Annotated in this window: 47 protein-coding genes and 1 other RNA gene (1 of these 48 running past the window's edge); 35 read left to right on the forward strand and 13 right to left on the reverse strand. The window is 34.3% G+C overall.

The genetic code is table 11. The features are described 5' to 3' along the window. Positions 1–568, forward strand: a 568-nt coding sequence (locus tag GQ589_RS04460) for a DUF6708 domain-containing protein (protein ID WP_202115025.1), incomplete at its 5' end; no start/stop codon positions are given. Positions 569–686: 118 nt separating this feature from the next. Beyond that, the gene (locus tag GQ589_RS04465) at positions 687–1,544 is read left to right on the forward strand and encodes a carboxylate/amino acid/amine transporter (protein WP_160424825.1); all 858 of its coding nucleotides are present in this window, start codon (positions 687–689) and stop codon (positions 1,542–1,544) included. Between the two features lie 10 nt (positions 1,545–1,554). Here the strand turns inward: GQ589_RS04465 and GQ589_RS04470 are convergent, their stop codons facing one another. Next, positions 1,555–2,508, reverse strand: a complete 954-nt coding sequence (locus tag GQ589_RS04470) for an AEC family transporter (protein ID WP_237399185.1) — start codon at positions 2,506–2,508, stop codon at positions 1,555–1,557. 17 nt (positions 2,509–2,525) lie between these two features. Beyond that, on the reverse strand, positions 2,526–3,299 hold the full coding sequence (yaaA, locus tag GQ589_RS04475) for a peroxide stress protein YaaA (protein ID WP_160399854.1): 774 nt from the start codon (positions 3,297–3,299) through the stop codon (positions 2,526–2,528). A gap of 73 nt (positions 3,300–3,372) precedes the next feature. Between yaaA and GQ589_RS04480 the strand changes: the two genes are divergently transcribed. Next, the gene (locus GQ589_RS04480) at positions 3,373–3,600 is read left to right on the forward strand and encodes a YccJ family protein (RefSeq protein WP_160411498.1); all 228 of its coding nucleotides are present in this window, start codon (positions 3,373–3,375) and stop codon (positions 3,598–3,600) included. A gap of 6 nt (positions 3,601–3,606) precedes the next feature. Then, the gene (gene rnz, locus GQ589_RS04485) at positions 3,607–4,524 is read left to right on the forward strand and encodes a ribonuclease Z (protein WP_160399856.1); all 918 of its coding nucleotides are present in this window, start codon (positions 3,607–3,609) and stop codon (positions 4,522–4,524) included. A gap of 55 nt (positions 4,525–4,579) precedes the next feature. Here the strand turns inward: rnz and argE are convergent, their stop codons facing one another. Then, the gene (gene argE / locus GQ589_RS04490; protein ID WP_160424829.1) at positions 4,580–5,743 is read right to left on the reverse strand and encodes an acetylornithine deacetylase; all 1,164 of its coding nucleotides are present in this window, start codon (positions 5,741–5,743) and stop codon (positions 4,580–4,582) included. 263 nt (positions 5,744–6,006) lie between these two features. Here argE and GQ589_RS04495 point away from each other — a divergent pair, with 263 nt between their 5' ends. From GQ589_RS04495 to GQ589_RS04625, 28 genes are all read left to right on the forward strand, one after another. Next, entirely contained in the window at positions 6,007–6,528 is a 522-nt protein-coding gene (locus tag GQ589_RS04495; protein WP_091124885.1) for a DUF2867 domain-containing protein, read from the forward strand. 267 nt (positions 6,529–6,795) lie between these two features. After that, positions 6,796–7,869: an HlyD family secretion protein gene (locus tag GQ589_RS04500; RefSeq protein ID WP_160411501.1), complete on the forward strand. Its 1,074-nt coding sequence runs from the start codon at positions 6,796–6,798 to the stop codon at positions 7,867–7,869. A 13-nt stretch (positions 7,870–7,882) separates the two neighbouring features. Then, complete coding sequence (gene rbbA / locus GQ589_RS04505; RefSeq protein ID WP_160424832.1) at positions 7,883–10,681, forward strand: ribosome-associated ATPase/putative transporter RbbA; 2,799 nt, start codon at positions 7,883–7,885, stop codon at positions 10,679–10,681. A 5-nt stretch (positions 10,682–10,686) separates the two neighbouring features. Next, positions 10,687–11,817, forward strand: coding sequence for an ABC transporter permease (locus tag GQ589_RS04510; protein ID WP_160424834.1), 1,131 nt, complete (start codon positions 10,687–10,689; stop codon positions 11,815–11,817). 773 nt (positions 11,818–12,590) lie between these two features. Then, positions 12,591–13,574, forward strand: a complete 984-nt coding sequence (locus GQ589_RS04515; protein WP_160399861.1) for an AEC family transporter — start codon at positions 12,591–12,593, stop codon at positions 13,572–13,574. Between the two features lie 154 nt (positions 13,575–13,728). After that, positions 13,729–14,049: a hypothetical protein gene (locus GQ589_RS12195; RefSeq protein WP_202115026.1), complete on the forward strand. Its 321-nt coding sequence runs from the start codon at positions 13,729–13,731 to the stop codon at positions 14,047–14,049. Positions 14,050–14,205: 156 nt separating this feature from the next. Next, complete coding sequence (locus GQ589_RS12525; protein WP_370519417.1) at positions 14,206–14,361, forward strand: IS3 family transposase; 156 nt, start codon at positions 14,206–14,208, stop codon at positions 14,359–14,361. Between the two features lie 163 nt (positions 14,362–14,524). Then, positions 14,525–16,450, forward strand: a complete 1,926-nt coding sequence (gene thrS, locus GQ589_RS04525) for a threonine--tRNA ligase (RefSeq protein WP_160399876.1) — start codon at positions 14,525–14,527, stop codon at positions 16,448–16,450. Between the two features lie 27 nt (positions 16,451–16,477). Further along, the gene (infC, locus tag GQ589_RS04530) at positions 16,478–17,017 is read left to right on the forward strand and encodes a translation initiation factor IF-3 (RefSeq protein ID WP_065587350.1); all 540 of its coding nucleotides are present in this window, start codon (positions 16,478–16,480) and stop codon (positions 17,015–17,017) included. Between the two features lie 84 nt (positions 17,018–17,101). Further along, entirely contained in the window at positions 17,102–17,299 is a 198-nt protein-coding gene (rpmI, locus tag GQ589_RS04535; protein ID WP_025315575.1) for a 50S ribosomal protein L35, read from the forward strand. A gap of 33 nt (positions 17,300–17,332) precedes the next feature. Further along, on the forward strand, positions 17,333–17,686 hold the full coding sequence (rplT, locus tag GQ589_RS04540) for a 50S ribosomal protein L20 (RefSeq protein ID WP_024496189.1): 354 nt from the start codon (positions 17,333–17,335) through the stop codon (positions 17,684–17,686). 217 nt (positions 17,687–17,903) lie between these two features. After that, entirely contained in the window at positions 17,904–18,887 is a 984-nt protein-coding gene (pheS, locus tag GQ589_RS04545; RefSeq protein WP_160399877.1) for a phenylalanine--tRNA ligase subunit alpha, read from the forward strand. Positions 18,888–18,903: 16 nt separating this feature from the next. After that, entirely contained in the window at positions 18,904–21,291 is a 2,388-nt protein-coding gene (gene pheT / locus GQ589_RS04550) for a phenylalanine--tRNA ligase subunit beta (protein WP_160424836.1), read from the forward strand. A gap of 4 nt (positions 21,292–21,295) precedes the next feature. After that, the gene (locus GQ589_RS04555) at positions 21,296–21,589 is read left to right on the forward strand and encodes an integration host factor subunit alpha (protein WP_065637551.1); all 294 of its coding nucleotides are present in this window, start codon (positions 21,296–21,298) and stop codon (positions 21,587–21,589) included. Positions 21,590–21,728: 139 nt separating this feature from the next. Then, an RNA gene (gene ffs / locus GQ589_RS04560) (signal recognition particle sRNA small type) lies at positions 21,729–21,824 on the forward strand. Positions 21,825–21,979: 155 nt separating this feature from the next. Then, positions 21,980–23,122, forward strand: a complete 1,143-nt coding sequence (locus GQ589_RS04565; RefSeq protein ID WP_160424838.1) for a polysaccharide biosynthesis/export family protein — start codon at positions 21,980–21,982, stop codon at positions 23,120–23,122. A 28-nt stretch (positions 23,123–23,150) separates the two neighbouring features. Then, positions 23,151–24,050, forward strand: coding sequence for a hypothetical protein (locus GQ589_RS04570; RefSeq protein ID WP_160424840.1), 900 nt, complete (start codon positions 23,151–23,153; stop codon positions 24,048–24,050). Continuing rightward, positions 24,050–24,853 (forward strand): ABC transporter permease, encoded by an 804-nt coding sequence (locus GQ589_RS04575; RefSeq protein ID WP_160424841.1) that lies wholly within the window; start codon positions 24,050–24,052, stop codon positions 24,851–24,853. Before GQ589_RS04570 ends, GQ589_RS04575 begins: the two co-directional genes overlap by 1 nt. After that, complete coding sequence (locus GQ589_RS04580; protein ID WP_160424843.1) at positions 24,853–25,512, forward strand: ABC transporter ATP-binding protein; 660 nt, start codon at positions 24,853–24,855, stop codon at positions 25,510–25,512. The genes GQ589_RS04575 and GQ589_RS04580 overlap by 1 nt, the downstream gene beginning before the upstream one ends. A 20-nt stretch (positions 25,513–25,532) precedes the next feature. After that, the gene (locus GQ589_RS04585) at positions 25,533–27,614 is read left to right on the forward strand and encodes a capsular polysaccharide biosynthesis protein (protein ID WP_160424845.1); all 2,082 of its coding nucleotides are present in this window, start codon (positions 25,533–25,535) and stop codon (positions 27,612–27,614) included. 303 nt (positions 27,615–27,917) lie between these two features. Next, on the forward strand, positions 27,918–29,636 hold the full coding sequence (ilvI, locus tag GQ589_RS04590; RefSeq protein WP_160424846.1) for an acetolactate synthase 3 large subunit: 1,719 nt from the start codon (positions 27,918–27,920) through the stop codon (positions 29,634–29,636). Next, positions 29,636–30,130, forward strand: a complete 495-nt coding sequence (gene ilvN / locus GQ589_RS04595; RefSeq protein WP_160401444.1) for an acetolactate synthase small subunit — start codon at positions 29,636–29,638, stop codon at positions 30,128–30,130. The genes ilvI and ilvN overlap by 1 nt, the downstream gene beginning before the upstream one ends. A gap of 158 nt (positions 30,131–30,288) precedes the next feature. Further along, complete coding sequence (locus tag GQ589_RS04600; protein ID WP_160424848.1) at positions 30,289–32,460, forward strand: IgaA/UmoB family intracellular growth attenuator; 2,172 nt, start codon at positions 30,289–30,291, stop codon at positions 32,458–32,460. 118 nt (positions 32,461–32,578) lie between these two features. Next, complete coding sequence (locus tag GQ589_RS04605; RefSeq protein WP_160424850.1) at positions 32,579–35,164, forward strand: IgaA/UmoB family intracellular growth attenuator; 2,586 nt, start codon at positions 32,579–32,581, stop codon at positions 35,162–35,164. Positions 35,165–35,920: 756 nt separating this feature from the next. Next, positions 35,921–37,558, forward strand: a complete 1,638-nt coding sequence (gene pyrG, locus GQ589_RS04610; RefSeq protein WP_160399944.1) for a glutamine hydrolyzing CTP synthase — start codon at positions 35,921–35,923, stop codon at positions 37,556–37,558. 47 nt (positions 37,559–37,605) lie between these two features. Beyond that, a complete protein-coding gene (eno, locus tag GQ589_RS04615; protein WP_160399943.1) occupies positions 37,606–38,907 on the forward strand; it encodes a phosphopyruvate hydratase in 1,302 nt (433 codons plus the stop codon). A gap of 224 nt (positions 38,908–39,131) precedes the next feature. Continuing rightward, positions 39,132–40,076, forward strand: coding sequence for a VirK/YbjX family protein (locus GQ589_RS04620; protein WP_237399187.1), 945 nt, complete (start codon positions 39,132–39,134; stop codon positions 40,074–40,076). Between the two features lie 79 nt (positions 40,077–40,155). Next, entirely contained in the window at positions 40,156–41,064 is a 909-nt protein-coding gene (locus tag GQ589_RS04625; protein ID WP_160399941.1) for a lysine exporter LysO family protein, read from the forward strand. Between the two features lie 150 nt (positions 41,065–41,214). Here the strand turns inward: GQ589_RS04625 and GQ589_RS04630 are convergent, their stop codons facing one another. From GQ589_RS04630 to GQ589_RS04665, 8 genes are all read right to left on the reverse strand, one after another. Then, complete coding sequence (locus GQ589_RS04630; RefSeq protein WP_160424855.1) at positions 41,215–41,751, reverse strand: methylated-DNA--[protein]-cysteine S-methyltransferase; 537 nt, start codon at positions 41,749–41,751, stop codon at positions 41,215–41,217. Positions 41,752–41,891: 140 nt separating this feature from the next. Further along, positions 41,892–42,659, reverse strand: coding sequence for a histidine phosphatase family protein (locus GQ589_RS04635; protein ID WP_160424856.1), 768 nt, complete (start codon positions 42,657–42,659; stop codon positions 41,892–41,894). Positions 42,660–42,672: 13 nt separating this feature from the next. After that, positions 42,673–44,004: an OprD family outer membrane porin gene (locus GQ589_RS04640; RefSeq protein ID WP_160411508.1), complete on the reverse strand. Its 1,332-nt coding sequence runs from the start codon at positions 44,002–44,004 to the stop codon at positions 42,673–42,675. A gap of 209 nt (positions 44,005–44,213) precedes the next feature. Beyond that, entirely contained in the window at positions 44,214–45,605 is a 1,392-nt protein-coding gene (locus tag GQ589_RS04645) for a glycoside hydrolase family 1 protein (protein ID WP_160424858.1), read from the reverse strand. 3 nt (positions 45,606–45,608) lie between these two features. Continuing rightward, positions 45,609–47,489, reverse strand: coding sequence for a beta-glucoside-specific PTS transporter subunit IIABC (locus tag GQ589_RS04650; RefSeq protein ID WP_160424860.1), 1,881 nt, complete (start codon positions 47,487–47,489; stop codon positions 45,609–45,611). Between the two features lie 193 nt (positions 47,490–47,682). Beyond that, on the reverse strand, positions 47,683–48,525 hold the full coding sequence (gene licT / locus GQ589_RS04655) for a BglG family transcription antiterminator LicT (protein WP_160424862.1): 843 nt from the start codon (positions 48,523–48,525) through the stop codon (positions 47,683–47,685). Positions 48,526–48,711: 186 nt separating this feature from the next. Continuing rightward, positions 48,712–50,586: a molecular chaperone HtpG gene (gene htpG / locus GQ589_RS04660; protein WP_160424865.1), complete on the reverse strand. Its 1,875-nt coding sequence runs from the start codon at positions 50,584–50,586 to the stop codon at positions 48,712–48,714. A gap of 317 nt (positions 50,587–50,903) precedes the next feature. After that, complete coding sequence (locus tag GQ589_RS04665; protein WP_202112459.1) at positions 50,904–52,265, reverse strand: sodium-dependent transporter; 1,362 nt, start codon at positions 52,263–52,265, stop codon at positions 50,904–50,906. 222 nt (positions 52,266–52,487) lie between these two features. Between GQ589_RS04665 and ubiG the strand changes: the two genes are divergently transcribed. The 3 genes from ubiG to guaB all read left to right on the forward strand — a co-directional run bounded on the left by ubiG (position 52,488) and on the right by guaB (position 56,303). After that, positions 52,488–53,192, forward strand: a complete 705-nt coding sequence (gene ubiG, locus GQ589_RS04670) for a bifunctional 2-polyprenyl-6-hydroxyphenol methylase/3-demethylubiquinol 3-O-methyltransferase UbiG (protein WP_160424866.1) — start codon at positions 52,488–52,490, stop codon at positions 53,190–53,192. A 73-nt stretch (positions 53,193–53,265) separates the two neighbouring features. Next, positions 53,266–54,630 carry a gluconate transporter gene (gene gntT, locus GQ589_RS04675; protein ID WP_337189478.1) on the forward strand — a complete coding sequence of 455 codons (1,365 nt, stop codon included), beginning with the start codon at positions 53,266–53,268 and terminating at the stop codon, positions 54,628–54,630. 206 nt (positions 54,631–54,836) lie between these two features. Next, entirely contained in the window at positions 54,837–56,303 is a 1,467-nt protein-coding gene (gene guaB, locus GQ589_RS04680; RefSeq protein WP_160399931.1) for an IMP dehydrogenase, read from the forward strand. 191 nt (positions 56,304–56,494) lie between these two features. Here the strand turns inward: guaB and mmuM are convergent, their stop codons facing one another. Both mmuM and mmuP read right to left on the reverse strand, forming a co-directional pair. Further along, positions 56,495–57,433, reverse strand: coding sequence for a homocysteine S-methyltransferase (gene mmuM, locus GQ589_RS04685; RefSeq protein WP_370516473.1), 939 nt, complete (start codon positions 57,431–57,433; stop codon positions 56,495–56,497). Further along, positions 57,426–57,671, reverse strand: the final stretch of a protein-coding gene (gene mmuP, locus GQ589_RS04690; RefSeq protein ID WP_160424868.1) for an S-methylmethionine permease. 1,158 nt of this gene lie beyond the right edge of the window; only the last 246 of its 1,404 coding nucleotides appear in the window; the start codon falls outside the window, past its right edge; it ends in the stop codon at positions 57,426–57,428. Before mmuP ends, mmuM begins: the two co-directional genes overlap by 8 nt.

Consider the following 57,671-nt stretch of genomic DNA (forward strand, 5'->3'; position numbering starts at 1 on the left):
TCTTTTTGCTTATTTTTCTCCTTTTAGCAATCCGATTCGCTTTAATCGTAAAACAGGTAAAGTGTATCTTTACGAAGCAGTGGCAATAAAATGGATGTCAACATTTTGGTTGCCATTCAGAGCATTTAAAGATTTAAAAAAATATCAAATTAAAGTCTATGATTGGGCGGACTTTCATGCAGTATTACAAGGTTCAACAATCGTCAATCCTAAAGGTGGTAGCTTTGAAGATTATACTTTATATGGTGTAGCTTGTAAGCCAAATAGCGACGAAGTGATTGAATATATCTATATTGATAAAATCAACCGATTATTTACTTATGCTTGGGATTGGATCAGCCATTTTATGGAGTATGGAACGGACAGTCCATTAAATAAAGCGGGTTTAAGATATATAGATTACAGCCGAGACGATGCCAAAAGTTTTATGGATGTTGAACCACGTCGTAAAGTTACCTCAAGACAAATTGAAGGATTAGACAAAGCCTCGAAAGCCGGTTCAAAAGAGGAGCTAGCCCAAATTGAGCAAGAATACCAACTTAACGATAGGGTTTATCCAGTTTATTAATAATGAAGTGATGCTCAAATTTGATTGAATGATAAGACATTCTTTTTGAGTAAAGTTTACAACTGTTAAGTGAATTGATACGATGCATTCCATTTGTCATTGTTTATATGAATTAATTATGGTTTACCTTATTTTTGTAACGATTGTTTGGTCTTTTTCGTTTAGTTTTATTGCTGTTTATTTAAGTGGACAGGTGGATACTTGGTTTGCTGTAGTAATGCGCGTGTTGTTGGCTTTTGTAACATTTATTCCATTTTTACGTTTTAAAAATATTAATTTTAAACAGATGTTTCTTTTAATGGGCGTTGGGGCTTGTCAATTGGGGATTATGTACTTTTTTTATTATAATTCCTTTCAATATATTTCAGTACCTGAAGTGTTGTTATTTACTATTTTTACACCAATTTATGTCACGGTTATTTATGATTTATTGCAAGGTCATCGACTTAGAATGAGTTATCTGTTTACTGCTATTATTGCGGTAATTGGAGCGGCAATTATTCGTTATGACTATATTAGCCGTGATTTTGTTATCGGCTTTTTATTGATCCAAGGGGCTAATATTGTTTTTGCTTTAGGACAAGTAGGGTATAAAAGGATTATGGAAATTTACCCAATGCCACAGTATCAAGCTTTTGCATGGGTTTATTTTGGTGCGGTGATTGTTGCTGCTTTGGGGTGGGGGTTATTTGGCGATTGGTCAAAATTACCCACGACTAATTTACAATGGGGCATTATTGTTTGGCTTGGTGTTATTGCATCAGGTTTATGTTATTTTTTATGGAATTTTGGCGCAACCAAAGTCGATTCGGGGACTTTGGCAATTATGAATAATGTGGTTATCCCAACGGGGATTTTAGTAAATGTTGTAATTTGGCACCAATCCATTGATTGGTTACGTTTTTTATTGGGTAGTATTGTTATTGTTTTGGCATTGTTGCTGCACTACAAAATCACAAAACGTGTCGCACATTAATTTGCCCGCCTTAAGGTAAATGTGTCATAATTGATAAAATTAACGGCGTTGTGATAGAAGACAGTGCCGTTGATATTAACAAACTCGAAGCAATTGGACCTTGTAACACCTGAAATTGCCGTGCCATCATATAACAATTTATCGCAATTGATACTGAACTGAGTAATACGACTACTTGTAATTCTAATGTTGGTAAGCCGATTAATTTGCCTAAAATATAAGTTGCTATGGGTAATATGACCAATTTTAATGAACAAATCGCCGTTGTTACTAGAAGTTTATCGCGAATTTTGTATTCTGCCAGTCCCATTCCTAGCACAATGAGCGAAAGTGGCGCTGTCATATCGCTAACCATTTTGGTTGATTGATTGATGAATTTTGGCATAGGTAATTGTATATAGTTCACTACAATTCCAACAAATATACCAAGAATTATAGGGTTTTTGGATATGTTCTTTAATGCTTTGATAAAGCTTTGTCCCGAAAATTTCCCCATTTGAACAAATTCAATTGATACCGTAGCGAGTGTCCATAAAATGAGCGCGTTGAATATAACAATAATAGCAACAATGGGAATGGCTTTGTCGCCAAGTAGCATTTTGATAATAGGGATACCAACAAATACAGTATTAGTATAAATTCCTCCCATAGCAAAAAGCGTACTTTCTGAACCATTTAATTTAAATAACTTTGACGCAATTAGACAACCAAATGCAAAGACAACAAACGAAGCCCCAAAAAAGACAAGTAACACGTTTATATCGATCTGTGACTGTTCAGAAAAGTGACTCATGATCTGAAATAGCATAATCGGAAACGCAATATAAAAGGTAAATTTGGTTAAGCTATCGGTTACTGTTTTTTGCCAGTGACCTAATTTAACCGCTAAAAAACCTAATAAAATCAATACAAATAAGGGCAGGGTGGATAAAAACTGTGCCCATAATGTGGTCAAAAATTCCATTGCTATTTTTTATTCTTTTATTTGTGATTACGAATAAAGTACCATTCTAAGTCAGTTGATCGTTTAGAATCAAACTGATAGCCCTCTAGATTAAAACTTTTAATATCATCACTATTTTCAATGCTATTTTTTATAATGTATCGACTCATAAGTCCACGTGCTTTTTTGGCATAAAAACTGATAACTTTATAGGTATTTTTACTTTGATCTAAAAAGATCGGTTGAATGATGTTAGCGTTTAGTTGTTTAGTTTTAATCACTTTGAAATATTCATTTGATGCTAAATTAATTAGGGTTCGATTTTTTGACTTAGTCAGCTCACCGTTTAAATGGTTGGTTAATTGGTCACCCCAAAATTGATAAAGATTGCTGTTATTACCATTTTTTAACCGTATCCCCATTTCTAAACGGTAAGGTTGAATCAAATCTAGTGGTCTTAATATGCCGTAAAGCCCTGACAGTATGCGTAAATGGTTTTGTGCAAATTCGAGCTCTTTATGAGTAAAATCTTCAACATGCAATCCTTCGTAAACATCACCTTTAAAAGCAAGTATAGCTTGCCTTGCGTTTTCAAGATTAAAATCACGATGCCAGGTTTGAAAGCGTTCATAGTTAAGTTCGGCCAATTTGGGGCTAATTGACATTAATGTAGCTAAATCTTTAGAACTTAGCTTTTTGCAGTCTTCAATTAGGTTTTCAGATTGGTGCATAAATTGGGGCAAGGTGTTTTGTTTAGTAGTTAACGGGCTTTGGTAATCAAGTGTTTTAGCGGGTGATATCACGGTAAGCATAAAAAGTAACCTATTGTAATTTTCTTCAATTAGGTTTATTTTACACTTAATCCCATCATAAAGGAGTAAAAAAATGAACTCAACCAAAAAAGATATGCATGATATCCGTGCTTGGGCAACAGTTCGTGACACATCAATAGAAATTGCCGAGGCGATTTTTGAACTAGCTAATCATGATGAAGTGCTTGCTGAACAAATTTGGTCAGAAGGTAGTGATGAAGTCTTAAAACGTGCTTTTGCCAAAACAAAAGCTGATAAACTGTTTTGGGGTGAACAAACCATCGAACGTAAAAATATTTAGGTCGTTATGAATTTAACTTTTTTAGGGACAAGCGCTGGGTCTCCAACTGCGCAACGCAATGTCAGTAGTATGCTGCTAGATCTTAGGCAAGAGCAACATGGACTATGGCTTTTTGATTGTGGTGAGTCAACTCAAATGCAAATGCAAAAAGCCAAATTCAGCCTTGCCAAACTCGAGGTTATTTTTTTAACGCATTTGCATGGCGATCATTTGTTTGGTTTACCTGGTGTATTAACTACGCGTTCTTTGATGCAAAATCAATCGCCATTAACCTTGATTGCACCGAAAGGGGTTAAGCAATTTATCGAAACTGTGATCGAAATTAGCTACTCTTGGTTAACTTATACTCTTAATATTGTTGAGCTTGAACAAGACAGCACAGTTTTTGAAGATGAACGGTTCCGAGTGGAAGCCAAATTATTACAACATCGCGTGCCGTGTTTTGGCTATCGTATTATTGAAAAAGATCTGCCAGCTCAGCTTGATATCGATAAATTAAAGCAAGACAACATTCAGATTGGTTCTTATTATAATGATCTAAAAAATGGTAAAACAGTAACTTTAGATGATGGGCGCATTATTCGTGGTGTTGATTATCAAAGTAAAATGAAAAAAGGTAAAAAATTAGCTATTTTAGGAGATACCATACCTTGTCAAACATCAATTACGCTTGCTAACGGTGTGGATTTGCTTGTTCATGAAGCAACGCAAGAAAATGCACTAGAAGACAAAGCAATCGAACGCGGGCACTCGACAACCATTCATGCTGCAACTATTGCTAAACAAGCCAATGCTAAGCGACTTATTATGACGCATATTAGTCCTAGATATAGTTTGGATGATAATAATAAATTAGTTAACGAAGCAAGAAGTATTTTTGCTAACACTGAAATTGCTACCGATTTTTCAACATTCACTATTTAAGCTATTTTGTCTTTTCGCCGACATTGTCGGCGTTTGCATAATTTAGTATCTAAAGCTAAAGGCAGAAATCCTTAATCAATTGTTCTATTGCTGTTTTAGTCGGTTTTAGAAAGTCCATTGAAATAAACTCATCGGGTTGGTGTGCTTGCTCAATTGAACCCGGACCCAATACAATTGTTGGGGCAATTTGATTTAAGTATGGTGCTTCAGTGCTGTAATTAACTGTTTGTGCACTATGACCGACTAACGTTTCAATATGCTGTAATACGGGGTGATCTTTTTTACACTCATAACCGGGAATTGGGGCGACTTCATATTCAATAGCAATTCGATTTGGGTATTTATCCATAACGGGTTGTAGCGCTTCGCAAAGTGCATGATACAGTGAATCAACATCGTTATCGGGTAATACACGAATATCAATCACCAGTTCACAACAACCGCAAATACGATTGGCAGCGTCACCACCGTGAATAACACCTAAATTTAGGGTAGGGTAAGGTACACTGAATCCGTCGTTGTGATATTGTTCTTTAAATTTTTGTTTGAGTATCAATAAGCGTTCAATAACTAAATTCATTACTTCAATAGCATTAATGCCTTTATCGGGGTCACTTGAATGTCCTGATTTGCCGATCACTTTAATTGAATTAGAGATAAACCCCTTATGAGCTCGTATAGGAATTAACGAAGTGGGTTCACCAATAATAGTGCAGTCAGGTTGTAATTTGGTATTTTTGGCAAAAAATGCTGCGCCTGCCATGGATGTTTCTTCATCGGCAGTTGCAAGAACATAAATCGGTTTATTGAGTGTTTTAAGGTCAATATCGCGTAGCGCATCTAAAATAAAGGCAAAAAAACCTTTCATATCAGCGGTGCCAAGTCCATATAGTTTGTTATTTTCTTCGGTTAGTTTAAAGGGTTCTTTAGTCCATTGTCCTTCGTCAAACGGAACGGTGTCACTGTGTCCGCTTAACAATAACCCGCCTTGTGTTGTATTTTCGCTATTGGAATAAGTGGCTAGCATATTGAATTTGTGGCGAGTATTAGGAACTGGTTGAATATCAACCGTAAAACCTAAATCTTCAAACCAAGTGGCTAGTTTTTCAATAAGTGGTTGGTTTGAATAATCTAATTCTTCGTTCGTGACATTACTGATTGTTGGAGTCGAGATAAGCTCATTGTAAAGCGTTAAAAAAGAGGGAAGCGCCATAAACATCACCTTTAAATGATAAATTGAAGATATGTCTTTTATAAGGCTACAAGCATAGCATTTACATTATTTTTTGCATATAAATAATCATGTTGTTTCAATTAGTGTTTTATGTTTTGATAGTATTCAATATGTAGATTAACTAATGCATAGTTAGCTGATTAGGAGTTAAATTGACTGCTAAATTTGTTGAATGTGGTGTTTTTTTATGATTTTTATTCATGTTTTAGATAAGCATTTTATACAATAGGAGGAAGGGGAATAATTATATGAAAAATAAACAAAACAATATTATAAAAGTACGGCAAACATTACCTGATAATGTAAGCTTTATTGCAGAAGAAATCGATTATTTAGATTGTCAAAAAAAAGATATTTCTAAAAAATTGACAGCCTATGAAGCTTATAAAATGATGACATCTTATCAACCTAGATGGCTAAAAATACTCTTTAAAATAAGGGATTGTTTAGTGAAATTAATCGGTGTCAAAGCGATTAATGGATTTGATAGTTCTGCGGAAGATAAGCATCAACCAGACGAAAGCAATATGGCCGATTTTTTTACCATAACAGAGGAAACCAACGATAAATTGACATTAGTTGTAAAAGATTGCCATTTAGATGTTTGTGTTTGTATTCGTGTTGTAGATAAAGGTAATGACATAAGTAAAAATACAGTATATTTAATTGCATCAGTTAAAAATCACAATATCTGGGGGAAATTATATATGTTACCCGTTGCTATTTTACATCCTTATATTGTTAATAAATTATTTGAAAATATAAAATAATAAGTCTTTTATTGTAAATAACTTATCAATTTGCAATGAGCATATCAGCTTTATTGCATAATATAATGATGTTATTAATTTCAAATCTATAAATAAAATATAAAACCATCCAGCTTAATTTTTTAGCTTTTATTGCGATTGTTTTATGAACAGATATTATTTGCCATAAACATTTGATATTATTTAATCAATACAATTATAGCCTATAACGATTTGTTATTTCGTTAAGCTTTGTTATAAATCACTTTAAAATATAAGGTGTTATTCATGAAACAAATAAGCAGAAAAGGGATTATTATTACAGTCGTTATTGTCGCTATCATTTTTATTTTATGGCAACAATTTAAAACAGACGGATATGGTGCGGACTTTGTCAGTGGCAATGGACGTATTGAAGCGACCGAAATCAATATTTCGACAAAATTAGCTGGCAGAATAGAAAAAATTAACGTTAATGAGGGCGATTTTGTTAAAGCAGGGCAACAACTTGTTGTTATGCAAACCGATACCTTACAAGCTCAATTAAATGAAGCGCAAGCACAATATGGGCAAGCAATAAGTAATGAAACAAGCGCCCAAGCACAAGTCGCGTTAAAAATGAGCGATAAAGTTGCAGCCCAAGCCGGTGTAAGTCAGCGTGAAAGCGATTTAGATATTGCTTCTAAGCATTTACAACGGACTCGCACACTTTATCAAAAAGGCGCATTATCTATACAACAATTCGATGATGATACCGCCAAATTTAATAACGCTAAAGCGGCGTTAGATTCTGCAAAATCGCAAGTTACAGCAGCAGATGCTGCAATTGCCGTTGCTCAGGCCGGTGTTGATAGTGCTAAAGCAGCTATCAATGTTGCCAGTGCAAATATAAAACAAATTCAAGCTGATATTGATGACAGTACTTTAGTTGCTCCTGTTGATGGACGTATTCAGTATCGTATTGCACAGTTAGGCGAGGTTTTACCATCTGGTGGTAAGGTTTTAAATTTAGTAAATCTTTATGATGTCTATTTGACTTTCTTTTTGCCAGAAACGGTGGCTGGTAAAGTGGCTATTGGTGACGAAGTTAGACTTATTTTAGATGCGTTACCAGATAAAGCCATTTCAGCCAAGATTTCGTTTGTTTCAAGTGTTGCGCAATTTACACCCAAAACAGTTGAAACAAAAGATGAACGTCAAAAGCTGATGTTTAGAGTTAAAGCGCAACTAAGCCCTGAATTATTAAAATGTTATATAGCTCAAGTTAAAACTGGTTTACCCGGTGTGGCTTGGGTTAAACTTGATCCTAAAACGCCATGGCCAGATGGCTTATCTGATATTGCAAAATGTCCGACCGAATAATTGGAGATAGCATATGTCAGATTCAGACAATAAGGATTTAGTTTTATTAAATGAAGCTAAATCCATTGATGATGCTGTGGTAAAAGTAAGCAATGTCACACTGCATTACAAAAAAAACTGTGCACTTAATAATATTAATTTAGCCATCCCTTCACGGTGTATGGTGGGTTTTATTGGGCCTGATGGGGTGGGTAAATCTAGTTTATTATCGCTAATTGCGGGAGCTCATGTTATTCAAGACGGTTTAGTGTATGTCTTAGACGGCGATATGAAAGACAAATCACACCGCAAAAATGTCTGTACACGCATTGCCTATATGCCGCAAGGATTAGGCAAAAATCTTTATCCAACTTTATCTGTTGAAGAAAATTTACAGTTTTTTGCTCGTTTATTTGGCAATGATGCTGCAGAGCGTCGCCGTCGTATTGACGAATTAACGCATAGCACTGGTCTTTACCCTTTTTTATCAAGACCTGCAGGGCGTTTGTCGGGTGGGATGAAGCAAAAAGTAAGCTTATGTTCGGCGTTAATTCATGATCCTGATCTATTGATTTTAGATGAACCAACCACAGGGGTTGATCCTCTTTCCAGAGCGCAATTTTGGCAGTTAATCAACAAGATTCGTAAACAAAGACCACAAATGAGTGTAATTGTGGCAACGGCCTATATGGATGAGGCACAAAACTTTGATTGGTTGGTTGCGATGTATGGTGGTAAAATTCTTGAAACTGGTACACCAAGTTCATTACTAGCAAAAACCAAAAAAGACAATTTAGACGACGCCTTTATCGAGTTAATGCCTGAAAATGCCAAGCAAGGTTATCAAACTGTCGAAATTCCACCGTTAGACCTTAATACAGATTTGCAAATAGCAATAGAAGCAAAAGACTTAACCAAACAGTTTGGTAATTTTATTGCGGTTGATCATGTCAATTTTTCAATTAAGCAGGGCGAAATATTTGGTTTTTTAGGATCAAATGGTTGTGGTAAATCAACTACCATGAAAATGTTAACGGGTTTATTACCGATTTCATCAGGTGAAGCGTGGCTATTTGGTAAACCTGTTGATGCTAGTGATATAAACGTTAGGCGCCATTTAGGCTATATGTCTCAAGCCTTTTCCTTATATAGTGAGTTAACTGTAAAACAGAATTTAGTTTTACATGCACGTTTGTTTGGTATTGAGGAAAGTAAAATACCTGAGCGTATTGACGAATTGCTTAAACGCTTTGGTTTAGAGCAAGATGCACAAAACTTGCCCGATAGTTTACCTTTAGGGGTAAAACAGCGGCTTTCATTGTCAGTTGCAGTGGTGCATAATCCACAAATCCTCATCCTTGATGAACCAACATCTGGGGTTGACCCCATTGCTCGAGATGACTTTTGGCGTTTGATCATTGAATTGTCTAGAAAAGACAAAGTCACCGTATTTATTACAACTCACTTTATGAATGAAGCTGCAAGGTGCGATAGGATTTCGTTAATGCATGCAGGTAAAGTGTTAGCAAGTGATACACCTGATAATATTATCAGCGCTAAAAAGGCAAAAACACTAGAAGACGCGTTTATTCGTTATCTTGTTGATGCTGGGGCTGATGATAGTCACACTGAAGAACAAATAACTGAATCTCCAAAAGTCATAACCAATAACGCTATTGAAACATCACAAAAAAATCACCTTCAAGGATTTAGTTTTACACGCATGATAGGCTGCTTATGGCGTGAAACACTTGAATTATCACGCGATCCATTACGAGCATTATTAGCATTATTAGGTTCCGCAATTTTAATGTTGGTAATGGGGTTCGGTATTACTATGGATGTTGAAGATCTCAGTTTTGCAGTGCTTGATCGTGATCAAAGTATCATCAGCCAAAATTATACGCTTAATTTATCTGGTTCTAAACGCTATTTTATTGAAAAAAACGCTATCACTGATTATAACGACATGGACGCCCGATTACGGAGTAATGATATTGCCTTAGCGATAGAAATCCCTCCTAATTTTGGACGAGATATACAACGTGGTGATCCTGTTGATATTGCTATTTGGATTGATGGTGCTATGCCACTAAGGGCAGAAACAATCAAAGGTTATGTACAAGGTATGCACCTTGCTTGGCTAAGCGAAAAAGTAAAAGAAGTAACAGGAAAGTCATCCACTAGCTTAGCAAATATAGAAACACGCTATCGTTATAACCCTGATATCAAAAGCTTACCATCTATGGTGCCAGCGGTTATTCCTATTTTATTATTAATGATTCCGTCAATGTTAGCAGCGTTATCAGTCGTGCGTGAAAAAGAGATGGGATCGATTATCAACTTATATGTAACACCAGTCACAAAAGCTGAATTTTTGTTAGGTAAACAAGTACCTTATATTGTTATTTCCATGTTTAGCTTTTTATTATTGCTATTTATGGCAATCACCATTTTTGGCGTGCCAGTAAAAGGTAGCTTATTTACATTGTGCCTTGCTGCATTTGCTTATTGTATTATTTCTACTGGCTTTGGCTTATTGGCGTCAACGATCACGCGTAGCCAAATTGCGGTTATCTTTTTAACTTGCGTGGGAACAATGTTACCAGCTATTCAATTTTCAGGACTGTTAAATCCCGTTGCATCACTAGAAGGTAGTGGTCGTTATATTGGTGAAATCTATCCAACAACGCATATGCTAATTATTGCTCGTGGCGTATTTAACAAAGCACTCGGCTTTATGGATTTGCATAATTCGATATTTATTTTATTGGTAACAATACCAATTGTGCTTGGTGCTAGTATTTTTCTTCTTAAAAAGCAAGAAGGGTAGGTATTATGCAAAGTTTAATTAATATTTATCGCTTAGGCATTAAAGAACTTTGGGGATTACTGCGTGATCCTATCATGTTGTTATTAATAGCCTATTGCTTTACCTTTGATATCTATATTGCCGCAACAGCAACGTCTGATTCGTTACATCATGCATCAATTGCTGTTGTTGATGAAGACAACTCCCCCTTATCAACGCAAATTATTGCAGCTTTTTATCCACCAATGTTCAATACTCCTGTTAAATTATATTCAATGAATGATGTCGATCGTGGAATGGATACTGATAAATACACGTTTGCGTTGAATATTCCTCCTAATTTTCAGCGCGATGTGCTCAATAACCAAAGCCCAGAAATTCAACTCAACATAGACGCAACCAGAATGGGGCAGGCATTTGTTGGTAATGGCTACATAATGCAGATTATTACAGGCGAGGTGACTGAATATGTTAATCGTTACAGTAAAGTCACGAATTTGCCTGTTAACATACAAGTACATACCGCATTTAATCCTAATTTAACGCGTTCTTGGTTTGGTTCGGTAATGGAAATCATCAATATAGTGACAACACTCTCGATCATCTTAACCGGTGCTGCTTTAATGAAAGAGCGGGAACATGGAACGATTGATCACCTGCTTGCTATGCCTGTCACACCATTTGAAATTATGATATCAAAAGTATGGTCAATGGGGCTTGTTGTTTTAATATCAACTTGGATTGCATTGTTACTGGTTGTTCATAGCTGGTTAAATGTGCCTATTGCTGGTTCGGTCAGCTTGTTTTTAATAGGGGCGGCATTGCACTTGTTCGTGACAACGTCACTTGGAATCTTCATGGCAACCGTTGCTAAATCAACCGCCCAATTTGCAATGTTACTTATTTTAGTTTTATTGCCACTCCAAATGCTATCAGGTGGCAGTACACCACGAGAAAGTATGCCCGAAATAGTTCAAAATATTATGATGTTTGCACCAACAACGCACTTTGTTGAATTAGGGCAGGCGATACTCTATCGTGGCGCTGGTTTAAGTGTGGTTTGGACTTCGTTTGCGTGGTTATTGGCAATTGGTACTGTATTCTTTTTAATTGCTTTAAAACGATTTCGTAGTTCAATTGTCAATATGGGATCATAATATCTTTTAATCAATATAATAAAAGAGGAGGGTTTTGATAAAAATAAATAGAACGTTTTAAGTTAGAATTAACTTAAATTGCATTGCGCATTTTACAATGTGACATAAATGATTTACATTGTATTGATTATTTATTGATTATTTTTAAACAAATTTTTATATAGTATTTTCTATTTTTACCTTCATTATATAAATATCAGAAAAATATTTTTATAGCGATAATTTAATATAAACAATTTAAATCAAATAATTAACCATAATTATAGTGGCGATTATAACAAATAAAATGTAATAAGAGCTATTATTTAGGTAATTTTAATGACATTTTAATTTTTACCATACTTTAACATTCGTTTTTTACTTTATTTATTTGTTTGTTTTTTAAAGAAATAAACCATTTTTTTTACTGATATTAAGCCAAATTTCTATGTTTTTTTGTTTTTTAAAGGTTGTTTGTAGATCTTGCTTCACACAAGGTCTATAAGAATAAGTATAATGAACCGAAGTGACACTATTTTATATTTGAATATAACAACGACTTTATAATTAAGAATGTCTTTTATTAAACATAGTAATAATCATAGTAAGTGCGAAATAGTATTTAATAATATCAATTTATAACAAAGAAGAATGTCGTTTTACATGTAATAAAATATATTCGATTTTGTACCTACTTATTTTAGCTCGGTCTATAAATATAATCTCTAATCTTAAGTTACCGACCATTACCGAATTTGTCTTTTAAGTAATATTATTTTAGGAGTTTTAAAAAAATGAATCTAATCTGGTCTGCAGTTGGGCAAGTTGTAAGTTCTTGTCTTCCGGTCTTTTTACTAATCTTTCTTGGTTGGTTATGTGTACAAAAAGGCATTTTCACAAAAGATTCTAAAAAATTATTATCAGGGTTAGTATCAAATTTTGTTTTTCCTGCGTTGCTTTTTGTGCATACGTCTCACGCTAAACCATCGCAGATATTTAATGGTATTTGGATGATCGCTTTTTTCTGCACTATGTCATTTTTATGGATAATTTGTTTTCTAACCAATAAATACATTTTGCATAAAGAGTTAAAATCAACAGCGATGAATGCCATGTTGTGTTGCTTTCCTAATATGGGCGGAATGGGAGTCCCTTTTTTGACGTTAATGCTTGGGGCAGCATCTACTATTTCGGTTGCTATTGCTAATTTTGTTGTTGCATTATCACTAATTCCGATGACAATTTTTTTATTAGAATTATGTGATACTAAATTATCTGGTGGTAAAGTTACTGGTGATATGATCTTTAGTGCAGTAAAAAACTCACTCATGAAACCCATGTTTTTGGCCGTTATTTTAGGGTTAATTGTAAGTGTTACCGATGGTACTAAATGGTTACCACATTTTGTATTTAATACTTTTGACATTATGTCTAACGCTTGTAACTTTATTTCGCTTATTGCTGTGGGGGTGGGAATTCACGGAGTTCAGTTAAAATTATCTAAACCATTAATGATCAACGTGGTTTTAAAAAGCTTTATTACACCAGTCGTTGCGCTTATTTCAGTGTACTTATTTGGTATTACAGGTATGGAAGCAGAAGAGTTAGTATTCCTATTAGCCATGCCAACAGCATCAACAGCGGTGATTTTGGCTTATAATTGGAATGTCGAGCAAGAACAAGCTTCGAGCATTTTCTTTGCATCAACGGTTTTATCTATCTTTATTTTGCCAACTTTACTGCTTATTATGGATTTCACCGTTCCTGGTGTTGCCTAATAAATAAAGACTAAGTATCAATGCTCTTGTTTTATTTGACTTAAACAAGGGCATTTTTATTACTTATTACACACTTCTTACAAAAGGCTTTTCTCTAATTGTCAAGATTTAGGAATTCCTCGCATTGTTTACAGTAATTTGAGAAACGACTGTAATGAATATACATAAAAAAACAAAACTAACACCTTATCACAAACAAGAGGTAGGGCGCTTATATCATAAAGAAAAAATAACAGTTACATATTTGGCTAAACGCTATAACAAAACTTATCCAAGTGAAATACTATACGTTGATACCAAATGTTTATATTTGCTTAAAAATCAAACAAAACAGCAAGCTAGAGAATATTTATTTGTCGGCATTGATGATTTTTCACGTGAGCTTTATGCCAGTATTTACCCTGATAAATCCCAATTTAGCTCAGCACAGTTTTTACAAAACGATGTGTTAGGTCCAATGCCCTTATACCATTGAATGTATTTATTCCGATAATGGACGTGCATATCAAGGCACAAGTGAACACTTATTTGTTAAAAAGTGATAGCCATCGTATTAATTAAAAATTTACCAAGCCCTCTTGTCTACAAACGCATGGGAAAACCGAAAGAGTGATACGAACTTTGAATTGAGATGTGGCATAATCAGCAAATATTTAGTGACTCAAAAGAGAGAAAACAAGAGATTAAATGCTTTATTAATTTTTATAATACCGTTAAACAGCATAAAGCGATTTCAGGGGAAACGCCTTATGAGTTTTTAGAGGATTTTTTTAACCATGAAGTGTAAACAACTCGGTGTTTTCCTACACTTTATATTTTTAAATTTATTTAGAACGGTATGGAAATGATTTTTTATTTAAAATCTTGATGATAAGTGATAATATACTCGATCTATTTTTTATGTATGCAAGTGCGCTTTCGTGTGGCGCACCACTGTTTAAGGATTTATTATGCCAATTATTACTCTTCCTGACGGAAGTCAACGTCAATTTGATAAACCTGTTACCATTTTAGAAGTCGCACAAAGTATAGGTGCGGGGCTAGCAAAAGCTTGTATAGCTGGACGTGTAAATGGTGAACGTAAAGATGCTTGTGATGTCATTACTGAAGATGCATCTTTAGCTATTATTACAGCTAAAGATGATGATGGGCTTGAAATTATTCGTCATTCTTGTGCGCATTTACTAGGGCATGCTATTAAACAATTATGGCCTGATGTACAAATGGCAATTGGTCCAACTATTGACAATGGTTTTTATTATGATGTCGATTTAGAACATTCATTAACGCAGGAAGATATTGATGCATTAGAAAGGCGTATGCTTGAGCTTGCAAAGAAAAACTACGATGTAAAAAAAGAAATTGTTAGTTGGGAACAAGCAAGAGAAATTTTTTGGAATCGTCATGAACCTTATAAAATTGCAATTTTAGATGAAAATATCCCTAAGGATGCAACGCCAGCACTTTATCATCATGAAGAGTATATTGATATGTGTCGTGGACCGCATGTACCAAATATGCGTTTTTGCCATCATTTTAAATTACAAAAAGTCGCTGGTGCTTATTGGCGTGGTGACAGTGATAATAAAATGTTACAACGCATTTATGGAACTGCATGGGCAGACAAAAAACAACTGGATAGTTATTTACAATTTCTTGAAGAAGCCGCTAAACGAGATCATCGTAAAATAGGTAAACAGCTTGATCTTTATCATATGCAAGAAGAAGCACCTGGCATGGTGTTTTGGCATAATGATGGTTGGATAATTTTCCGTGAACTAGAGGTTTTTGTTCGTACAAAGTTAAAGGAATATGATTATCAAGAAGTGAAAGGTCCATTTATGATGGATCGTATTTTGTGGGAAAAAACAGGACATTGGGGTAACTACAAAGAATTAATGTTTGTAACATCTTCAGAAAACCGCGAATATTGCATTAAACCAATGAACTGCCCAGGACATGTACAGATTTTTAATCAAGGGTTAAAATCTTATCGTGATTTACCATTACGTATGGCAGAATTTGGTAGTTGTCATCGAAATGAGCCTTCAGGATCTTTACATGGCTTAATGCGGGTTCGTGGTTTTACTCAAGATGATGCCCATATTTTTTGTACTGAAAGTCAAATTCGCAGTGAAGTGAATAGTTGTATCAAAATGGTTTATGATACTTATAGTACTTTTGGTTTTACCGATATTACGGTCAAACTGTCGACTCGCCCTGAAAAGAGAATTGGTAAAGATGAAACATGGGATTTAGCAGAAAAAGATTTAGCTGAATGTTTAACTGAAAATGGTATCAAATTTGAATACCTACCAGGTGAAGGGGCTTTTTATGGGCCAAAAATTGAGTTTACATTACACGACTGTTTAGGTCGTGCATGGCAGTGTGGTACAGTTCAGCTTGATTTTATGTTACCTGAACGTTTGGATGCGACTTATGTTGGTGAGGATAATGAACGTCATACCCCTGTTATGATTCATAGAGCTATTTTAGGATCAATGGAACGTTTTATGGGTATATTGACTGAAAACTGTGCTGGTTTTTTCCCTACATGGCTTTCTCCACTACAAGTTGTTGTGATCAATATTACTGATAATCAAGCCGAATATGCCAAACAATTATCCGAACAATTACAAAAAGTTGGTATTAGAGCAAAAGCGGACTTGAGAAATGAGAAAATTGGGTTTAAAATTCGCGAGCATACATTGAAACGAGTTCCATATATGTTTGTCTGTGGAGATAAAGAAATGGAATCGGGTACTATTTCAGTTCGAACGCGCCAAGGTAAAGATCTTGGTAGCTTTGAAGTGAAACATGTTATAGAATTGTTGCTTAACGAAATTCATAGTCGTTCATTAGAACAAATGAATTAATGATAAATTAATTTGGAGGAATGAGATATTAAAGTCAGTAAACGAATTCAGTCAACACGCGCGCATAAAATTAACGATGAAATTACTGCTCGCGAGGTGAGGTTAACCGGCGTCGATGGTGAGCAGCTCGGTATTGTAAGCTTAGACGAAGCTTTAAAACAAGCGGAAGAAGCAACTCTTGATTTAGTTGAAATAAGCCCTAATGCAGAGCCACCTGTTTGTCGAATTATGGATTATGGCAAATTCCTCTATGAAAAGAGTAAAGCAACAAAAGAGCAAAAGAAAAAGCAAAAGGTTGTTCAGGTTAAGGAAATTAAATTCCGACCTGGTACAGATGAAGGCGATTATCAGGTAAAACTCCGCAGCCTGATTCGCTTTCTTGAAGATGGCGATAAAGCTAAAGTCACGTTACGTTTTCGTGGTCGTGAAATGGCTCACCAACAGTTGGGTTCTGAAATGCTAGATCGCATTAAAGAGGACCTAGCTGATTTGGCTATCATTGAATCTTATCCAACTAAGATCGAAGGTCGTCAAATGATAATGGTACTTGCGCCAAAGAAAAAATAATGGTTTTACAAGCTAACTTTTAATTTATTAAAACTTACACCATTATTTTATTTTTATTAACAATGCGAAGTGGAAATTAATAAAATGCCTAAAATTAAAACTGTAAGAGGCGCAGCAAAGCGCTTTAAAAAAACAGCTTCTGGTGGCTTTAAGCATAAGCAAGCTAATAAAAGTCATATCTTAACTAAGAAATCAACCAAACGTAAACGTCATTTACGTGGTTTGACAACTGTGTCAAAAGGCGATTTAGGTTTAGTTACTGCGTGTGTTCCATACGCTTAATTCATTGGTTAATTTATTTAGAGGATATAGTTTATGGCTCGTGTTAAACGTGGTGTTATTGCTCGTGCACGTCACAAGAAAATTTTAAAACAAGCAAAAGGTTATTATGGTGCTCGTTCACGTGTATATCGTGTTGCTTTCCAAGCTGTAATCAAAGCAGGACAATATGCTTACCGTGACCGTCGTCAACGTAAACGTCAATTCCGTCAATTATGGATTGTTCGTATCAATGCTGCAGCACGCCAATGTGGTCTTTCATATAGCCGTTTTATTAATGGTTTAAAGAAAGCTTCTATTGAGATTGATCGTAAGATCCTTGCTGATATTGCGGTATTTGATAAAAATGCGTTTGCTGCATTAGTTGAAAAAGCAAAAGCAGCACTGTAATAGCGTCATAAGAGCCGAGTTATCTCGGCTTTTATAATTTTAAAATTTTGATTTTTATTATAAAGAGTTATTCAATTATGAACTTAGTTATTTTTTATTTCTTTTTTGGCTTTTTTAGTAATGCTAATTAACGAGGCAAAAAAAAAGTAAAAGATGATTATAAAAGCCTCAAAAAGAGGCTTTTTTTATATAATGAACAAATAAGCAGGAGAACTGTATGTCTCAATTAGTTGAACTGGTAAATAAAGCCAAATCCGCTATTGAAAGTGCTAATGACATTAATACGATCGAACAAATTCGGGTAGAGTTTTTTGGTAAAAAAGGCCATTTTACAATACAAATGGCTTCATTGCGTGATGTTCCTGCCGATGAACGTCCAGCTGTAGGACAAAAAATAAATGATGCAAAACAAAAAGTTGTTGAAATATTAAATCAAAAACGCAATCTTTTAGAGCGTCAAGCTCTCGATGCAAAGTTGGCAAATGAAACGATAGATATTACTTTACCAGGAAAAACGCTTGAATTAGGTGGATTACATCCCGTTACCAAAACAATTAATCGCTTAGTCGATTTTTTTGGTGAATTAGGTTTTATTGTTGAAACTGGGCCAGAAATTGAAGATGACTACCATAATTTTGATGCACTAAATATTCCTGCTCATCATCCTGCTCGTGCTGATCACGATACATTTTGGTTTGATGCAAAACGATTATTAAGAACACAAACTTCAACCGTACAAATTCGTACAATGGAAAATCAAAAACCACCAATTCGAATCATTGCTCCAGGGCGAACTTATCGTAATGATTATGATCAAACTCACACGCCAATGTTCCATCAAATGGAAGGTTTGCTTGTTGATAAAGATATCAGTTTTACTCATTTAAAAGGACTATTGCACGATTTTCTGCATTGTTTTTTTGAAGATGACATGGAAATACGTTTTAGACCTGGTTATTTCCCATTTACCGAACCTTCCGCCGAAGTTGACATAAAGGCTAAAAATGGTAAATGGCTAGAAGTATTAGGTTGTGGAATGGTTCACCCCAATGTATTACGTAATGTTGGTATTGATCCGGAAGTATATAGCGGTTTTGCGTTTGGTATGGGAATAGAGCGGTTAACCATGTTACGTTACGGTGTCACTGATTTACGTTCTTTCTTTGAAAATGATTTACGCTTTTTAAAACAATTTAATTAATTCTGGAGATCAAAACATGAAATTTAGTGAAAGTTGGCTACGTGAATGGATCAATCCAGAAATTAGTAGCGAAACGCTAGCCGAACAATTAACAATGGCTGGTTTAGAAGTTGATGATATTGAAAAGGTTGCTGGTGATTTTTCAGGAGTAGTTGTTGGCAAAGTCGTTGAATGTATGCAGCATCCTAATGCAGATAAATTACGTGTTACGAAAGTTGATATAGGTAAATCAGAATTACTTGATATTGTCTGTGGAGCGCCAAATTGCCGTCAAGGATTAACTGTTGCTTGTGCCACAGTCGGAGCTATATTACCTGGTGATTTTAAAATTAAAGCAGCCAAACTGCGAGGAGAACCTTCAGAAGGGATGCTTTGTTCTTATTCCGAGTTGGGTATTTCTGATGATCATAATGGAATTATTGAATTACCTGATGATGCGCCTTTAGGTATGGATATTCGCGAATATTTAAATCTTAATGATGTAATAATTGATATTAGTGTAACTCCAAACCGTTCAGATTGTTTTGGTATTATTGGTATTGCTAGAGATATTTCTGCAGTTAACAATATAGTTATGAAAGAACTAAAAGTAGACAATGTACCTGCAACGATTACCAATATTTTACCAATTGAGGTCAATGCCCCCAAAGCCGCACCACGTTATTTAGGTAGAGTTATAAAAAATATTAATGTTAATGCAACAACACCTCTTTGGATGAAAGAAAAATTGCGTAGAGGCGGAATTCGTTCAATTGATGCCGTTGTTGATATTACTAACTATGTGTTATTAGAACTAGGTCATCCAATGCATGCCTTCGATTTGGATCAAATAGAAAAAGGTATCATTGTTCGTTATGCTAAAGAAAATGAAAAACTAGTTTTACTCAATGGTAATGAAGTTAAACTTAATGATAAAACCTTAGTTATTGCTGATCACCAAAAAATCTTAGCATTAGCAGGAATTATGGGAGGAGAAAAATCAGGTGTAACTCAATCTACTAAAGATGTATTTCTTGAATCAGCATTTTTTAATCCATTAGCAATAATAGGAAAAGCTCGTGCGTATGGTTTACATACGGATGCTTCACACCGTTATGAACGAGGTGTTGATCCTGCTTTACAATTTGCTGCAATGGAAAGAGCTAGTCAATTATTAATTGAGATTTGTGGTGGTGAAGTAGGTCCAATTATTGATGTCACAAATCAAAATGAGCTTCCTACACAAGCAACTATTGAGTTACACCGCAATAAAATCGATCGTATAATTGGTTATCAAATCGAAACTCAAAATATCAGTGATATTTTAAACAGACTTGGTTGTCAAGTTGAATATAATAATAATGTTTGGGTTGTCAAATCACCAAGTTGGCGGTTTGATTTACAAATTGAAGAGGATTTAGTTGAGGAGATTGCACGTATTTATGGATATAACAATATTCCAAATGCCAATCTAAAGATTGAATCAGTGATGAAACCTAAACCAGAAAACAAAATATCACTACGAAGAATAAAAGATCTATTGGTTGATAGGGGATATCAAGAAGCAGTAACATACAGCTTTGTTGACCCCAAAATTCAACAAATTCTTCACCCAGAACAAGCTGAAATAATATTACCGAATCCTATTTCAAGTGAAATGTCGGTTATGCGGTTATCGCTATGGTCTGGATTATTAGATGCAGTTTTATATAATCAAAACCGTCAGCAAACACGTATCCGATTATTTGAGACTGGCTTGCGTTTTATACCTGATGAAAAATGTGAATTTGGTGTACGTCAAGAATTAATGTTATCTGGCATTGTTTCAGGAAATTTATACGAAGAACATTGGGGACTTCCAAAAAAGAACGTGGATTTTTACGATATTAAAGGTGATATTGAGTTAATTTTGTCTCTTTTGGGATGTGCTGATAATGTATTGTTTAAAAAATCTCAATTATCAACCTTACATCCAGGACAAAGTGCTGTAATTTATTTAAATGGGGAATTAATAGGTTATTTTGGTGTCTTACATCCAGAAATTGAAAAAAAATTATCTTTAAATAGTAAAACGCTTGTTTTTGAAATAAATTTAGCTAAAATCAATGAAAAAAAGATACCTGTTGCTCAGGACTTATCCAAATATCCGTCGAATAAACGAGATATTGCAATTATTGTTCCGAATACGGTACCAGCAGCAGACATTATTTCAGAATGTAAAAAAGCTGGTGGTGAGCAACTTATTAAAGTTAATCTTTTTGATGTGTATCAAGGTGAAAACATCAAACAAAATCAAAAAAGCCTTGCTATTAGTTTGATTTTGCAAGATAAATCTCGTACACTTGAAGAAGAAGATATAACAAACATTGTAAGCAAGTGCGTTATTGCTTTACAGAATCGTTTTAAAGCCCTATTAAGAGAATAATAATATGACATTAACTAAAGCAGATATAGCAGATCGTCTTGCCGAAAAATTTAACATTGATCGCCAAGAAGCTAAAGTCCTTGTTGAACTCTTTTTTGAAGAGATTCGTGTGGCTTTAGAAAAAGGAGAGCCAGTAAAATTATCTGGATTTGGTAATTTTGCTGTTCGCGATAAAAATTCACGTCCAGGACGTAATCCTAAAACGGGTGAAAGTGTAGATATTTCAGCTCGTCGCGTTGTCACATTTAGACCGGGAATCAAGTTTAGAGAACGTGTAGAAAAAAATCTAGTTATCTAGGTTTATAAATTTGTTTTTTACACCCTCAATATAATTGCCTTTCTTTTGTTAAAACAAATAGAAAGGCTAGTTTTTTTATAAAAAATGTTGTATTAATTTTTAAATTAAAGCATAATACTACCTTTCTCAATGGAGACTCTATGGGTCCTCTTGCAACATTTTTTTGCTCATCAGGTCAGGTCCGGAAGGAAGCAGCCAAAGTAAAAAATATGTGTGTGGGATGTGGCTGATAGAGTTTCCTCCAAATTTTGTAGTGCATTTAATCTGTTTTTTAGAACTATAATATAAATAAAATGGGGTGCTGTTATCTGACAATTAGAATTACTGATTACAAGGGGTATTGGCTAAGACACCCATCTATAGATGAATTGATGAACAAGGAAATTTATTTTGAAATTACCATCTCTTATTCCAATAGCATTAGTAATAATTTTAAGTGGTTGTTCAGCTTTACCCCATTCAGGACCTAATTTTTCTTCTATAAAAAATATAAATAAGCAGAATACTGAATTAGATAAACTTTATAGTAAAGTCCAAATCATCAATTTAAATACTTCACCAGATTCTATAAAAGAAACACAAACTAATTTGTTTAATTTTATCAAGTTTATTGGTGAAAAAGATAGCCAAGATAAAAAGGTTGATAATATAGGAAAAGGGGATAGCATAAAAATTTCTATAATCGAAACACCTCCTGCAATACTATTTGTAGGTTCAAATGATACAGGTGCTCCGAAAACTGGATTAACTGAATTACCAATAGTTGTTGTTGACTCCAAAGGATTTATCTCTTTGCCGTTTGTAGGAAATATGAAAGTTGTTAATAAAACTCCTAAACAGATACAAAAAGAGATCATTGAAAAGTTGTCTGGAATTGCTAATAGACCACAAATAATTGTTACTGTTTTGGAAAAACGTTCATCGACTGTTACAGTTATTGGTGATAAATTTAGCGGTAAAATGCCTATAACAGCCAAGGGGGAATGCTTATTAGATGCGGTTACCATGTTAGGTAGCAATATGTATGATATTAAAGATACTTTAATACAAATTACTAGAAATAATAAAGTTAATGAAATCCCGTTAAGTTTAGTATTATCTAATCCTAGATTTAATATTCATCTTCAAAAAGATGATGTTATTACGTTAATTAATAAACCAAATTCTTTCATTTCTATGGGGGCAATAGGTTCAACCAAAGAAGTCAAATTTGAAGCTATTGGAATTAATTTGTCTCAAGCATTAGCTCGTATTGGTGGCTTACGAGATAATCAATCTGATGCCCGAGGTGTGTTTGTCTTTAGATATCAAGAAAATTTGTCAATTGATAATAGGAAAGAACTTATACCAACGATTTTTCAAATAGATTTAAATAATCCTAACTCACTTTTTGTAATGAAAAATTTTCGAATAAAAAATGACGATATTGTTTATATTGCATCGGCACCAATTCTAGAATTGCAAAAATTCTTGTATGCAATTTTCTCGCCTGGTATTGGAGTTGTTAATCAAGTTAACCAAATTAGTGAATAATGTTTTGATTAGTACCTTGTGAGATTTTATGTATTTAAATTTTAAAAGAAAAAAAAATTGGTTATTATATTTAGTTGTTATATTTCCAACCTTACTATCGATAATTTATTTTGGATTAATAGCTGAAAATATTTATACATCAGAGGCAAAATACATTATACGTTCTTCTGATACCCAATCATCGTTGGGTGGGTTAGGAAGTTTTTTTTCAAAGGTTGGAATTTCACGCTCCAATGATGATTCATATGTTGTTTTGTCGTATATAAAATCCAGAGATGCGCTATCTTCTGTCGAAAAATTTTTACCAGTACAAGAATGGTATACAACAAAAGGCGATGTGATATCGAGATTTAATGGATTTAACTTTGATTTTTATGATAAAAAAGAATATTTTTATCGGTACATGAGTAATATGATAAATGCTAATTTCGACAATTCCACAGGTATTGCTACAATTAGTGTAAATGCTTTCGATATGCAAGATGCATTTAAAATAAACGAGCAATTATTGAAACAAGCTGAAGGGTTTGTAAACCAAATAAATTTACGAGCCAAACAAGATCTTATAACCACATCGTTAGCTGAATTGAAAAATGCTGAGTCACAGATGAAGAAAGAAGCTCAAGCACTAGCTGAATTTCAGAGAAATAAAAATAAAGATGCTAACTTAGCTGAATATCAACAAATATTAATTAATAATACTGTTGCTAAACAGCAGTTTGAAGCAGCTACATTATCGTTACGTAATGCTCAAGTGGAAATAACTAAAAAGCAGCTTTATCTAGAGCGAATTGAACAACCAAGTCTATCAGATGTATCGTTTAAACCTGCTCGCATTTATAATATCATTGCAACTTTTATAATTAGTTTTTTAGTATATGGCATTATTAATTTACTTTTAGCTGGTATAAGAGAGCATAAAGATTAATGGCAGAAGTAATTACTAAAACATCATTTATGCGTTCATTAAAAATACAAATTCGTGTATTGAATGCTTTAATTTTAAGGGAAATAATTACTCGTTATGGGCGTAGTAATATTGGTTTTCTTTGGCTATTTGTTGAACCTATGTCATTAACTTTATTAATAAGTTTAATGTGGTTTTTTTTTAAAATAAATTCCGTATCCAATCTTAATATTATTGCATTTGTATTAACTGGTTATCCAATGGTAATGATGTGGCGGAATGCTTCATCTAGAGCAAAAAATTCTGTAACTGCTAATAACGCACTGTTATATCACCGTAACATCAAAATTTTAGATTTAGTATATGCCCGAATTTTTCTTGAAGTGATTGGGGCTAGTGCAGCTCAAGTTTTCGTTATATCAATTTTTATCTTTATTGGATTAATTGCTATACCTTATGATCCTTTTTATATGTTGTGTGCTTGGGGATTAATGTGTTGGTTTTCTCTAGGATTAGGTTTGATTATTTTTGTTTTATCTGCTAAATATGAGGCTTTTGATAAAATGTGGGGAACTTTAAGTTTTATACTTATGCCGTTATCTGGGGCTTTCTTTTGGGTTGATACCTTTCCCCATGATATTCAAAAGTTATTACTTTATATTCCTCCAATTAATGGAACAGAAATGTTTAGAGCTGGTTATTTTGGTCCTTTAACTATAACACATCAAAGTGTAAGTTATTTAGTTTTTTGTGATATAGTTTTATTATTTGTAGGATTAACAATGGTAAAAATTAATGAGAATTATATTCTTGAGGGTAATTAATGATTCTTGTTAAGAATGTCAGTAAACAATACTCAACTAGACAAGGATATAAAACAGTCCTTAATAATATTAATTTCTCTTTATGCAAAGGAGAAAAAATTGGTATATTGGGGCGTAATGGTGCAGGTAAATCTACACTAATTAGACTTCTAAGTGAAATAGAAAAACCAACAACAGGATCAATAATAAGAAATATGTCAATTTCTTGGCCTTTAGCTTTTTCAGGTGCGTTTCAAGGTAGTTTGACAGGAATGGATAATTTAAGATTTATTTGTCGAATTTATGGATGTAACATTGAAAAAACGAAAGAATATGTTGAACATTTTGCGGAATTAGGTTCGTATTTATACGAACCAATAAAAAAATATTCTTCTGGAATGAAGGCTCGTTTAGCCTTTGCTTTATCTTTATCGATTGAGTTTGATTGTTATTTAATTGATGAAGTAATTGCCGTTGGTGATTCTAAATTTACAGAAAAATGTAAAACAGAGTTATTTGAAAATAAAAAAGATCGCGCTCTTATCTTAGTTTCACATAACATGAATGCTATAAAAAATTATTGCGATAAAGCTATGGTACTTGATGCTGGTTGCTTATATCAATTTGATACGATTGAACAAGCTTACATTTATCATAATAATCAACAGAAAATTATATAACCTTACTAATCACACTCCAAATGAAAAATGTCTTAGTTTTTTCAAAAAAAATTCTGACCATAAATAGTATTAACCATTTTTTTCCTAATCTATTGTTTTGTAAAAAAAATATTAATAGAAAATTTGACGCAGTTGCTGGGTGGGGATATAGGCCAACAACAATTAAAGCTAGAGCGTATGCAACTAAACATTTACTGCCGTTTATTGCTCTTGAAGATGGCTTTTTGCGCTCTATTGGTCTAGGTCTAGAAGGCTATCCCCCACTATCACTTATTGCTGATAATATTGGAATCTATTATGATTCTAGAACTCCTTCAGAATTAGAAATCTTGATTAAAGATAAAATAAATTTGAATCAATATATTAATAAATCAAGTTATGCATTAAAATTAATTATCGGAGAACAGTTATCAAAATATAATCATGCCCCTAATTTTTGTGGTTTCAAGGAAAAAATCAAAAATAAAAGAATTTTAGTTATCGATCAAACATTTGGAGATATGGCCGTTGAATTAGGAGGAGCAAGCCAACAAACTTTTATATCAATGCTAAATTGTGCAATTGAGGAGAACCCATCCTCCACAATTTATGTAAAAACTCATACAGATGTAATAAATGGATATAAAAAAGGGTATTTAACTAAAATTGCTAACAGAAAGTCTGTTATCTTATTTGACCAAGATGTAAATTCCTTTTCATTACTTAAACATTTTGACAAAGTCTATGTTGTTACCTCTCATATGGGGTTTGAGGCTCTTTTATTAGGTAAACAGGTGATTACTTTTGGTTTACCTTGGTATGCTGGTTGGGGGGTTACAGATGATAGGCATAAAGATATACAATGTTTGCAAGCAAGCAATAGAAGAACTCAAGCTACAATTTTAGAATTGTTTACTGCAAGTTATATATTATATTGTAAATATATTAATCCTTATACTGGTAAAAGAGGTACTATTTTTGATGTTATTAACTATCTAATAAAAATTAAATCACTTAACAATAAACTTAGAGGTACAATTAATTTAGTTGGTTTTTCATTTTGGAAAAAACATGTATTATTACCTTATTTAAGGTTACCTTCTGTAACATGTCGTTTTCACTCAGTAAGTAACTTTATAAAAATTATCAATGATGAAAGACAAGAAAAAAAAATCAGGACTGAAAAATTATTAATATGGGGACAAGGGAAAAAGAAATTACATCCAATTATTAATCAATTGAATCCACTTCGCATTGAAGATGGCTTTATCCGTTCAATTGGATTAGGATCAAATTTAGTCATGCCATATTCATTGGTTATTGATGAGGTAGGTATTTATTTTAATTCTCAAAATATGAGTGAATTAGAATTTTTGTTAGCAAGTAAAGAAGTTAATAAACAACAAATAGAAAGAGCTAGTTTACTACAAAATTTGCTTATCGTAACAAAATTAGGTAAATATAATATTGGTGAAAAAGTCAATATTAGGCCAAGAGGAAATAAGCAAAAAATTATTTTAATACCAGGTCAAGTTGAAGATGATGCCTCTATTTTATATGGTTCGCCTATTATAAAAACAAATCTAGAATTGATAAAGTCAGTTAGACGAAACAATCCTGATGATTATATTATATATAAACCTCATCCAGACGTTTTAAGTGGCAACCGAAAAGGTAAGGTTAATAGAAGTGAAATAAAAAAATATATTGATGATATAATTGAATTTGTTGATATTATTGATTGTATAGAGCAGGTTGACGAAATCCATACAATTACTTCTTTGGCAGGCTTTGAAGCATTAATTAGAAATAAACAAGTTGTTTGTTATGGGCAACCATTTTACTCAGGCTGGGGATTAACAATTGATATGTATCCAAATATTAGAAGAAATAGGGCACTAACACTTCAAGAGCTAATTTATATCGTGATGTATGATTATGCTATTTATATCCATCCTGATTCTTTACATTTTACCGATCCAGAAACTTTAATAAATTATTTAAACGATAAAAAATTAAAAAACTCAAGAACATTTAGACAGTCTTGGTTAAAAAAACAGTTTAACAAGCTAAAACAGGTTATTTTTCTTATTTGGAAAATAAAATTAATTAATTATAAATAATAAAGTGTAAACAATTTGGTGTTTTCCTATAAGTTAAAGGGACAAATAAATAGCTTTAACTGGGTTTTCTTTAGCTCGTTATAAATGGTCGGTGGCTGACCATAAGGCGTTAATTTTGTTTTTATATATATTCATTACAGTCGTTTCTCAAATTACTGTAAACAACGCGAGGAATTCCTACAAATTATTTGTGTTTAATTTTATTTGAATTTCACTTAGTTGATTGACTTTATTGATTTTACTTACAAGTTGATGCAAAATGATTCACTATATAATAAATCAGTAACATTGGAGGCAACAACCATGGCGAAGCTGTCAGGTGCAGAGATGGTTATTCAATCTTTGATTGACCAAGGCGTAAAACAGATATTTGGTTATCCCGGTGGTAGCGTTCTTGATATTTATGATGCAATTCATACTCTAGGTGGAATTGAACATATTCTAGTTCGTCATGAACAAGCTGCGGTACATATGGCCGATGGTTATGCAAGAGCAACAGGCGATGTAGGTGTTGTGTTAGTTACATCAGGGCCGGGGGCAACAAACACCATTACAGGCATTGCCACTGCCTACATGGACTCCGTACCGCTAGTGATATTGTCGGGGCAGGTTGCTAGCAACTTAATCGGTAATGATGCATTCCAAGAATGTGATATGGTTGGTATTTCCCGCCCAATTGTAAAACACAGCTTTTTAATCAAAGATAGTAAAGATATTCCTGAAACGATCAAAAAAGCGTTTTATATTGCCTCAACCGGTAGGCCAGGCCCCGTTGTTATTGATTTACCTAAAGACATTGTTAACCCTGCCAATAAATATAATTATCATTATCCAAAATCAGTCACTATGCGCTCTTACAATCCAACTATACAGGGGCATAAAGGGCAAATTAAAAAAGCGTTAACTACTTTACTAGCGGCTAAAAAGCCTGTTTTGTGTATTGGTGGCGGGGTAATTGCGGCAAATGCTAGTGATGCAATTAAAGCTTTTGCTGAAAAATTAAATTTGCCAGTTACCTCAACATTAATGGGGATTAGTGCCTTTCCTAGTACTGACAAACATTACCTTGGTATGGTTGGTATGCATGGTGTTTATGAAGCCAATGTGGCTATGCATAATGCCGATGTCATTTTGGCTATAGGTGCTAGATTTGATGATAGAACAACAAATAATGTTGAAAAGTATTGCCCTAAAGCCAAAATTATTCATGTTGATATCGACCCAACCTCAATATCAAAAACCATTATGGCAAGTATTCCCGTTGTGGGTGATGCTAAAATGGTGGTTGAAACAATGTTATCTCAAATTGATGAGCTGAATGTAGAGCGTGATTTAGACGCATTAGTCGATTGGTGGAAGCAGATCGAAAATTGGCGAGCTCGTCACTGTTTAGCTTACAGCCATGACGGCGAGAGTATAAAACCTCAAGAAGCCGTTGAAGTATTATATAAACTAACCAAAGGTGATGCATTTGTGACAACCGATGTTGGTCAACATCAAATGTTCACTGCACTTTATTACCCATTTGATAAACCACGTCATTTTATTACTTCGGGTGGGCTTGGCACTATGGGGTTTGGATTGCCTGCGGCGCTTGGGGTTAAATTAGCGTTTCCTAAAAAGACCGTTGTCTGTGTCACTGGTGATGGCAGTATCCAAATGAATATCCAAGAGCTATCAACTGCATTACAATATGGTTTACCTGTACTTGTGTTAAACCTAAATAACCGTTTTTTAGGCATGGTTAAACAGTGGCAAGATATGATTTATGCAGGCAGGCATTCTAGCTCTTATATGGAATCGCTCCCCGATTTTGCCAAGATAGCTGAAGCCTATGGTCATGTTGGCATGGTAATTACTAAACGTGAAGAACTAGAGCCAAAACTCAAACAAGCATTAGCTATTAAAAACCGTTTGGTTTTTGTAGATGTTATGACCGATGCTACTGAACATGTCTACCCAATGCAAGTTCGTGGTGGCGCAATGAACGAAATGTGGCTTAGCAAAACGGAGAGAACCTAATGCGTTATATATTATCAATTTTAACCGAAAACGAACCAGGCGCATTGTCACGAATTATTGGGTTGTTTTCACAACGTGGCTTTAATATTGAAACAATTACAACAGCGCAGACAGAAGATCCCACCATGCACCGCATGACAATACAGACTAGTGGTGATGAACATGTCCTTGAACAGATCCAAAAACAGCTACATAAGCTAGTTAATGTTTACCGTGTGCATGATTTAACCGAAGGACCACATGTTGAGCGCGAAATTATGCTAGTCAAAGTCGCCGCAAAAGGCTCAGAGGCACGTGACGAAGTTAAACGCTGTGCTGATATTTTTAGAGGATCAATTGTAGATGTTACTGCAACACATTATATCGTACAATTATCGGGAACTAGCGAAAAACTAGACTCGTTTTTAGCCTCGATCCGTGAAACTTGCAATATTGTCGAAACTGTTCGTTCTGGCATTATTGGTTTATCGCGTAGTGAAAAAACAGTTAAATAGCTATATTTATAATAGCTATATTTATAATTAACATATTTATAGATAACTTATTTAATTAAGGCGCATTATGCGCCTTAATTTTGACAAAAATACAATAATATAAAAGTTATATTGTTAACTTTATTTATTACTAGCAATAATATAAGGAAAATATAGGGATGGAGTTTTATTGGTTAATTAAACTTTTTTTGATAGGTCTTGCTTTATTCTCTTGGATTAACTATAGGTCAGAAAGGAATCAAAATAAACAAAATTTAAATGATATTATTAATGAGCGCACTTCAATAAGAAAATTAACTGAAGATGAATTTCAGCTTCTAAAACCTTATTTGGATAATAAATGGTTGGTGTTTCCTTATAAATATCAATCTTCTCTAATTGATTTAGACGTATCAGCGTTAGCAGGGAATTGTGTCCGACATAGTTTATACACTAATTCTGAAGAAACATCTTTTTATTATGAGATTGGCGGCATTGAACTCTTTTTTCCTTATAATATGTACCATCATATTTCAGACTTTAACGAGGTAGAAGTTGTTTTTACCGAAAGATACGCATTTGTTGTTAAAGTCAATGGTTATGATATAAAAACTGCTGCAGAGTCTCAAAATGGGGGCATATACTCAGAACTCGATGAACCTTGGCTACACGAACAATCTTTTGATCTTGAAACTTTAGAAGATAAGCAACTAAGTAGTGACAACGCAGCGAAAATAAAATCAGAAACTGATAACAAAATTAGCTATGTTGAATTGTTAGAGCGAGAAGAAACACCATTAGAATCAAAAAATAGAAACCCAAAAACGAATGGCATATTATCAGCGTTTTTTTTGGTATCAATGACAGTATCTTTCCTGATGTATTGGTATTTGAATAATTCTGCCATTCTTTTTTTAGTCATTTTTAGTTTTATTCTTTTTATTCTCTTTTATTGGTATCAGCCAAAGTCTAAATACGATTTACACAAAGTAAAATGTATTAAAGGCTTAATTATCTCTAAACAAACTGATACCAAAAAAGTAACTGTTGATAAAAATTATATTTTAAACGTTCCACCTTATTGGTTGCCGTTCCTTCCCGATAAATCATCTATTCCAGCTAGCATGGATGTAACAGTAGATGATAAAAACTTAATTCGTTATGAAAACACGCTTTCAATTAACCACGAAATTGAACAATTTGGACCCCAAAAATTTGTTAAGCGCAATTTAATCCTCTTTATTACAGGCGTTATTTTATCTGTTGTTGTCTATTTTCAAACAAGTATTGTTGATAATGCGTTATTGGCTTATCGGGCTTTTAATGGAAGTATAACATCTTGGAATCTAGAAGATGAATCAAGCTTAAAAAACAGCCTAATTAAAAAAGGTGATTTGGTTAACATAAAAATGAGTGGTGTATCATGTGATGTCAATGAAAAGAGTAATAAAGAAGGATGTCATACATTATTTATTAACAATCAACCTATTGAAAATAATCGTGTAGCATCAATGGCGGATCTAATGAAAAGCTTATTTGATAATAATTTTATTAATACTTATATCGATCGTGATGTTATGAGAGTTCAGCAATATCAAGACAGAATAAATGAACTATATAAACAATATGATAGGCGAGCATCAATTTATAACATCAAAAATATTTATACAAAACTAAAAAGTATAGGAAAAATTGTGACTACTTTAGACAAAGCTTGCAACGTTTTTGAATTGGATTGTCAGAACGTTAAAAAAGAATTATCTATATTTTATGATAGTTCTAATTGGCAAGGAATGGTTAAAAGTGCTGAAGAGCGTCCAAATTATGATGAGGTGGTTGATAACAAATTTGTATCTAGGCTTGATAGCTCAATTTCAACATTAAAGAAAGATATATTAGTAAAAGTAAAAGATACAGTTTCAAATTATCAGCATCAAAAACCAAGCTTAAAAATTGATTTATCTAATTATAGCTACAAAGACATAAGCACTCTAGAAAATGTAAATAATGACAACCTTACACAAGATTCATTATTAGAATTAAAGTTAAATCATTATTATGATGTTCTATTGGCCAAAGCAGGAACAATTAATATCGTTGGATTAGTTAACGATATTTATTATCAAGATGATAATACAATATCAGGATTAAATGTGGATGCAAACTATTGCTACCGTATGAATTTAAATGATCTATTTTCGTTAACATCGCCAGTTTTAATAAGCCTTGTTATTTTTATTGTTACCTGCTTAACATCATTTTTTAATGGCATAAAACTTTGTTATAAATTAATTACCAATCGTCGACGACAAACAGAAATCATTAAATTTTATAAAAATAGAATGATCTAATATATGATATAACCTATTGTTATGTAGAAATTAAATGTAATTGTATTTAATTTTTGCATTTTTAAACATAAAAAACAAAAATAATAACTGCACTAGAATAAAAAGGAAAACGCAAAAAATGGATACAATTTCTACTTTAAAAATCATTTTACTCCTAATTACGTTACTTAGTTGCTTAATTGGACTAGGTAAATGGTCTGATTTTAAATCAGAACGTAAGCAAAACAAAAGAAATCTAGAAGAGTTTATTAATAACCGCCAAACAACAAGACGATTAACAGCAGAAGAGCTTGAGCTTATAACGCCTTATCTTAACAATAAAAAGTTAGTTAAACCTTATAAATTACGATCGTCATTAGTGAACTCTGAGGTATCCATTATTGAGGGTTCTTGTATTCGTCACAGTTTTTATACCAATTCAGAAGAAACCGATTTTTATTATGAGATAGATGGTATTGAAGCGCTATTTCCTTATAATTTACAGCTATTTTCTTTAAGCCACAATGTTGCGGAAGTGGTTTTTACCTCGAATTATGCAATTGTGATTAGTTTTAATGGCTATAGTTTAGACACGTTAGCGGATTTTGGTGCTACACCTAATAAAAAAAATAGCCTATATAGTTTATCGCCTTCATCTTCCGAGTTAACTCGGCCAATAAAAGAAGAAGAACTGCAACTACTTGAACCTTATCTTAATAACCCAACCATGGTCGGACATTATGAGCATAGTTCCACGTTAGTTAGTTCTGATGTGTCAATTATTGTTGGTTCATGTATTGCTATTAATCATTCTAATAATAGTAATGCTCCTATCTATACTTATCAAATTGGTGATATTGTTGTCTTTTTCCCTTATGACATGGAACGATATGTTGAAGATATTAACATCGTGCAAGTTGTCGTTACTGAACACTATGCATTAGTAGTCAAAATCAATCAATATGACTTAAAGACAGCAAAACAAAAACAAGAACAACTGCAGCAACAACGGCAAAAGCAACAAAATAAAAAAACTTATTTTGAATCCGCTTGGAAAAGCAAAAAAGAAGAAATCTTACCGGAACAAAACCTAGCCGATGCCAATGACAGCATAATGAAATTTGATGAAGAATATATTGAAATAGAACCTATAATTAGTTATAAAATAGTTGAACAACGTCAAGAAACACCGATAGAATCTTCAAACAGAAGCAAAAAAAACAATGGCATATTTGCCGCTGTTTTTTTTGCTTTAACGGTTATAATCTATATTAAATATTGGTACACTTTTGACTCATGGTTACCGCTATTTATTGCGCTGAGCTTGATTGTATCTATTGTCTTTTACCTGCGTAAGGCACAACCTTATACCTTAGACGTTAGCCGTATAAAAACAAAAATTCGCTATAAAGACGATATAAAAAATAGAATAATTGTTGGCGATGATCTAACTTTAAAATATCCCGCTTATTGGGCTCCTTTTTTACCTTATAAATCCAATGAAGATGTTGATATTGATGTCATTGTAAACAAAGAAAAACTCCTTCGTTATGGTAATTTATTATCCATCAGCCGTGAAATTGAAGAATTTGGCCCACCGAAATTTATAATGCGCAATTTAATTCTATTTGTTACGGCATTTCTTTTGTCTATTATGATTTTCAAAATGGTGGATATCACCGATAATTTGCAATTGGCTAATTATCCTTTTGATAGCAATGTTTCCATTTGGAACATTAAAGATGCTGAATCTTTAAAAAACAGTCCAATCAAAAAAGGCGATTTTATTAATCTCAAACTCAACGGCGCATCATGTAATGCAGAAAGCAACCTGTATTTAGAACATTGCGATAAAGTGTTTATCAACCAACAAGTTATAAATAACGGTGAAGAAACCATATTTGATAATGATTTAATAAATGCATTATACAACGATGACTTAATTGAAACTGTACGAGATGATTCAGTCAAACAACTTGAAAAAAAAATAAACGCCGAACGAAATAAAAAACATCAATATTATTCACAAAGTGAACCATTAACCAAACTATTGCATATTGACCGCTTAATTTTAACCATTGATGAAAGTTGTCAATTATTTGAAGAGGATAAATGTAGTCGAATTAAACAGACTTTAATCAATACCATAAAACCTATCGACAATCCAATTGAACAGTGGTCTGAGCTAGTTGAATACAGCAAAAAAAATACAAATCACGAAGAAATTATTGTTAATAGCACGCTAGAACCACTAGAACAACAAATCAAAAATTTGAAAAAAAGCGTGACAGTTTATTACCTAAACAAATCAAACATATCCCTAACTAATTACCAACAATCACCACAAAGTGTTGGTTTAAAACTTACAAATGCACAAGAGATAAAAATTACTCAGCTAGATGGCGAAGATATAGGCTTATTACAAATATATAAAAATGCGTTATTAGGAAAGGGCGGGAGGGTCAAAACTTCAGGCTTAGTGACACAGGTTGATTATCAAAATGACAACACCGTTTCAAATCTAACAATTAACGATGACCTGTTATATCGCATCTATCAACAGCGGCTATTATCTTTCACTTCGCCTATATTTATTGGTGTCGCTATTTTTATTATTACTGTTTTAACGGCATTGTCTAATGGCATAATAGTTTGCTACAAACTTATTGCAAATAATAAACGAAAAGACAATATCATCAAAGCATATGAAAATAGAATAAAATAATTACTCCATTTAATGGATTGACAGCCAAATCAATGGCTTTATCAAAAATAATAAATCAATATAAATAAAATTGATTTAGACTATGTAACTTGATAAAGCCATTATTTTTTGCCAAAAATCGGTCAGGAAAAGTATTGATTTTATTGAAGTTTTTGTTTGGCTGTTTTCAAGCAAAATCAACTGCTTGCATAACTAACGTTGAACGCCGACAACTAACAAATTCACAAAAACAATAAAAACATGCTCCAGATAACAGTATTTAATCGCAAAAAAAGGTCAGAAAAAGTACTGATTTTATTAAATTTATTTTCTATCCGTTTTTTGAATATAAAAATATACCACCCCCTTTTTTTACGATAAATTAAAATTTAATAAAATCAAAACATTAAAAATAGCTTAAAAAAAGGTTTTCAAAGCCAAAATTGTGGTTTATTTTTATATAGCAAGATTTATCAAATCTTAAGTTCTACTTTAACGCCGTGTAGGCGGTTTAGAAAGGTTTCACACCATCACCTCCACCGACGCCCTCCCTTAACAACGTGAACGTGGTTACTGTCGCCCATTTTATCCACCAAAGCAAAAAACACCCTATAATCTCCTCAATTAAAACATTCGTTAAAATTAATTATTCAATTGTTAGGTAGGGTAGATTCTGTTATACTATTTTCCCGTCTGATTCATCATATATTGCATTGGTTTTTATCATTTAGCCATAGTGCAATATTGTTCTATTAAATAAATAATGGTCTGGTATTAATGGTCACGAATTATATTTTTGTTACAGGCGGTGTCGTTTCTTCTTTGGGTAAAGGCATTGCCGCAGCATCACTCGCTGCAATTTTAGAAGCCCGCAATTTAAAAGTCACCATGCTTAAACTTGATCCCTATATTAATGTCGATCCGGGTACGATGAGCCCAACTCAACATGGTGAGGTTTTCGTGACTGAAGATGGCGCCGAAACCGATCTTGATTTAGGTCATTATGAGCGTTTTATTCGTACTAAAATGACGCGAAAAAATAACTTTACTACGGGTCGAATCTATTCTGATGTGTTGCGTAAGGAGCGCCGTGGCGATTATTTAGGGGCAACAGTTCAAGTTATTCCTCATATCACAAACGCAATTAAGTCGCGTGTCATTGATGGGGCGAAAGGTTTTGATGTTGCGATTGTTGAAATCGGTGGCACGGTGGGCGATATTGAGTCACTGCCATTTTTAGAGGCAATTCGCCAATTAGCCGTTGATGTGGGACGTGAACATACGTTGTTTATGCATTTAACATTGGTTCCTTATTTAGGATCCGCTGGCGAAGTTAAAACCAAGCCGACACAGCATTCAGTAAAAGAATTATTATCAATTGGTATTCAACCCGATGTGTTAATTTGCCGTTCTGATCGTGTTATTCCTGCTAATGAGCGCGCCAAAATTGCTCTATTTTGTAATGTGCCTGAGCGTGCGGTTATTTCGCTTAAGGATGTTGATTCGATTTATAAGATTCCTGCATTATTAAAATCACAAAATTTAGATACGTTTGTTTGTAAGCGTTTCAATCTTGATTGTAAAGAAGCCGACCTTTCTGAGTGGGAGCAAGTTATTTATGAAGAGGCGAACCCTGTTGGCGAAGTGACGATTGGTATGGTGGGTAAATATATTGCGTTACCTGATGCCTATAAATCAGTTAATGAAGCGTTAAAACATGGCGGATTAAAAAATCGTTTAACGGTGCATATTCGTTATATTGATTCTGAAGATCTTGAGTCGCGTGGTACTGAGTTGCTTGAGGGCTTAGATGCGATTTTAATTCCTGGTGGATTTGGTTATCGTGGTGTTGAAGGTAAAATCATGGCTGCTCGCTATGCGCGTGAAAATAAAATTCCATATTTAGGTATTTGCCTTGGTTTACAAGTTGCTATGATCGAATATGCTCGCAATGTTGCAGGTATTAAAGATGCAAATTCAACCGAATTTGTGAAAGATTGCGCAAGCCCAATTATTGCTTTAATTACCGAGTGGAGTGATCAATCAGGCAATGTTGTGCAACGTAATGAAAACAGCGATTTAGGTGGCACAATGCGTTTAGGTGCTCAGATTTGCCATTTAGAACCAAATTCATTAGTATACGGTATGTATAAAAATGAATCGATCACTGAGCGTCATCGCCATCGTTACGAAGTGAATAATAATTTATTACCAGAAGTGGTTAAAGCTGGGTTAAAGGTGACAGGGCTTTCAACGGATAGAAAGCTAGTTGAAATCATCGAAGTCCCAGAGCATCCATGGTTTGTTGCATGTCAATTCCATCCAGAGTTTACGTCAACACCGCGTGATGGGCATCCACTATTTAGTAGTTTTATTAAGGCTGCCAAAACTTATCAAGAGCAGCAACAAAAATAGTTTTAAATTAACATTTGTAATATATCTGTCATATAGAGGAAAATAACATGGCAAAAATCGTTAAAGTACATGGTCGTGAAGTCATCGACTCTCGTGGTAATCCAACTGTTGAAGCGGAAGTTCATTTAGAAGGTGGATTCGTTGGTCTTGCTATTGTTCCATCAGGTGCATCAACAGGTTCGCGTGAGGCGTTAGAACTTCGTGATGGTGACAAATCTCGCTTTTTAGGTAAAGGCGTATTAAAAGCGGTTGAAAACGTTAATGGACCAATTGCTAAAGCTGTAGTGGGTAAAGATGCGTTAGACCAAGCAGCTATCGACCAAGTTATGCTTGACTTAGATGGAACTGATTTTAAATCTAACTTAGGTGCTAACTCAATTCTTGCTGTATCTTTAGCAACTGCTAAAGCAGCCGCTGCTGCTAAAGGAGTTCCACTTTATCAACACATTGCTGATCTTAACGGTACTCCGGGTCAATATTCAATGCCATTACCTATGATGAACATCATCAATGGTGGTGAACATGCTGATAATAACATCGATTTACAAGAATTTATGATTCAACCCGTTGGTGCTAAAACAGTACGTGAAGCAATCCGTATGGGGTCAGAAGTATTCCACAACTTAGCAAAAGTTTTACATGCTAAAGGCATGAATACAGCTGTTGGTGATGAAGGTGGTTTTGCGCCTAACTTAGGTTCAAATGCTGAAGCATTAGCTTGTATTAAAGAAGCAGTAGAAAAAGCAGGTTATGTTTTAGGTAAAGATATCACTTTAGCAATGGACTGTGCTGCGTCTGAATTCTATAACAAAGAAACTGGTAAATATGTATTGAAAGGTGAAGGTAATAAAGAATTCACTGCTCAAGAATTTACTCACTATTTAGAAGGTTTAACTAACGAATATCCAATCGTATCAATCGAAGATGGTTTAGATGAAAGCGATTGGGAAGGTTGGGCATATCAAACTAAAGCATTAGGTCACAAAATCCAATTAGTGGGTGACGATCTATTTGTAACTAATACTAAAATCTTTAAACAAGGTATTGAAAAAGGCATCGCTAACTCTATCTTAGTTAAAGTAAACCAAATCGGTACATTAACTGAGTCTATCGCTGCGGTTAAAATGGCGAAAGATGCGGGTTATACAGCGGTTATTTCTCACCGTAGTGGTGAAACCGAAGATTCTACAATTGCTGATTTAGCTGTTGGTTTAGCTGCTGGTCAAATCAAAACTGGTTCAATGAGCCGTTCTGACCGTGTTGCTAAATATAACCAATTAATCCGTATTGAAGAAGCATTAGGTTCAAAAGCACCATTCAACGGTTTAAAAGAAGTTAAAGGTCAATAATTTGTTTTTATAAACAATGTTATTGCTTAAAAACGGTGACTAGTTCACCGTTTTTTATTTTCATTTAATTTAATCTTACATAATCGCAGGAACAGTTGCGCCAACTGAGGTTGTGTTGTACTCTTATTGTTTGATTTTTTTATGGCTGATTATAAATTTCAATGCGTATTGATTTAATCACCTTGTAATTGACAGAATAACTAACTCGATTTTAATTTCTACTTATGAATAATATTACGAATATGTCTCGGCCAAAAAGTAAATGGCAACTCTTTAACTGGCTTTATACCGGTAAATTACCGCTAAACGAATTATGGCTTAATCCGACTTATCGTTATAAGTTTTTTTTCAGAACCTTATTTTTAAGCCCAATTACCCTAAAATGGCTTGATAAATTAAGACAGTACCCACTACTTGGCGATTATTTTTCGTGTCAAACAAATTTGCCATGTAAATTACAGCGTCCTTATTTAGCTTCTTGCCTAAGCCAAAAAGCGCGTTATGCTGCTTTGGCGTATCACTATGATTTTTTAGCCAAACAACCTGAAAGTGTAACTAAAGCATTTTATAATCCACAATTGTCTTTTGTATTGGCGGATGTAGCGGTTAAAAATGAACAAAATATCCAAATCGCAGTGCAAGCACGCAATAAGTTTGCAAGAGAGGGCGAAGTCAGCCTTTATTTTTATGATAATGATGGCATTGATTTAGCCACTTTGACGTTTTCAATCGTTGAATATCAAGGCAAGCCAACACTGTTTATTGCTGGTTTACAAGGCACAGGGCATGATGATGCGCGTACACGTGTGCAAAAAGCGACTAAAGCGTGCTATGGGTTGTTTCCTAAACGCATTGCGGTCGAAGCCGCACTAACAATTGCTCGTTATTACCAATTAACGCAAATTGTTGCTGTAGGCAATAAAACCCACATCTATAACAACTGGCGTTATAACAGTCGTCAGGAGCGTATTTTGTCTGATTATGATGATTTTTGGTTAACACTTGATAGCAAACAAGATGCTAATGGTTTATTTATATTACCCAGTCAAATTAATCGAAAATCTATTGAAGAAATCGCCAGTAAAAAACGTTCAGAATACCGAAACCGTTACGCTTTATTGGATCAACTTCAAGTTAATATTGAGCAAAAATTGGCATCATTAACGTAATGATTAGCAATAACATTTTAAAACATAAACTCGATCCAATAGTTTAAAAATAATAGTCAGGAATAGTAAGGAATAAAATATGTATTTTGGTATTCTTATTGCGTTAGTACCATTGTTTATTGGGTACTTAATTAAGATTAAAAATGATAATTGGATGACCAAAATTAACCAAACGTTAAGCTGGTTGGTTTACTTTATTTTATTTATTATGGGATCTGAACTTGCTCATTTAGATAATTTAACCACTAATTTGCGAACTATTTTATGCTACTCCAGTGTTTTGTTTGTTTGTACATTTGGTGGCAATTTTGTCGTTTTACTTATTTTTGATTACTGTTCTCCGGCTAAAACAGTTAAAGTAAATCAAACCTATGAATCACGTTTTAAAATGATTTTTGAGTCATTGCGCGTTTGTATTGCATTAATTCTTGGGTTTGTTTGTGGATTATTTCCTTTGTTTATCTGGCAATACGCCGAAATTACCACCCAAGTTGTGTTGGTTTTTTTATTGTTTTTAGTCGGAATACAATTACGCGGTAATAATATTTCAATCAAACATATTCTACTTAACAAAATAGGCATAACAACAACACTATTAGTTATGATAAGTGCCTTTTTAGGTGGAGTTATTGCCTCATTTATTCTAAATTTACCTGCGCGTGTTGGTCTTGCAATGTCATCGGGGTTCGGTTGGTATTCATTATCGGGTATTTTAATGACCGAAGCCCATGGACCCATTATTGGTAGTGCGACGTTTTTAAATGATATTTTGCGTGAGTTATGTGCAATTATCTTAATTCCAACACTAATTAAACGCTACCAATTAACCACATTAGGACTGTGCGGTGCAACATCAATGGATTTTACATTACCCATGCTACAAAAAGGTGGCGGAATAGCCATTGTACCTGCCGCTATTGCTCAAGGTTTTTTATTGACGTTGATTATGCCGGTATTGATTACGCTATTTAATTATGGTGGGTTTTAGTAACCATTCAGATAACCGCTAACTAAATCGCATTATATACATTATTATGATTATTTTTAGTATATTGTGCGTTTTGTGATTTAAAAAACTTTAATAAAATCAATACCTTTCCTGACCGATTTTTTGGCCGTTTTTGTGCTGATTGATGGTTTATATACGCTCATTTTTAGGCACAAAAAATGGTGTGGTGTCGATCCCTTCATGTTGTAGCAGTTTGATTTTTTTATCTATTCCACCAGCATAACCTGTTAAATTACCGTTAGTGCCAATAACACGGTGGCAAGGGATGATAATGGATATCGGGTTATGCCCAACCGCTCCACCCACTGCTTGGCTAGACATACTTATTTTATTTGTTTTTAATGCTATTTGTTTGGCAATATCCCCATAAGTAATGACTTTGCCATAGGGGATTTTACATAAAATTTCCCATACTAAAAGCCTAAAAGGTGTACCGATAGGGGCCAGTTCTAATTGGTATAGATTCGGTTTTTTTCCTGAAAAATAATCATCAAGCCATTTTTTTGTTGAGTTAAAAATTGGTAAATTTGGGTTTTGTTCCGTTTGTTTATTGATTGTATGACCAAAATATTTTTCGCCTTCAATCCAAGCGCCAACAAGCTTATTTTGTTGGCTAGCTAGAGTAATTAATCCCATTGGGGATGAATAGTTGCATAAATAAAACATATTTACCTTATATTTGTATGATTACGATGCAAAATTATGCTTGTTTATGATGATAATTGCCATCAATTTATTGATTAATATTTCGTATAAATGCGGGAAAGTGAGGAATATGGCTCGTTGTTGAGCCATATATTGTTAGATTATTTAGATTGATTTTTGCCTTTTTCGACATAACTCATATCACCTAAACTTTCGACAATGAATTTTCCATCATCTGTATAACGAATTTTGGTGACACTTGCATTACCAAGCCATTCTGTCACTGGTTTATCTAACCACTCTTCAACCATCGCCATGATAGCAATGCCATGTGATACCACTAAAACATTACCACCACCTTGTGCTTTTGCTGATTCAGCAATCGCTTTTAACGAGGCTTGCATACGTGTTTTTACTTTATTGTAATCTTCAGCTTCGCCTGATTTTTCTACAGCCGCAATGGCATCCATCATTTTTTTAAGGTTAACTTTTCCTTTTGCAACATCAGCCATTAGTTCTTTGTCAGAAGTATAACCTAAATGTTGCGCAGCAGGCGTCCACATGTTTGGATCAAGATCGCCTTCATATTCACCAAAACAAGTTTCGCGCAAGCCATCCATTTCGTTGATATTAATGGTTGTATCGCCTTTTGCTTCTAAAACAACACGAGCGGTTTGCCGTGCTCGCCCTAAGTCGCTTGAATAAGCGGCAATAAATTTGACATCTTTTAGACCACGACCAAGTTGCTCGGCAACTTCAACTCCTGGTTTAGTGAGTGGTGTATCCGACCAACCTTGGGCTCGATGTACATTATTAAACATCGTTTTACCATGCCGAGTGACGTAAAGGTAAACATCATCAGCAAAGGCTTGCGATACGGTTGAGATAGTGATAATTAATGAGCTGATTAATATAATAAATTTTTTCATATTGTGTCCTTATTTATAACAAGTTAAATCGGTAATCAATAACCGTTTCTGCTGAAAGCGAAGGTGAACGTTGAGATTTTCCGTGATTATCAAGTCTTGGAGTAAGATCCGAAGCGCTGACTGTTTTGTAAGACCAGCCATAACCTACTTTAGATAAAATCGATAGGTTTTTAAATACGCCACTGGTTGGTTTCCATATGTTGAAAACATTTATTTCACCATTTTTTAATGTTTCGTGTTTGTAATTAAACTTACCATAGCTCATATATAGTCCAGTACTATTGTCTTTGATAAAGTCGTAAGTCAATACGCTAGTAAAAACAAGTTCACCATCGCGTAAATAATCTGCACCAGCAGCTGCAAGACCGTTAAAACGAGCACGAGTATTTTTACCTAAATGTCGATTATAATATCCGATAGCGTTATGTTTGTTGGCATCAGTGTAGGCAAGACCAAATTTCATACTCCAGTCTTGTTCTTTCCATTCTATATCGGTTGCATAGTGCCATGCGTGATCTTCAAACTCTTTTTTGTTTTGTTTCATGGCATCATAGTTATCAAGAGCATAACTTCCATAGAATTGCCCTCCTAAAATTAGTTTTTGTGTTGGTTTATAAGATAACTCAATTACGTGGCGTTTTAGGTAATCTTTGGCAACACCATAGGCGTAATCTAAAGTGAGATTTTTATCCTTATAAGCGATTTCTGCTGTGGATATGTTATCGATAACTTTTTTACGATCGGCTGTTAAAAAATGTACTTTTTTAGCTGATTCGCGGGGTAGGGTGCTATCGATATAAGCTAATGAGAAATAAATATCATCATATTTTAGCGTACCACTATAACCAAGATAACTATTGCGAGTAAGGTGTCTTGATGAGCTTATTACCCCAAAATCTTTCAAACTATGCCAACCCGCTTTACCTTTGAAATTAATCGCTTCGTTACCAACTTTAATTTTGGCATAACGTTGAGTAAATTTATTAAAACCGTGAGCGTTGTGCTTATCATAACCTTTGCCATCATTATAAAGTAGGTTTCGAGTTGCGAAGTAATCACTGGCGCCTAGTTTTATTATGTTGTCATAGGTGACATCAAAACCAATGGTATCAAATAAGTAACCTGATTTGTAATCAAAGCTAAATGCTTGCCCCCAAGCACTGTGTACTTCTTTAGGTTGGGATGCATTTTCTTTTAAATATTTCCAATGATTACGAGTAGAAAAATCAAGTTTAGAATCTTTAAAAAAAGTATTATGTAAAAATGAGTTATGAGTAATTTCATTTGCTAGTGTTGAATAGCTTGATAAGCCCAGCAATACTAGTGTAAGACATTTTATTTTCATTGTTATGTTTCCTAACTTATTTTTATTCATTAAAAATGAATTTTTTATTTAGTTAATTCCATTATGTATAAATAATATTTTTACTTTTCTAATGAGGCTTTACCCTTATTCACATACTTCATATTGCCAATTTCGTTTACGCTGTATTGACCATTTTTTAGAATAATAGGGGATCAGTTGTGGTAATCCCCTTTATTAAGATCAGATTACTATTTTAAATTTTCACCCCTAGATGAAATTACTGATTGGTACCAATAGAAGCTTTTCTTTTTATAACGATTTAATGTGCCAGAACCATCTTGGTTTAGGTCAACATATATAAAGCCATAACGTTTGGTTACTTCGGCTTTTGAGGCACTAATAAGGTCGATTGGTCCCCAGCTTGTATAACCCATAACTTCAACACCATCATTAATGGCTTCTCGGATTTGTACTAGGTGATCATTCATATAGTTAATACGGTAATCGTCATTAATCGTGCCATCTGCTTCTAATTTATCTTTAGCACCAAGTCCATTTTCAACAATAAATAATGGTTTTTGATAACGTTCATAAAGTAAATTAAGTAGGTAACGGATCCCAATTGGATCGATCTGCCATCCCCATTCAGATGCTTTAAGGTAAGGGTTAGGTACCATATCCAAAATGTTACCTTTAGTTTTTTTAGATTCATCAGAAGTTGCACAGCAACTCATGTAATAACTGAATGAAACAAAGTCGACTGTTTCTTTTAGATCGTGTTTATCTTGTTCAGTAATTTCTAGTTTGATGTTATGCTCTTTAAAGAATCGGTTCATATAGGTTGGATAATAACCACGAACTTGTACATCACCGAAGAATAACCAACCATGATTTTCATTGTGTGCGGCCCAAATATCTTCAGGTTTTGGTGTTAATGGGTAGGCTACCGCACCTAATAACATATTACCAATCTTGGCATCAGGAATCATGTCATGACATAATTTTACAGCACGGCTACTGGCAACTAGTTGATGATGAATTGCTTGATAAATTTGTTGCTTTGTACTGTTTCTATCTAACCCTACACCAGTGAAAGGTTCGTGTAATGACATGTTGATTTCGTTAAATGTTAACCAGTATTTGACTTTATTTTTGTAACGTTCAAATACAGTTTTAGCGTAATGGGTAAAGAATTCAATGACTTTACGATTACCCCAACCACCATATTGTGTGACTAATGAATAGGGCATTTCATAATGCGATAATGTTACTAATGGTGTGATGTTGTGTTTTGCCATTTCATCAAATAACTTATCATAAAAAGCTAAACCATCTTCGTTTGGTTGTTGTTCATCACCATTAGGGAAAATTCGTGTCCAAGCAATTGATGTTCGAAGGCATGTAAAGCCCATTTCGGCAAATAGAGCAATGTCTTCTGGATAGCGATGGTAAAAATCAATCGCATTATCTTTTATGCTGGCAATATCATGTTTATTTCGATCAATAATATCGCCAAATAAGCCGTTTGGCGTGCAGTCTGATGTGGATAATCCTTTACCACCTTCTTGATAAGCGCCTTCAACCTGATTGGCGGCAATAGCTCCGCCCCAAAAAAAATCATTAGGAAATTGTGTTGACATGTTTTACTCCTTATTTTGAGATAACGCTAATAAAGCATCACCATTTTCAATTGTGTCTTGTTTAAAAATACATTCTATATCTTGATAATTATCAGTATTTGTTATGATTATCGGTGTGATTATTTCAAATCCAGCTTGCTTGATTGCATCGATGTCAAAACTCACTAATAAATCGCCTTTTTTAACTTTGCTACCCGTTTCTACATGAGCTTCGAAATGTTGACCATCCAATTTAACGGTATCAATACCGATATGAATAAGTATTTCTGCACCTGAATCAGTTTGGAAACCAATAGCGTGTTTTGTTCTAAACAGTGAAACAACTTCACCATCATCAGGCGCTAAAGCTTGGCCAATAGTTGGAATAATAGCAATACCTTTACCCATTAATTCGCTGGCAAATGTGGGGTCAGTGACTTCGTTTAGCGGGATGACTTTGCCTGTCATTGGACTGTAGATCGTGGTTTTATTTACAGTATCCTTATTTTTAGAAGGTAAGTTATCAATTTCATTCGTTTTGGATTTATCTTTAGGCATACCAAAGAAGTAAGTGATGATTGTTGCAATAGTAAAGGAAATAATTGTTGCAGCGACAACAGCATAAAATCTTGCATCAATTCCCTCAGTTGGAATTAATTGTAAAAATGAGAATATACTAATGAGGCCAAAAGAATAGGTAACAGTGTGATAATACCCAACAATCCCTCCACCAATAGCGGCGGACAAACAACCAATAACAAATGGTTTTTTTAATGGTAAATTCACGCCGTAAATTGCGGGTTCTGTCACACCAAAAATACCTGATAATACAGAAGAGCTTGCTAATGCTTTAAATTGTTTATCTTTAGAACGTAACATTACTGCTAATACTGCGCCTGTTTGAGCAAAGACAGCTGGTAATAAAATAGGTAACATAAAGTCTTCATGATAAAGGGCTAAGTTATTCATTGAAAATGGGACTAATCCCCAATGAACACCAAAAATTACCATAATTTGCCAAACTGCTGCTAAAATCATAGACGCGATAATTGGATTTAATTGATAGACATAGATAATGCCTGAAGCGACGATATCACTTAATAGTGAGACTATTGGTCCAATAACAGCAAATGTTAATGGCACAGTAATTAATATACTGAGTAATGGTGAAATAAATTTTTTAAATGAATCATGAAGTATTTTATTAAAATTACGTTCTAATATTGAATAGATCCAACTCGCTAAAATAATAGGGAAGACAGATGATGCATAAGGGATAAGGCTAATTGGAATAGAAAAGAATTCAGTTTGCAATTCTAATGCGCCTTTCATCATGCCAACTACATTGGGGTGAACTAATGCGCCACCAATTGCCATACCCACATAGGGATTACCACCAAATTTTTTAACGGCGCAAAAACCTAAAATGATAGGTAGGTAATAAAAAGGAGCATCGGCAATGGCAAAGAGAAAATTATAAGTTGGTGTTTTTGGGGCAATGATATTGATAACTTGTAATAACGAGATCAGACCTTTTAAAATCCCACCAGCAACAAGTATCGCAAGTGCAGGAATAAAGATACTCGAAACCAGATCAATCAATTTGGAAAAAATCCCTGATTTTTTTTCTGATTGGGTGGATGATTGATTACTTTCATTAAGATTTGTCAATTGCATAATGTCGTTATATACATCGGCAACGTTATTACCAATAACAACCTGAAATTGTCCACCACTTTGTACAACAGTGATTACACCGACCCGTTTTTTTAATGTGTCTGCATCAGCTTTATTATCATCTTTTAAAACAAACCTTAGTCGAGTAGCACAATGTACTAAGCTGATAATATTGTCCTTTCCGCCAACGAGCTGAATAATTGATTCGGCAAGTTCTTTGTTTTTCATACCTTATCCTTATTTTTTAACAAAAAAAAACCTAGATCCCCAAGTGCTTGAGGATCTAGGTTTTGCTTGCAAAGTAAAAGATTTTAACTTTACAATAACAATCCACTTATTAGTTTACCTAGATTAGCATAAATTTAAAAAAACAGATAAGTCATTATACAAGGATAATTATCAAATTGTGATTTACTTCACATTATGAGTTTTTAAGTTCAGTTCGTAGTCGTTCAATATGAATGGTTAAATAAAGACTTTCATCATCAGAAAGCGGATGTTGATATTGCTGTATTAAATGTAAATCGATTTGTTTAGTACATAAGTGGGATTTTTTATATTTTTGACGAATGATTTCATATAACGAAACATCTTGTTGTGTTTGCGATTGTTGATTTAATATGCGGTGTGCAAAAAATTTTAAATGAGTAACAAAGCGTTGATAAGATAAGCAATTTTCATCATATTCAAAGTTAAAATGATATTTTACAATATTGAGTATTTCACGCATGATTTTGGTCATATTAACAATATTAGGCATAGTGCCATCAAGTTGTGCATTAATAATATGGAATGTAATAAAGCCTGCTTCGTCTTCTGGTAGTTCAATGCCTAAACGTTCTTTAACGACTGATAGAGCGTATAAACCAATTTTAAACTCTTTAGGATAGAATTTTTTGATTTCCCACAAAAAACCATTAGGTACATCAAAACCGTGTTTGTGGCGTTCAATAGCCGAATGAATATGATCCGTTAAAGAAATATAGATACTATCTTGTAGATTGCCTTCAATAAATTTTTTTGCATGGTTAATAATAATTTCAGACGTAGTTAACACCTCAAGCGGGATCTGAGACAGTAACTCGGCAAATTTTGATACAGTGTCTTTATCATCCAGTGAAAATTTTTTTTCAATAAGGTTGAGATCAATTAAATCGCCTTCGCGTTTTTTAAAGCCAATACCCCGACCAGTAAGAATTAGCTCTTTACCTTTTTTATCTAGAGTAACAACAACATTGTTATTTAGTATTTTATGAACTTTCATTCTGCTTAATCTAATTTTTTAGATTTAGCTATTATCAATCTCATTGAGAAAATAGAAAGCAGAAATATAAAAAAGTGTGATAGATATCAAACTTTTACCTAATAACTTATTTGAAAAATAATCAGTATAATAAAAAGCCTCGATAGGCTAAAGCGTATCGAGGCGATATTTTATTGTTTAACGTTATTATTGCGCTAATAATTTATTCATGGTTTGAATAAATTTGCTTGGATCGCTTAATGAGCCTTTTTCAGCAAGTAAAGCCTGATCAAGTAATAATTCAACCCAATCGTTAAATGCGCTTTGGTCTTGCGTATCGGCAATACGTTTAACCAATTTATGATCTGGATTGATTTCAAACGTGTATTTGATTTTCGGTACTTTCTGACCTGCTGCTGTAAGCAATTTAGCCATTTGTGTACTCATTTCATCAGTGGCAGTGGTGACAATTGCTGGTGTATTAGTTAACCGATGCGTTAATTTGACCTCTTTTACTTTATCACCTAATGCTGTTTTAACTCGTTCGATAAAAGGTTCAAGTTCTTTTTCAACTTGCTTTTGATCTTCACTGTTTTGATCGGCAAGTTTTTCGATTGATTCGTCTGATTTACTAATAGATTGGAACTGTTTGCCATCAAATTCAGTTAAATGGCTCATCATCCATTCATCAATACGATCGGACAACAATAATACTTCAATGCCTTTTTTACGGAATATCTCAAGATGAGGGCTATATTTAGCGGCATCATAGCTGCCAGCAGTAATATAGTAGATCTTTTCTTGACCTTCTTGCATACGGCTAATGTAATCATCTAACGAAACAGTTTGCGCATCGCTATCAGTGTGAGTTGACGCAAAACGAAGTAATTTAGCAATTGCTTCATGGTTGGCAATGTCTTCACTAGGACCTTCTTTTAATACTAAACCAAACTCACTCCAGAACTGTTGATATTGTTCTTTGTCATCCTTGGCCAGTTTCTCTAGCATTTGTAATACACGTTTAGTGCACGCATTTCGTAGATTTTGGGTGATTTTATTATCTTGTAGAATTTCGCGTGATACATTTAATGGTAGATCGTTTGAATCAATCAAGCCTTTTACAAAACGTAAATAATTAGGCATAAATTGTTCAGCGTCATCCATAATAAACACACGTTGTACATACAGTTTTAAACCGTGTTTATTATCACGATTCCACATACCCCAAGGTGCTTCTGATGGAATATAAAGTAAACTCGTGTACTCTTGTTTACCTTCAACACGATTATGACTCCAACTTAATGGATCGGCAAAATCATGTGATAGGTGTTTATAAAATTCTTTGTATTCTTCGTCAGTCACTTCTGATTTACTGCGTGTCCAAAGTGCTTGGGCTTTGTTGACTTTTTCCCATTTGACTTCTTTGCTTTCTTTGTCAGTGGTTTGTACTTCAACTGGGAGTGAAATGTGATCAGAATATTTACTAATAATAGAGCGTAAACAGCAATCATCTAGGAACTCTTTTTCATCTTCTTTTAAGTGTAAAGTGATTTCAGTACCACGAGTTTCTTTATTATCATCGGATATGGTGTATTCACCTTCACCGGCTGATTCCCACATAACCGCTTCGTCAGCTTTTGCTGTTGCTGCACGGGTTCTTACTGTGACTTTATCTGCAACAATAAAAGCGGAATAAAAACCAACACCAAATTGACCAATTAATTGACTATCTTTAGCTTGATCACTACCAATAGACTCTAAGAATGCCTTAGTGCCCGATTTAGCAATTGTACCTAGGTTTTCAATGACTTCATCACGTGTCATACCAATACCATTATCAGTAATGGTTAGGGTGCCGGCTTCTTTATTGGTTGAAATGCGCACACCAAGTTCGCCATCGCCAGCATATAAGTCTGGGTTTTCTAATGCCTTGAAGCGGAGTTTGTCAGCAGCGTCAGATGCATTCGAAATGAGTTCTCTTAAAAAAATCTCTTTATTTGAATATAAAGAGTGAATCATTAAATGTAGAATTTGTTTAACTTCGGATTGAAATCCACGAGTTTCAGTGCCTTGTTTACTCATTAACTAGTACCTCTATTATATTTAGTCATTCCAATCAATGCTAACAATAAAAATGAACTTGTTATAACAAGTTATAACAACGTTTATCATTTTGCACCGTTTCTTAGTGCACGATCAGTTAGCATTAATTGAATAAAATAACATAATGGTTTGATTTATTGATGTACTGCTATATGGGAATAAAAAATGGAATTTCAATACAAATAAGTAAATTTATTCATTGTTTGGTCGTTTTTTGTTAAAAAGTAAAGTGGAGAGCAAAAAAAGCCTTGATAACTCAAGGCTTTTATCTGAACTAAAAATTAACTTTAGGTTTTTTATAAAAACCCATAAACCAAAATGATGATTACCGCAACAGGAACAATATAACGAGTTAATACCGTCCAAACAGTAAACCAAAAATCATTTAAATTTAATTCTTCACGGATACGTTTTTGATTCATCATCCAAGCACCAAATACCACAGTACCTAATCCTGTAAGTGGTAACATGATTTTACTGGTCAGGTAATCAAGTAAATCAAAAAGATTTTTACCAAATAGTTTTACTTCAGCCCATTCATTAAATGCTAATAAACAAGCTATGCCTAAAGCCCAAATAACAAGGCTACTTGCTATTGTAGCTGATTTTCTTCCTAGTGGTGTTTTTTCTTCCAATAATTCAACGGTTGGTTCAAGTAATGAGATAGAAGAGGTTAATGCCGCAAAAGTTAAGAAAATAAAGAATAATACACCTAAAATAGTACCACCAGCCATATTACCAAATGCAATAGGTAAAGTAACAAAAATAAGACCGGGACCTTCACCAGGTTGTAAACCATTAGCAAAGACGAGTGGGAATATAGCCATGCCTGATAACATTGCTACAATGACGTCTAAAATTACGACTGTACAAGCTGTAGATAGCAAATTGACATCTTTTCCAAGGTATGACCCATATGCCATCATAATCCCCATACCTAAAGATAGACTAAAGAATGCATGTCCTAAGGCTGCTAACATAGCAGTACCATTAATGGCCGAAAAGTCTGGTGTAAATAAAAATTTAAAGGCTGCAGTAAAAGAGGGGCCACTCACATAGGCAGCATAACCAACTAATACTAATAATAAAATTCCCAGCCCAGGCATCATAATCTTACAGGCACGTTCTAAACCAGCACCAACCCCCATTGCAACAATAAATGCAGTAACGGCCATAAATACAGTATGCCAAGTTAATAAGTGGTTTACATTACCGAGAAAGCTTTCGAAAATTTTCCCTGTAATGTCACCATTTGCACCTTCAAAAGAACCTTGTGCAGCTAAAACAATGTAATCAGTCGCCCATCCACCAATAACACTATAAAACGATAAAATTAAAAATGAACCAACAACACCAATGATACCGACCCAACGCCATGACTTGGAATGACCTTCTGAAGCGGCAACGTCTTCCATCGTGTGAATTGGATTTTTTTGTCCACGACGACCAATTAACCATTCTAAAACTAAAATTGGTAACCCAATAACAAACATAAATAGCAAATAGGTTAGTACAAATGCAGAACCACCCATTTGTCCTGCCATATAAGGGAATTTCCAAATGTTACCCAATCCCACAGCAGAACCCGCCGCAGCTAGCATAAACCCCATGCGTGAGCTCCATTGAGAGTGGCTTTTTTTCATAGTACCCGTACTCATTAATATTTTCCTTTAATTAGTTTAATTCAGCATTGTGAAAAAAGTGCGTCTTTTATAAGTGAACTTTTAATCATGCCACGAAATAAATTCATAAACAAGAATTCATTAACTTAATGAGTCATCTATACTCAAAAAAATAGACAATATTTGACTATTGATTGATAAAAGTAATCACATAGCATATAGTTAAACTTAGATTTTTAATGATATAAAAGAATAACCATGTCGCAAAACATTGACCAAAACGAAATTGATAAATTTTCACAACTTGCCGCCGATTGGTGGAATCCAAATGGCAAATGCAAACCACTACATATAATCAATCCATTGCGAGTGGATTATATACAACAAAAATGCGGTTCATTAACTAACCAAATCGTTTTAGACGTGGGGTGTGGTGGCGGGATATTGTCTGAGAGCCTAGCTAAATTGGGGGCAAATGTTACCGCTATTGATCTTGCTGAAGAGTCGCTTGCGGTTGCTAAAATGCATGCTGAGCAAAATGGTCTTACGATTAATTATCAGAAACAAACAGTTGAAGAACATGCACAGGAATACCCAGCGCATTATGATGTGATTACCTGTATGGAATTATTAGAACATGTACCAGATCCGTTTTCAATCATACAAGCTTGCGCAACATTACTTAAACCTGATGGAAAACTATTTTTATCGACCATTAATCGCAATCATAAAGCCAAATTATTATTAATTTATGGGGCTGAATATATTGCTCGCTTAGTGCCTAAAGGTACGCACGACTTTAACCGTTTTATTCGTCCATCAGAATTAATGACACTCATTGAACAAGCAAAATTAGATGTGGAAGGTATTGTTGGTATGGAATATCATTTATTTAAAAATCAATTCAAGCTAAGTTCAAATGTCGATATAAATTATATAGTAATGGCAAAAAATAGAGTTTAGTTTAAAAATGTGATCTAATTCTCAATTTCGATATTTTATTCAGTATTTTTTTAAAATTCCTCTATAATTTTACATGTTACCGATAACACGGATTTTTATTTTAGAGGAACTATTTATGCCGTTAATCATAATTGCTATAGGTGTAGCTCTGCTACTTATTTTGATGTTACCACTCCGAATTAATGGATTTATTGCACTAATTCTAGTTGCACTTAGTGTTGGTGTAATGGAAGGGATGCCAATTATGGATGTCGTAAAATCAATTAAAAATGGAGTAGGAGGTACGCTTGGTAGTTTAGCCTTAATTATGGGCTTTGGTGCAATGCTAGGAAAATTACTAGCTGATTGTGGTGGTGCTCAACGTATCGCAACAACGCTTATTGAAACATTTGGTGACAAAAAGATCCAGTGGGCAGTGACGCTTACTGGATTTATTGTTGGTTTTGCACTTTTTTATGAAGTTGGTTTTGTTTTATTATTACCATTAGTGCTAACCATTGCTGCAACATTACGAATATCTCCTTTATATGTTGGTATCCCAATGGCTGCTGCATTGTCTGTTACGCATGGCTTTTTACCTCCGCATCCCGGACCGACTGCGATTGCTGAAATTTTTAAAGCCGATATGGGAAGAACTTTACTTTATGGTACTATCATCGCCATCCCAACAGTCATTTTAGCCGGACCGGTATTAGCGGGATTACCATTTATTCGTGCAATTAATCATCCAATTGAAGAAGGTTTATATAATTCTAAAAAATTCACTGATGATCAAATGCCAAGTTTTGCTGTAAGTGTTTTTACTGCTTTAATTCCAGTTATTTTAATGTCTATTCGTGCAGTTTGCGATATGACTTTAGATAAAGGACATGCAGTGTTACCTTATGTCGAATTTCTGGGTGATCCTGTTATAGCTACTTTAATTTCAGTATTAGTTGCGGTATTTACCTTTGGTATTTTACGCGGGCGCTCTATGGCTGAAGTTAATGGGACTTTGGTTGATTCAATTAAAATTATTGCCATGATGTTATTGATTATTGGCGGTGGTGGTGCATTTAAACAGGTACTTGTTGATAGTGGTGTAAAAATTTACATTGAACAAATGATGCATGCATCGAATGTTTCCCCGATTGTCATGGCTTGGTTAATTGCCGCATTACTTCGACTTGCGCTTGGTTCTGCAACGGTTGCGGCATTGACTGCAGGTGGCATTGTTTTCCCTTTAATAGCATCAACAGGTGTAAGTCCAGAATTGATGGTTATTGCTACAGGCGCTGGTAGTGTTGTGTTTTCACACGTTAATGATCCAGGATTCTGGTTGTTTAAAGAGTATTTCAATTTAAGTATTACTGAAACAATGAAATCATGGTCATTATTAGAAACAATAATTTCTGTTTGTGGATTAGTTGGGTGTTTACTGATTAATATGTTCATTTAATTAAGCATTAATTGTTTGTTTTTTTACCTCATCGGTTTTATGGAACTGGTGAGGTTTTTTATATGTATTTATATTTTTAATTTATTTTAGTCTATTTGCTTTCTATTTGAATAAAAAATAAAATTTTGCTAGTCTTTTTTATTAAAAGCAGATAGAATGCTCCAGCAATATTTTATCAACAATTCAACTCAATGGTGAATATTGTCATGTCTCGCATAATTAAAGAAGCGCTCACGTTTGATGACGTGCTATTAGTCCCAGCTCACTCAACGGTCTTACCTAATACAGCTGATATCTCTACTCAATTAACTCAAACTATAAAGCTCAATATTCCAATGTTGTCAGCAGCAATGGATACTGTCACCGAATCAGATCTTGCTATTGCATTAGCGCAAGAAGGTGGAATAGGTTTTATACACAAAAATATGTCAATTGAAAGTCAAGCCAATCACGTAAGACGTGTTAAAAAACACGAAAGTGGCATTGTACAAGATCCCGTATCTGTTTTACCAACTGCTACTATAGAGCAGGTTATTGAATTGGCTAAAGAGTATGGTTTTGCTGGATTTCCTGTTGTGACCGAAAGCCAAGAACTTGTTGGTATTATTACCGCTCGTGATGTACGTTTTGCCACTGACTTATCTTTACCTGTTACTGCTGTTATGACACCCAAAGAGCGTTTGGTTACCGTTAATGAAGGTGAACAACGCGAAATTGTACTACAAAAAATGCACGAATACCGTGTTGAGAAGGTTCTTGTTGTTGATTCACTATTCCATCTAAAAGGAATGATCACTGTCAAAGACTATAACAAAGCAGAACAAAAACCGAATGCCTGCAAAGATGAAAAAGGTCGTTTGCGTGTAGGCGCTGCTGTTGGTGCTGCAGCAGGTAATGAAGAACGCATTGCCGCATTAGTTGAAGCTGGTGTTGACGTATTATTAATTGACTCGTCACACGGACATTCAGAAGGTGTGCTTGAACGTATTCGACAAGCAAGAAACACCTATCCAGATCTCCAGATTATTGGTGGTAATGTAGCTACAGCTGAAGGGGCTAAAGCCCTAATTGATGCTGGTGTTAGCGCTGTTAAAGTTGGAATTGGACCTGGCTCTATTTGTACAACTCGTATTGTTACTGGTGTTGGTGTACCACAAATTAGTGCTATTATGGACGCAGTTGAAGTGGCGCAAAAACACAACATTCCTGTTATTGCTGATGGCGGAATTCGTTTTTCTGGCGATATTGCTAAAGCGATTGCTGCAGGTGCATCTTGTGTCATGGTTGGTTCTATGTTTGCTGGTACTGAAGAAGCTCCTGGCGAAATTGAATTATTCCAAGGCCGAGCCTATAAATCATACCGAGGAATGGGATCGCTTGGTGCTATGGCTAAAGGATCTTCTGATCGCTATTTCCAAACCGATAACGCTGCAGATAAACTCGTGCCAGAAGGTATAGAAGGGCGTATTGCCTATAAAGGACAATTAAAAGAGATTATCCACCAACAAATGGGAGGATTAAGATCTTGTATGGGATTAACAGGTTGTGCAACGATTGATGAATTAAGAACCAATTCTAAATTCTATCGTATTACGGGGGCAGGTATGAAAGAAAGCCACGTTCACGATGTTCTTATTACCAAAGAACCACCTAATTATAGAGCAGGAGTATAAAAAAGAGGGGAAACCCTCTTTCTATCTCTTTGATTATCTTCAATTTAACATAAAAACCACAGAATAAAAACTTCAATAAAATCAATACCTTTCCTGACTGTTTTTTTGTTATCTTTTATTGTAAGGTTTTGGACGATTTTAATTAATATGATTTGATTATCATAGGTTGCTACGCCCAAATGTTAAGTGATTCAGCTATCTTTTAATAATCTTGCAATTTCGTTAATGTCGTTTGGTGTTGTTTGACAGCACCCACCAATCAACGTAGCCCCTAGTTTTGTCCAGATAGGTAATTGATTGGCAAAGGTACAATCGTGATGATGATTTTTATGCCATTGTTTGGTGCTTGGATCGTATTGTTCTCCAGAATTGGGGTAGACAATCAGTGGTTTTTGCGTGAGTTTTTGTAACGATTCTAACGCAGCGGTAACACTTTCTAAGGCAATGCAGTTAATACCAACACTAACCACTTGTTGGCAGTGATTAAGATATTCGATAACCAAAGATAGTGGGGTGCCGTCGCTAAGATGATTGGCATCTTTTAATGTTAACGAAAACCAGCTCGTTATAGTTGAAAATTTTTCAAGAAGCTTTGTGAGAGCTTTGATTTCAGCAAAAGAGGGGAGTGTTTCGCAAGCGAGTAGATCGACTTTTGCTTCAACCAATGCTTTGATGCGGTCATAGTGAAAATCAATAAATTCTGATTCAGAAAGTTGATAATCCCCCGTATATTCTGAACCATTTGCAAGATAAGCACCATAAGGACCAACTGAACCAGCAATTAGTAGTGTTTTATTTTGTTTTGTTTCATCAAGGTATTGCCATTTCGCTTGCTTGGCAAGCTCGACACTGGTTTTTATGAGTTTGATGGATTGATCTAGTGTGATCCCCTTTTTAGCAAATCCTAATGGTGTGGCCTGATAACTGGCGGTAATGGCGCAATCTGCGCCAGCACTAAAATAGTCATAATGAACTTGGCGAATCAGTTCGGGTTGTTCTATTAATACTTTTGCTGACCACAAACTGTCGTTAAGATCGCACCCACGGCGTTGTAACTCGCTCGCAAGTGCACCGTCAATTATGATATGCTTTTTCTGCTTTAGTAATTCATTAATAGGATTGTTATTGATCATTTGGTGCCGCCTGCTTTGGATTAGATTGGGTAAAATGGTGTGCAATAAAACACAATACTACAAATGGAATACCACAATAGAGTGCAATGCGTTGTTCAGGATCAAATGCTAAACCAATGCAGGCAATTAAGCACAAAATAAATCCTAAAATAGGCACAAGCGGGTAAAACGGTGCCTTATATTTTAAGGCACTGAGTTCCGTTGCCGATAGCTGTTTTCTAAAAAAGTAGTGTGA

It is taken from the genome of Gilliamella sp. Pas-s27, assembly GCF_009795865.1.
Taxonomy (GTDB): domain Bacteria; phylum Pseudomonadota; class Gammaproteobacteria; order Enterobacterales; family Orbaceae; genus Gilliamella.

What these genes read in the sequence shown, in the direction of transcription:
- GQ589_RS04465 (WP_160424825.1), top strand. Translation starts at nt 687, where the DNA reads ATGGTTTACCTTATTTTTGTAACGATTGTTTGGTCTTTTTCGTTTAGT.
- GQ589_RS04470 (WP_237399185.1), bottom strand. Translation starts at nt 2,508, where the DNA reads ATGGAATTTTTGACCACATTATGGGCACAGTTTTTATCCACCCTGCCC.
- yaaA (WP_160399854.1), bottom strand. Translation starts at nt 3,299, where the DNA reads ATGCTTACCGTGATATCACCCGCTAAAACACTTGATTACCAAAGCCCG.
- GQ589_RS04480 (WP_160411498.1), top strand. Translation starts at nt 3,373, where the DNA reads ATGAACTCAACCAAAAAAGATATGCATGATATCCGTGCTTGGGCAACA.
- rnz (WP_160399856.1), top strand. Translation starts at nt 3,607, where the DNA reads ATGAATTTAACTTTTTTAGGGACAAGCGCTGGGTCTCCAACTGCGCAA.
- argE (WP_160424829.1), bottom strand. Translation starts at nt 5,743, where the DNA reads ATGTTTATGGCGCTTCCCTCTTTTTTAACGCTTTACAATGAGCTTATC.
- GQ589_RS04495 (WP_091124885.1), top strand. Translation starts at nt 6,007, where the DNA reads ATGAAAAATAAACAAAACAATATTATAAAAGTACGGCAAACATTACCT.
- GQ589_RS04500 (WP_160411501.1), top strand. Translation starts at nt 6,796, where the DNA reads ATGAAACAAATAAGCAGAAAAGGGATTATTATTACAGTCGTTATTGTC.
- rbbA (WP_160424832.1), top strand. Translation starts at nt 7,883, where the DNA reads ATGTCAGATTCAGACAATAAGGATTTAGTTTTATTAAATGAAGCTAAA.
- GQ589_RS04510 (WP_160424834.1), top strand. Translation starts at nt 10,687, where the DNA reads ATGCAAAGTTTAATTAATATTTATCGCTTAGGCATTAAAGAACTTTGG.
- GQ589_RS04515 (WP_160399861.1), top strand. Translation starts at nt 12,591, where the DNA reads ATGAATCTAATCTGGTCTGCAGTTGGGCAAGTTGTAAGTTCTTGTCTT.
- GQ589_RS12195 (WP_202115026.1), top strand. Translation starts at nt 13,729, where the DNA reads ATGAATATACATAAAAAAACAAAACTAACACCTTATCACAAACAAGAG.
- GQ589_RS12525 (WP_370519417.1), top strand. Translation starts at nt 14,206, where the DNA reads ATGTGGCATAATCAGCAAATATTTAGTGACTCAAAAGAGAGAAAACAA.
- thrS (WP_160399876.1), top strand. Translation starts at nt 14,525, where the DNA reads ATGCCAATTATTACTCTTCCTGACGGAAGTCAACGTCAATTTGATAAA.
- rpmI (WP_025315575.1), top strand. Translation starts at nt 17,102, where the DNA reads ATGCCTAAAATTAAAACTGTAAGAGGCGCAGCAAAGCGCTTTAAAAAA.
- rplT (WP_024496189.1), top strand. Translation starts at nt 17,333, where the DNA reads ATGGCTCGTGTTAAACGTGGTGTTATTGCTCGTGCACGTCACAAGAAA.
- pheS (WP_160399877.1), top strand. Translation starts at nt 17,904, where the DNA reads ATGTCTCAATTAGTTGAACTGGTAAATAAAGCCAAATCCGCTATTGAA.
- pheT (WP_160424836.1), top strand. Translation starts at nt 18,904, where the DNA reads ATGAAATTTAGTGAAAGTTGGCTACGTGAATGGATCAATCCAGAAATT.
- GQ589_RS04555 (WP_065637551.1), top strand. Translation starts at nt 21,296, where the DNA reads ATGACATTAACTAAAGCAGATATAGCAGATCGTCTTGCCGAAAAATTT.
- GQ589_RS04570 (WP_160424840.1), top strand. Translation starts at nt 23,151, where the DNA reads ATGTATTTAAATTTTAAAAGAAAAAAAAATTGGTTATTATATTTAGTT.
- GQ589_RS04575 (WP_160424841.1), top strand. Translation starts at nt 24,050, where the DNA reads ATGGCAGAAGTAATTACTAAAACATCATTTATGCGTTCATTAAAAATA.
- GQ589_RS04580 (WP_160424843.1), top strand. Translation starts at nt 24,853, where the DNA reads ATGATTCTTGTTAAGAATGTCAGTAAACAATACTCAACTAGACAAGGA.
- GQ589_RS04585 (WP_160424845.1), top strand. Translation starts at nt 25,533, where the DNA reads ATGAAAAATGTCTTAGTTTTTTCAAAAAAAATTCTGACCATAAATAGT.
- ilvI (WP_160424846.1), top strand. Translation starts at nt 27,918, where the DNA reads ATGGCGAAGCTGTCAGGTGCAGAGATGGTTATTCAATCTTTGATTGAC.
- ilvN (WP_160401444.1), top strand. Translation starts at nt 29,636, where the DNA reads ATGCGTTATATATTATCAATTTTAACCGAAAACGAACCAGGCGCATTG.
- GQ589_RS04600 (WP_160424848.1), top strand. Translation starts at nt 30,289, where the DNA reads ATGGAGTTTTATTGGTTAATTAAACTTTTTTTGATAGGTCTTGCTTTA.
- GQ589_RS04605 (WP_160424850.1), top strand. Translation starts at nt 32,579, where the DNA reads ATGGATACAATTTCTACTTTAAAAATCATTTTACTCCTAATTACGTTA.
- pyrG (WP_160399944.1), top strand. Translation starts at nt 35,921, where the DNA reads ATGGTCACGAATTATATTTTTGTTACAGGCGGTGTCGTTTCTTCTTTG.
- eno (WP_160399943.1), top strand. Translation starts at nt 37,606, where the DNA reads ATGGCAAAAATCGTTAAAGTACATGGTCGTGAAGTCATCGACTCTCGT.
- GQ589_RS04620 (WP_237399187.1), top strand. Translation starts at nt 39,132, where the DNA reads ATGAATAATATTACGAATATGTCTCGGCCAAAAAGTAAATGGCAACTC.
- GQ589_RS04625 (WP_160399941.1), top strand. Translation starts at nt 40,156, where the DNA reads ATGTATTTTGGTATTCTTATTGCGTTAGTACCATTGTTTATTGGGTAC.
- GQ589_RS04630 (WP_160424855.1), bottom strand. Translation starts at nt 41,751, where the DNA reads ATGTTTTATTTATGCAACTATTCATCCCCAATGGGATTAATTACTCTA.
- GQ589_RS04635 (WP_160424856.1), bottom strand. Translation starts at nt 42,659, where the DNA reads ATGAAAAAATTTATTATATTAATCAGCTCATTAATTATCACTATCTCA.
- GQ589_RS04640 (WP_160411508.1), bottom strand. Translation starts at nt 44,004, where the DNA reads ATGAAAATAAAATGTCTTACACTAGTATTGCTGGGCTTATCAAGCTAT.
- GQ589_RS04645 (WP_160424858.1), bottom strand. Translation starts at nt 45,605, where the DNA reads ATGTCAACACAATTTCCTAATGATTTTTTTTGGGGCGGAGCTATTGCC.
- GQ589_RS04650 (WP_160424860.1), bottom strand. Translation starts at nt 47,489, where the DNA reads ATGAAAAACAAAGAACTTGCCGAATCAATTATTCAGCTCGTTGGCGGA.
- licT (WP_160424862.1), bottom strand. Translation starts at nt 48,525, where the DNA reads ATGAAAGTTCATAAAATACTAAATAACAATGTTGTTGTTACTCTAGAT.
- htpG (WP_160424865.1), bottom strand. Translation starts at nt 50,586, where the DNA reads ATGAGTAAACAAGGCACTGAAACTCGTGGATTTCAATCCGAAGTTAAA.
- GQ589_RS04665 (WP_202112459.1), bottom strand. Translation starts at nt 52,265, where the DNA reads ATGAGTACGGGTACTATGAAAAAAAGCCACTCTCAATGGAGCTCACGC.
- ubiG (WP_160424866.1), top strand. Translation starts at nt 52,488, where the DNA reads ATGTCGCAAAACATTGACCAAAACGAAATTGATAAATTTTCACAACTT.
- gntT (WP_337189478.1), top strand. Translation starts at nt 53,266, where the DNA reads ATGTTACCGATAACACGGATTTTTATTTTAGAGGAACTATTTATGCCG.
- guaB (WP_160399931.1), top strand. Translation starts at nt 54,837, where the DNA reads ATGTCTCGCATAATTAAAGAAGCGCTCACGTTTGATGACGTGCTATTA.